Raw genomic sequence first — 55831 nt, forward strand, 5'->3', positions numbered from 1 at the left:
ACCGAGCGAGTGGGCCTTGAGCAGGTCGTCCAGAGTGTCGCCGAGAGGCTTGCCGTGGGTATCGCCGCGTCGCCACGGGCGGAATCGCCAGCAGGGTCATTTCCGCGCCGCCGGCTCCCGCCGTCGCGAGGCGCCCGGAAAGGTGCCGCGCCTCCTCGACCGCATCCGGCGGCGGCGCAGTCTCGGGCGCGTCTCCGGCAGCCGGCGCATCGCGACGTAGATGCGGTCACTGCCGCCCTCGAGCCGATGTGCCGCCATGCTGACCCGAGTAACGGTTCCCTGCTGCCCGGCAAGGCGCACCGTGCCCGCCATCGCTCGCCGTGTGGGCGTCAGGGCCTCCAGCATGCCGGTGATCCGGCCGCGATCTGCCCGGTCGATCAGGTCGTCGATCGGCCGTCCGGTCCAGGCCGCTATGCTTCGGCCGGTCAGCGCCTCGCTTGCGCCCGACATGGTTTCGATCCGGAGATCGCGGTCGATCGTCAGAAGCAGGTCGCCCCAGCAGAATGCCAGCAGAGCATAGCGATCGCGGTCCTGCCGCAACCCGTTTGTCGCGGCGTCGGCTGTCGACATCCCGTTTCAGTCTCCGTACGGTGTCGAGAATCCGGCCCGCCTCCAGGCCGCATCCATAATGAAACATACACAGCCCCGATGCGAGGCGATCGTATCAATATGCGATGAATTGATTAATTGAGAGTTAACCCGGCTGGCTCATCCCAGTTCCCTGGCCAGCAGGTCGAGCCCGTGGTCCACAGTCGCCCGCCGCACCTCGCCCCGGTTGCCGGCAAAGACGCGCCGTTCGGCCAGGGTCGCGCCGCCCTTGCGTGCCAGGCCGAACCAGACCGTGCCGACCGGTTTCTCCGCCGAGCCACCCTCCGGGCCGGCGATTCCGGTGACCGCCACGGCGAGGTCGGCTTCCGCGCGTGCCAGGGCACCCTCGGCCATTGCCCGCGCCACCGCCTCGCTCACGGCCCCATCCCGCGCGATCAACGCGGGGGAACGCCGAGCATCGTCGTTTTTGCATCGTTCGCGTAGCTGACGAAGCCGTGGCCGAACACGGCGGAAGCGCCGGCGATGTCGGTCAGCGCCGCGGCGATCATTCCGCCGGTGCAGCTTTCCGCGGTCGTGATCCTGCATCCCGCGTCCCGCGCCCGCCCGATCACCAGCGCCGCTTTCGGGTTCACAGCCCCGTTCCCGGCCAGATGAAGCGTAACACCACCAGCACGATCGCGGCGAAGGCTCCGGCGATCCAGTCGTCCGCCATGATGCCGAAGGCGTCGTGCCGCGCATCTGCCAGGCTGATCGGCCAGGGCTTCCGGATGTCGAAGATGCGGAACAGCAGGAAGGCCAGCAGCACGCCCGAGCCGGTCAGCCAGGGCAGGCCGAGCAGGGCGATCATCTGCCCCGCCACCTCGTCGATCACGATCCAGCCCGGATCGCGCCGCGCCATGCCGGTTCCGGGGATCGCAATCAGCCCCGCAGCGCTGGACAGCAGGATTCCGCCGACGAGCGCGCCGATACCGTAATTGTAAAGTATGCAGCCGACGAGCAGCCCGAGCAGTGCGCCGGCGGTGCCCGGCGCGCGCGGCACGAAGCCGACGCCAAGGCCCGAGGCCACGGCTCGGCCCAGAACGCCAGAGGCGCTCACCGCGATGCGGTCCACCGCACCACCGGGTCGGTCGCCGGTTTTCCCTCCAGCGCGCGATAGATCACGATCCCCTCCGTCACCCGTTCCACATAGTTGCGCGTCTCCCCGAACGGGATCTCTTCGATCCACGTCACCAGGTCGGCCCCGCCTTCCGCCTTCGGCATGCGCGGATCGCCATTGGTGGCGACCCACTTCATGACGTTGCCGGGACCACCATTATACGCCGCGATCGCCAGCGGGAGGCAATCGCCGAAACGCTGGAGCAGATGGGCGAAATAGGCCGAGCCGAGCGCGATGTTCCGTGACGGATCATCGAGCAACGCCCGCGGCGGCAAGGCAAGGCCGGCGCGCTGCGCCACCTGCCTTGCCGTTCCCGGCATCAGCTGCATCAGCCCCTCGGCCCCGGAGGGGCTGACCACACGCGGATCGAAACTGCTTTCCTGGCGGATCAGCGACAGGATCACGCTGCGCGGCGGCGGCGGCGGGGGCGGCGGAACGGTCACCGCGGCGGGTTCAAGGCGCGGCTGGCCGGGTGCCGGCAGCAGCCCCGGCGGGATCGGCCAGCCGATATGCACCAGCATGTCGCCCGCCGTCCCGGCCATTCGCGCGACCATGACCGAAGCCGACACCTGGCCGATGCCGTCGGCAAGCCGCGCGTCGAGATATCTGTCGACGAGGCCGGGGCTAAGCTCGGCCATCCGCAGCAGGAAGGCGCGGGCCCGGCGCGGCGCGCCCATCTCGTCCAGCAGCACCGCGGCTTGCGGCAATTCGCGGGCGGCGAAGGCGGAGGCCTGCCCCGTCGTCACCGCAGGGGGGCCAAGCGTGCGGATTCGCACCGCCAGCTGCGCCGGCGTCTCGCCCGCCTGAAGCGCGGCCAACTGGCCGTAGAACGTGTCCGGATAGGCGGCGGCGCGCAGCAAATCGGCCCGCGCCGCCTGGCCGCTCTCGGTCTGCGCCAGCCAGTAGAAGGCGCGGGCACGGGTGATCACGGCGGTGGAAAGCGCGCCCAGCCGCACGAACCAGGGCCGCGCCACGGCCGGTTCTTGCAGCATGCGCAGGGCGATGAATCCGGCGAGGAAATCGCGGCTGGCCCGCGCGTCCTCGCCCGGCGGCCGGGCGGTGGCGACCAGCGCATAGGCGTCCTTCGCATCGCCGGCGGCAAGCAGGTCGCGCGCGAAACTCTCCCGCCGCCGCCAGAGCAGCGCGCGCGCCAGCCCCGTCGCCTGCTTCGCCGCATCCGCGCCCAGCGCCTGCCACAGCGCGAGTCGTCCGGCCTGATCGGGAGTTGCGGCGAGTTCGGCGAAGAACAGGAACGGGGTCGCCCGCTGCTCGATGGTCAGCGCCGCCACCGCCGCTTGCGCCTGCTTGCCGCCATGCGCGAGTGCCATGAAGGCGCGCGCGGTGGCGGCCTCGCCGGCCGGCAACTGATCGAGCAGCATCGTCGCCACGCTCAGTTTGCCGGCGATGGCGAGGCGCGAGAACCGCGCCCAGTTTGTCTGCCGCGTCAGCAGCGCGCCGTATTTCGCCTCGAATGTCGCCGCGCTGGCCGGACTGTCGAACCCGTCGATCCAGGCGCGCCGGGCGAAGCGCGCCGCCTCGCGCGGCGCCACCGGGTCGAGGGCGGCGGCGCAGCGCGCATTGGCGGCGGCGGTTGCGGGCAGCCGGGTGCGGCATTCGCGCCGCACCGCGGCGTCGTCCGGGTCGGCGGCCAGCGCCTCGTTCCACCGTCGCGCCAGGATCCCCTGTTCTGGCCAGTCGGGATATTTCGCCATGAACGCGGCGATCTCGGTTTCGTTCGCAGCGCCGGGGTCGAGCAGCCGGTAATAGGTCGCCAGCCGCGCCACCAGCCGGTCCGGCTGGGTGGCGGCCAGAGTTTCCGCCTCGGTCCAGCGATTGGCGCGGATGTCGTTCATGATCCGGGCGAGGGCAGGGACGGGTTGCAGCGGTGCCGCGATGGCAACCACGCCCAGCGGCGCGGGTGCGGCGCCGAGAGCGAGCAGGGACGTCAGCAGCAGCAGCAACATCCGGACCATGCACGAATCAATAGCAGGACTGATCCCGCGCTCCCATCCCTTGTCGCCGCCGAATGCTGCGAATAGGTTACGTCCACTCACGGAGATTACAATGTTTCACGGCTCACTGGTCGCGCTGGTCACCCCGATGCACGAAGACGGTCGCATCGACGAGGCCGCACTCGAACGTTTCATCGAATGGCAGATCGCCGAGGGCACCGACGGCCTCGTCCCGGTCGGCACCACGGGTGAATCCCCCACGCTCAGCCATGACGAGCACAAGCGCGTGGTGGAAATCACGATCGAGGTCGCGAAGAAACGCGTCCCGGTGATCGCCGGCGCCGGCTCCAACGCCACGCGCGAGGCGATCGGCCTCGCGAAGCATGCCGAATCCGTCGGCGCCGACGGCGTTCTCGTCGTCACTCCCTATTACAACAAGCCGACGCAGGACGGGCTGTTCCGCCACTTCACCGCGGTCGCCGATGCGATCGGCATTCCGCTGATCATCTACAACATCCCGCCCCGCTCGGTGATCGACATGAGCGTGGCGACGATGGCGCGCCTCGCGCAGCACCCCAACATCGTCGGGGTGAAGGACGCGACCGCGAGCCTCACCCGCCCGCTGCATACCGCCGCCGCCTGCGGCGCGTCGTTCTGCCAGCTCTCGGGCGAGGATCACACCGCACTCGCCTTTCTCGCCTCCGGCGGGGTCGGTTGCATTTCGGTCAGCGCCAACATCGCCCCGCGCCTCTGCGCCGAGATGCAGGGGGCCTGGCGCGCCGGCGATGTGAAGACCGCGATGGCGATCCAGTCCCGCCTGCTGCCCCTGCACGATGCGATGTTCGCCGAGAGCAATCCCGCCCCGGCGAAATATGCCGCCTCTCTGCTCGGCTTCGGCTCGGAAGTCTGCCGCCTGCCGCTCGCCCCGCTCGCCGAGGCGACGAAGGCGCAGATGCGCGCCGCGATGACCGGGCTCGGGCTGCTCGGCTGATGGCCGAACCCCGGAAATCCGGGCTGATCTCCCACGGGGTCGCCGCGCAGAACCGCAAGGCCCGGTTCAACTACACGATCAAGGACACGGTCGAGGCCGGACTCGTGCTGCGCGGCGCCGAGGTGAAGTCGCTGCGCATGGGGCGCGCCACCCTCTCCGAGGCCTTCGCCGGCGAGCGTGACGGCGAGATGTATCTCTTCAACATGTACATCCCCGAATATCAGGGCGGCGTGCTCTCCCGTTTCGACACCAAGGGCCCGCGCAAGCTGCTGCTCAAGCGCAAGCAGATCGACCAGCTCCTCGGCGCCATCGCCCGGCAGGGCTCGACCGTCGTTCCGCTCGATGTGCATTTCAACCCGCGCGGCCTCGCCAAGGTCACGCTCGGCATTGCCGAGGGCCGCAAGCAGCACGACAAGCGCCAGGCCATCGCCAAGCGCGACTGGGAACGCGACAAGGCCCGCATCCTCAAGAACCGCTGACCCTCGCCGCGCGCTGGACCGCGCCCCCTTTCACCCCATATCATCGTGTGGCCCGAAAGGAGAACGGCGATGGACGAGGCGGACAAGCAGGGAAACGACGGACCGGATATCAGCCTGATCGGCCAGATCCGCGACAAGCTGATCGGCCGCAAGCAGGACTGGTCGCGCGAGGGGCGGGGCCTGACCGGCGCCACCGCGCCGCCGGCGCAGCGCCTCCCCCCCGGCCAGCGCCTCGTCACCGACTGGCCGGTGCTCGATCTCGGCATCCAGCCGGAGGTGCCGAAATCCGCCTTCCGCCTCGCGATCGACGGCGCTGTCGCCAGCCCCGTCACCCTCGACTGGGACAGGTTCATGGCCCTGCCGCAGCAGGACAGCGTGTCCGACATGCACTGTGTCACCACCTGGTCGCGCTACGACAACCACTGGCGCGGCGTGTCGATCCGCACCATTCTCGACCTCGTCCAGCCGCACCCGGACGCGACCCACGTCCTTTTCGAGTCCTATGACGACTACACGACCAATCTTCGCCTCGACCAGTTCGCCGCCGAGGATTGCTGCCTGGTGCACAGCTGGGAGGGACAGCCGCTGACCCGTCAGCACGGCGGGCCGGTGCGGGTGCTGGTGCCGCGCTACTATCTCTGGAAATCCGCCAAATGGGTCCGCCGCATCACCTTCGCGACGGCCGACCGCAAGGGCTTCTGGGAAACCCGCGGCTACAACAACAACGCCGATCCCTGGGCCGAGGAACGTTACGCCTGATCCCCCCGCCTTCACGCGGGCCCCGGCTTCGGCTACCAGTCGGCTCGAACAGGGTATCCAAATCAGGAGAAACGCGATGATCAAGGTGGGCGACAGGCTCCCGGCCATGAAGCTGATGACCCCCGGCGCCGAGGGGCCGCAGGAGATCGACACCGGCGAGCTCTTCGCCGGCAAGACGGTGGTGCTCTTCGCCGTTCCCGGCGCCTTCACCCCCACCTGCAGCGCGAAGCACGTGCCCGGCTTCCTCGAGCATCACGACGCGCTGAAGGCGAAGGGCGTCGATGAAATCGTCTGCATCGCGGTGAACGACGTGTTCGTGATGTCCGCCTGGGCCGATGATCAGAAGGCCGCGGGCAAGATCACCTTCGTCGCCGACGGCTCTGGCGCCTTCACCCGCGCCATCGGCCTCGAACTGGATCTCATCGCCCGTGGCCTCGGCGTGCGCAGCCAGCGCTATGCCCTCGTGGCGCAGGATGGCGTGGTGACGCATCTCGCCATCGAACAGCCCGGCGGGTTCGACGTCAGCCGGGCCGAGGCGGTGCTGGAGTCGCTCGGCGGCTGAGCCTGCCCGCGTGAGTGCAAACTGCGGCCCGACGCTGAGCGTCGTCGTTCCCTGCTATCGCGAGGAGCCGAACGTCGCCCCCATGGTCGCCGCCCTCGATGCCGCGCTTGCCGGCATCGACTGGGAGGTGATTTTCGTCGATGACGACAGCCCTGACGGCACGGCCGACGCCGCCCGCGCTCTCGCCCGGAGCGATTGCCGCGTGCGCTGCCTCCGCCGGATCGGCCGGCGCGGCCTGTCCTCGGCGGTCATCGAGGGGGTGCTGTCCAGTTCCGCCCCCTTTGTCGCGGTGATCGACGGCGACCTCCAGCATGACGAAACCATCCTCCCCGCGATGCTCGAGGCGGTGCGCGCGGGGGCGGACATCGCGGTGGGCAGCCGCCATGTCGGCGACGGCGACGCCGCCGGTCTCGCCTCGCCGCTGCGCCAGCGCCTCTCCGCCGCCGGCATCGGCCTCGCCCAGAAACTCGCTGGTGTGAGGATTTCCGACCCGATGAGCGGCTTCTTCCTCCTCCGCCAGTCGCTGTTCGAGGATCTGGCGCACCGGCTGAACGGGCAGGGCTTCAAGATCCTGCTCGACCTGCTGCTTTCTGCGCCGGCGCCGCTAAAGGTCGCCGAACTGCCCTACCGCTTCCGCCCCGCGCCGCCGGCGAGAGCAAGCTCGATATTCTGGTGATGGTCCAGTTCGCCGGCCAGTTCGTCGACCGCGCGCTGGGCGGCATGGTGCCGCTGCGTTTCATCGCCTTCGCCCTGGTGGGGCTGTGCGGCATTGTCGTGAACCTTGCGGCGATGCAGGCGAGCCGCGCCGCCGGGCTCGATTTCGGCGCGGCGCAGACGCTTGGCACCGTCGTCGCCATGATCGCCAATTTCGAACTGAACAACCGCCTGACCTACCGCACGATGAAGCTGCGCGGCGCGCGCTACTGGCAGGGGCTTGTGCTGTTCATGCTGGTCTGCGGCCTCGGCGCCATCGCCAATATCGGCATTGCCGGCGCGCTCTATCATGGCGCCGATGCCAACGGTCTTGCTGCCAGCGCCGCGGGCTCGGCGGTTGGCGTCGTCTGGAACTACGCGGTCTCCGCCACCCTGGTCTGGCGGGTGCGATGAGCCGCCGGGCCTGGCTGGTGGCTCTGGCCGGCCTCACCCTCCTGCGCCTCGTCCTCGCCGCCCTCATTCCGCTTGCGCCGGACGAGACCTATTACTGGCTGTGGTCGAAGCACCTCGCCACCGGCTATTACGACGACGCCCCGCTGGTCGCGCTCTGGATCCGCGCCGGCACCGCCCTCGCGGGTGACGGCGCGCTCGGCATCCGCCTGCTCTCGCCGCTCTCCGCCGCGATCGGCACGCTGCTGCTCTGGCGCGCCGGCGAGGACCTCTTTCCCAACCGCCGCGCCGGCCTCACCGCAGCACTACTGCTCAACGCCACCCTGGTGCTGAACGCCGGCGCCATCATCACCACGCCCGACACGCCGCTCCTGCTGTTCTGGACGGCGTCGCTCTGGGCGATGGCGCGTTGGTTCGCCACCGGCGACGACCGCTGGGTCCTCGTGGCCGGCCTCGCCGCGGGGCTCGGCTTCGAGGCCAAATACACCGCCGCCCTGCTGTTCGTCGCGATCGGCCTGTTCATGCTGGTCACGCGCGAGGGCAGGGCGGGGCTGCGCCGGCCTCTGCCCTGGCTCGGCCTGCTGCTCGGCCTGCTGGCGATGCTGCCGGTCGTGAGGTGGAACGCGGCGCATGGCTGGGCGAGCTTCGCCAAGCAGGGCGGCCGCTCCGCGCATCTCGACCTTGTCGGCCTGCCGGGTCACCTGCTCGGGCTGGTTGGCGGGCAGGTGGGCCTCGCCACCCCGATCGTCCTCGGCCTGATGGTCTGGGGCGTCTGGTCGCTGCGGCGCGACCGTTCCGCCCCAGCCCGCCTTGTCCTGCTTGCGGTGCTGGTGCCCGCCGCCGTCTTCGTCGAGCACACGCTCTCCGGCCCGGTGCAGGCGAACTGGCCCGCCATTCTCTATCCCGGCGCCGCCCTCGCGGCCGGCGCCATCGCCCCGCGAATCGCCCACGTCTGGCTGCGGGCCGCCGCAGCACTCGGCTTCCTGCTGGCCGCGATTGTCTGGCTCCAGGCCGCCGTCGCCCTGTTCCCGCTGCCTCCGCATCGCGATCCGACCGCAATCCGCCTCGCTGGCTGGAAGGCGCTGGCGCGCAATGTCGCCCGCGCCGCCGCGTCGCGCCATCTCACCGTGATCGCCAGCACCGACTACAGCACCCTGTCCGAACTGGCACATGATCTGCCGCCCCGCTTCGCCGTGGTCGGACTCGGCCCGCGCTGGTGCTTCTTCGCCGCCCCGCCAGCCGCGCCCGGCACGCCGGTCCTGCTGGTCGAACCGTCCTGGCTCGCCGGTTTCGCCGCAAGCGAGGTCGCCGCCGCCGCCCCTGCCGGCCATGCCGCCCGCCGGCGCGCCGGCGTCGCGATCGAATCCTACGTCCTGTCCGCCGCCCGGCTCGCCGCCGCCCCCGCCGCACTCATGAGGCCCAAGCAATGACCCGCCTGCCCACCGCCGAGGATGTTCTCGCCGCCCGCGCCCTGATCGCCCCGCACATCGTCCGCACCCCGACGCTGCGCTCTCCCGCGCTCGACGAGCGGACCGGCGCCGAGGTCTTCATCAAGGCCGAGCCCTTGCAGCGCACGGGCAGCTTCAAGTTGCGCGGCGCGACCAACGCGATCCTGAGACTCGACCCTGCGGCGCGTGAAGCGGGCGTCGTCGCCTATTCCTCGGGCAATCATGGTCAGGCGGTGGCCTGCGCTGCGGCGGCTCTCGGAATTCCGGCCACGATCGTGATGCCGCGCGACGCGCCTGCCATCAAGCGCGAGTCGACCGCCGCCTGGGGCGCCGAAATCGTCCAGTACGACCGCCGTACCGAAGACCGCGTCGCAATCTCCGCCGCAATTGCCGCGCGCACCGGCGCCGTCCTTATCCCGCCTTTCGACCATCCCGACGTGATTGCCGGGCAGGGCACCCTTGCCCTCGAACTGGTGGATGACGCGCGGGCGGCGGGCGCCGAACTCGATATTGTCTTCGTCTGCACCGGCGGCGGCGGCCTCACCGCCGGCTGCGCCCTTGCCCTCGAACACGCCTCGCCGGAGACCCGGCTGATCGCCGTCGAGCCCGAGGGGTGGGACGATACCGGCCGTTCGCTGGCGGCCGGCGCCCGCCTCGCCAATGACGGTGCGGGCTCCGCGCTGTGCGACGCGCTGATGGCGATGACGCCCGGCGAACTCACCTTCGCGCTGAACGCGCCCCGCCTCGCCGGCGCCGTCGCGGTTGGCGAGGTGGAGGTGCTTGCCGCGATGGGCTTCGCGCTGCGGCATCTCAAGCTCGTGGTCGAACCCGGGGGCGCCGTGGCGCTGGCGGCGGTGCTGGCCGAGGCGCTGCCGCTTGACGGTTTGTCCGTCGGCGTTGTCCTGTCGGGGGGGAACGCCGATCCGGAAATTCTGACCCGCGTCCTTGCTGTGACCTCCTGATGGCCTGATTTAGGCTTTTTTAACACCTACCCCTGATACTCCGGCTCCGAAAGGCAGCACGGAGTTCATGGCGCAGCGCAAGAAAAAGGGCGGCAAGGGCGGCGATCAGGCGGTCAACCTGATCATCCGTCGCGAAGAGATCATCGAGGCCGGCCATCATGGCGGGTCCTGGAAGATCGCGTATGCCGACTTCGTGACGGCGATGATGGCATTCTTTCTGCTGATGTGGCTGATCAGCGCCACGACAAAGGCGCAGCGCATCGGCCTTGCCGACTATTTCAGCCAGGCCAACGTGCTCAATCGCGGCGCTTCCGGCGAGGGCAAGCCCTTCGGTGGCAAGACTCCATTCGACAAAGGCTCGCTCGCGTCCGATCTCGGTGCGGTCCGTGTCACTGTCGGGCACAACCCCGTCTCCTATCAGGTGCCGCACACGCCGCAGGGGCGTCAGGTCCGTCCCGACCATCCGACCGGCAAGGACATGGTGAATACCTCGCCGGGTTCTGGCCATCAGCCCCGTGCCGACAGTTCGCAATCGTCATCCACGCCGCGCCCGGCACCTGTCTTGCAGAAGCCGCAGCCAGCCGGCTCTGCCGGGTCAGCCATCCAGGGCGCCTTCGGTGGGGTTGCGCCCGGCAATCTCGGGATCGCCCAACTGAAGATCGCCGGCACCGAGATCAAGGATATGGTGGCGCAGGATCCGAACCTCGCCTCGCTGTCCAAACAGGTGAGCGTGACGGTCACGCCGGAAGGCCTGCGCATCCAGATCATGGACGCGCACAAGCGGCCGATGTTCGCGTTGGGGTCGTCCCAGCCCAATCCCATGACGCTGCGGCTGCTCACCAAGATAGCGCCAATCCTGAGCGGCCTCGGCGATCACATCCGCATCGCCGGCTACACCGACGCGAGACCTTACGTCGCTGGCCCCAAGGACAATTGGGATCTTTCTGTCGAGCGCGCGAACGCGACGCGCCAGGTTCTTGTCAAGGCCGGCTTTCCGAAGCGACTGATCGCGCGCGTGAGCGGCTATGCCGACCACAAGTTGCTCATCCCATCCAACCCTCTGGCGGCGGCCAATCGGCGGGTGGGGATACTGGTGGTGCGACCGGCACTGCCTAAAGGGGTCAAAACAGCTGGCGCTGCGGCGCCATGACCCGACCGGAGAAGCAATATTCTGGAATATCGGTGATTTATGCTCACTCTGGGAGGCGTTGCATTCCTGCTCGTCTGTGTATTCGGGGTCTTCATCGTTACTGGGGGGGCCATCATCCCGCTGCTCAAGTCGATGCCTTTCGAACTCATCACGATCGGCGGCGCTGCGATTGGCACGTTTGTGGCCGGCAACTCGATGCACGACATCAAGCACACGATGGGCGGCTTCAAGAAGGTTCTGCGCGGCAGCGCCTTCAAGAAGACCGATTATATCGATCTGCTGTGCCTGCTGTTCTACCTCGTCCGCCTCGCGGCGACACGCGGCGCAATGGCGCTGGAGCCGCATATCGAGCGGCCGGATGAAAGTCCGGTCTTCAAGCATTTCCCGACGATCCTGAAAAATCACGAGGCCACCGGCATCATCTGCGACTATCTGCGGATGGTTGGCATGAACGCCGACGATCCGCACCAGATCGAGGACGTGATGGCGCGGGAATTGCGCAAGACCCTTGCCGAGGAACTGCACGGCGCGCATTCGTTGCAGACCATGGCGGATGGTCTGCCTGCGCTCGGCATCGTCGCGGCCGTGCTTGGCGTGATCAAGACCATGGCCGACATTAGCAAGCCGCCCGCGGTGCTCGGGGAGATGATCGGCGAGGCCCTCACGGGCACGTTTCTCGGCGTGTTGCTGGCCTATGGCGTGGTGGGGCCGCTGTCCACGCGGCTACGCGGCGTGGTCGAGGAGGAATCCCGCTATCTGGAAGTGATCCGCGCGGTTCTGGTTGCCCATTTGCACGGCAACGCGCCGCAGGTCAGTGTGGAGGTCGGCCGCAAGATGGTGCCGAACCCCCTGATGCCGACATTCAGCGAGCTTGAGGAGTCGATCGAATCCCTCAAGATCGCAACCTGATCATGCCCATGACATGTTCCGATCCTCCCGGATCGAATATGTCGGTCTGTGATATCGAGGATTACAGTGTCCCGATCCGGTCGGATGATCCCAGAGGCGCCGATGACGCTTTAGCCTGGTCCGGCGAGATGCCGTTGCATCAGGACGACGTCGATCCAGCGGCCGAACTTGAACCCCACGTCGCGGAGCGTGCCGACGCGCTGGAACCCGAGGCTCGCATGCACGCCGATCGAGCCGACATTGTCCGAATCTCCGATGACTGCAAGCATCTGCCGGAATCCTGCTTCGCGCGCTTCATCGAGCAGCCGTGCCACAAGCGCCTTGCCCACGCCCTGGCCCCTGACGTCCTCCCGCACATAGACGCTGTCCTCAGCCGTGAACCGATAGGCCGAGCGGTCGCGATACTGGTCGAAATAGGCATATCCGAGAATGCCCGTCGCATCCGCCGCGACCACCCAGCTTCGTCCCCTGCCGGTGATCTCGCGATGTCGCGCCGCAACCGCCTCGAGCGAGGGTGGCACCTCGTCGAACGTGCCGGTGCCCTCCAGCACATGATGGGCGTAGATCGCCTGGCAGGCGGGCAGATCTTCCGGGGTGGCGGGGCGGATATCCATCGACGCAACTCCTTTGCAGGTCGGACTCTGATGCAGCACCGCCGGTTCGGAAACGCAAGACCCGCACGCCAGTGAGCACGATCTATGGCAAATGGTCTGATTTAGTGTTAGGTTATGGATAGATGTTTGATTGGATATTTTATTTCGTAACCGGGTGCGTTTTTTGCACCCCGCGGTGCCTCATTTCGGCGCTGCAGACCGGCAGATGCGCCCCGGGCGAAAAATCCATCGCAACGGGGAAAGAATTTGTCTGATGCACGATACCAGCGAGCCGATCGACCCTGCGCCGCAGAGCGGCGTGGTACCTCATGTCCGCGTCCTCGCGGTCAGGGCGGCGGCGCGGTTTCACGGGGTCGATCTCGACCCTGAGCTGCTACGCAAGGACACGGATCCTGCGGCAGTGCCGGGCTCGCCCGCCCTTGTCGAGTGGGCGCGCGAGGCCGGGCTCTGGGCACGCGCCATCCGTGTCGGTTTCCGCCAGCTCCTCAAGACTGACACGACCGCTCCCGTAATTCTCCTGATGAAGGATGGCGGCGCGGCGCTGATGATGGCCTGCGACCGTGAGCGCGCCGTCGTCTTCCTGCGCGATCCCCGCGCCCCGCAGGGAACGGCTTCGGTGCCGATTGACGAGCTGCAACTCGCCCAGCTCTGGGATGGCACGGTTCTGCTGATCCGCGGCGAGCGCGCCGAAGAAGACGCCGATCCGATCTTCAACTTCACCCTGCTGTTCCGGATGGTCTGGCGTGAGAAGCGCCTCCTGCGCGACATCGCGGTGAGTTCCGTCACCCTGACCATCCTGCAGATCATTCCGGCGCTGCTCGTCATGGTCGTGCTCAACAGCGTGATCGAATACCACGCGATGAATACGCTGGCGCTGATGTCGATCATCTTCGGTATCAGCATTCTCTGGGAGGCGCTGCTCACCTGGGGTCGGCAGATGATGCTGGTCACGCTTTCCACCAGGATCGATGCCCGGCTGAATCTGATGATCTTCGATCGGTTGATGACGATTCCGATCGAATTCTTCGAACGCAACCAGGCGGGGCAGATCGCCTACAAGGTTTCCCAGATCTATCGTGTGCGCGACTTCATCACCGGTCGCCTGCTGACGACCTTCATCAACATCTTCATGATCGCGCTGGTTCTGCCGATCCTGTTCTACCTCAATGCCTTCCTGGCCTGGACCATTTTGATCGCTTCGGCGATCATCGCCATCATCATCACTGCCTTTCTCCCGGCGATCGCCCGTCTGACCGGGCGCATCATCGAGGCAGAGAGCGCGAAGGGCGCGGTTCTCGTCGAGAGTCTTTACGGCGTGCGGACGGTGAAATCGCTGGCGCTTGAAAAGGTTCGCGCTGATGACTGGGATGGCCGTGTCGCGTTGACAAGTCGGCTTAACCTCGAAATGGGCCAGCTCTCGGCCTGGCCGCAGGTGCTCTCGCTCCCCTTCGACCGCTATGCCTCGATCGGCGTTCTGCTGCTGGGCGGCTATGTCGCGCTTACCGCGCAGAATCCGCTCGCCGCCGGATCGCTGGTCGGGTTCATGCTCCTCGGCGGGCGTGTTGCCGGCCCGCTGGTCTCTTTCGCCCGTCTTGTGCAGGACGCGCAGGAGGCTCGCGCGGCCTTTGCCATTGTCGGCGAAGTGCTTAACCGGCCGACCGAACGGCGCGCCATGAACACCGGCCTGCGCCCGGCTTTTCATGGCGCCATCGAATTCGAGGATGTGACCTTCACGTATGAGGGCGCAAAGACACCGGCGCTGAACAAGGTCAGTTTCGCGGTGCCCGAGGGGACCATGCTCGGCATTGTCGGCCGTTCCGGATCGGGCAAATCCACGATCACCCGTCTGCTCCAGGGGATGTTGATTTCCGCTGAGATCTGACCCGGGAAGGCCGGATTTTTCCACTGAGATTTGACCCATGTTTGACTGTTTCCCCGTCTGGAAGAGGCGGGGGCGAACGGAGTGTTGGACATGGCGTTTTTGAGCATTATCCGCCGGTGGCATAAGCGTGAGCATGTGCCGATCCGAGAGATTTCCCGGCGCACAGGCGTGTCGCGGAACACGATCCGCAAATATCTTCGGTCTGATGTGATTGAGCCGAAGTTTCAGGTTCCGGACCGGCCGAGCAAGCTTGATCCTTATGCCGAGAAGCTTTTGGCGTGGCTGCGCCGTGAAGCTGGCCGGCCGCGCAAGCAGCGGCGGACGGTCAAGCAGCTATACGGTGATCTCGTCAGCCTGGGCTATGACGGTTCCTACAATCGTGTGGCGGCCTTTGCCCGGGCTTGGAAGGGGGAGTGCCAACGGCTGCAGCAGACCGCCGGCCGGGGAACCTTCGTGCCCTTGGCCTTTGCGCCTGGCGAGGCGTTCCAGTTTGACTGGAGCGAAGATTTTGCGATCATCGGTGGCGTCCGCGTCAAGTTGCAGGTGGCGCACACCAAACTGTCGCATAGCCGGGCGTTCATTGTTCGGGCCTATCTGCTGCAGACACATGAGATGTTGTTCGACGCGCATAACCACGCCTTCCAAGCTCTCGGCGGCGTACCGCGGCGCGGGATTTACGACAACATGCGCACCGCCGTTGACAAGGTCGGCCGTGGCAAGGAGCGCAGCGTCAACGCCCGCTTCCTGGCGATGACCAGCCATTATCTCTTCGAGGCCGAGTTCTGTAATCGGGCCGCCGGTTGGGAGAAGGGGCAGGTTGAGAAGAACGTCCAGGATGCACGCCACCGCCTGTGGCAGTCCATGCCTCCGTTCGAAAGCTTGGACGCCCTGAACGACTGGCTGGAGCGGCGCTGCCGGGAGCTGTGGGAGCAGACCGCGCATGGCAACGAGCCGGGAACCATTGCCGATGTCTGGGCCAGCGAGGTTGAGAGCCTCATGCCTGTGGGCCGTCCGTTCGATGGGTTCGTGGAACACACCAAGCGGGTCTCCTCGACCTGCCTGATCCACTTGGAGCGTAACCGCTACAGCGTGCCGGCCTCTTTTGCCAACCGGCCGGTCAGCCTGCGGGTCTATCCCGACAGGCTGGTGGTGGCGGCGGAGGGGCAAATCATCTGCGAGCATCCGCGCATCATCGACCGGACGCACAACGGCCCAGGGCGCACTGTGTATGACTGGCGGCATTATCTGGCGGTGATCCAGCGCAAGCCGGGCGCCTTGCGCAACGGTGCGCCGTTCCTGGAATTGCCCGATGCCTTCAAGCGGCTGCAGCAACATCTCCTGCGCCGTCCTGGCGGTGACCGGGAGATGGTGGAGATCCTGGCCCTGGTGCTGCACCATGACGAGCAGGCGGTGTTGGTGGCGGTGGAACTGGCGCTGGAGGACGGCGTGCCGTCCAAGACGCATATCATCAACCGGCTCCACCGGCTGATCGACGGCAAACAGGCTCCGCCTCCGGTCATCACCGCGCCACAGGCACTGACATTGGCCAATGAACCCAAGGCTGACGTCGAGCGCTACGATAGCTTGCGCCAATCTGAGGAGGCCCGCCATGCGTCATGATCCCGCCACCGGCGCGCTCGTCATCATGCTGCGCAGCCTCAAAATGCACGGCATGGCACAGGCCGTCGATGAACTGGCCCAGCAGGGTGCCCCGGCCTTCGAAGCCGCCATCCCGGTACTCTCCCAGTTGCTCAAGGCCGAGACCGCTGAGCGCGAGGTCCGCTCCATGGCCTATCAGTTCAAGGCCGCCCGCTTCCCGGCCTATCGCGACCTGGCCGGCTTCGACTTCGCCAGCAGCGAGGTCAATGAGGCCCTGGTCCGCCAGTTGCATCGTTGCGACTTCATCGAACCCGCCGACAATGTCGTGCTCGTCGGCGGCCCGGGCACGGGCAAAACCCACATCGCCACCGCGCTCGGCGTGCAGGCCGTCGAGCATCACAAAAAGCGCGTCCGCTTCTTCTCCACCGTCGAGCTGGTCAATGCTCTGGAGCAGGAAAAAGCTCAGGGAAAGGCTGGGCAAATCGCCGGCCGTCTGATCCATGCCGACCTCGTCATCCTCGATGAGCTTGGCTATCTGCCCTTCAGCGCCTCAGGCGGAGCTTTGCTGTTCCATCTGCTCAGCAAGCTCTACGAGCGCACCAGCGTCGTCATCACCACCAACCTGAGCTTCAGCGAATGGTCCGCCGTCTTCGGCGACGCCAAGATGACCACCGCGCTCCTCGATCGCCTCACCCACCACTGCCATATCCTCGAGACCGGAAATGACAGCTTCAGGTTCAAAAATAGCTCCGTGCAGAAATCCCAAAAACGAAAGGAGAAAAATCCAGCCTTGACCCCATCATGAAACTCAAATCATAAACTATGGGCGGGTCAAATCTCGATGGAATTCCCGGGTCAGATCTCAGCGGAAATCAACAGGAAGGTGAAAAATCACTCCATGACCGCCATTTCCGGCTTCTCCGTCTTCGCGGCCATGGCGGTGCGTGGCGGCCGGCGCATCAGCAACAGGCAGAACATGGTCGGGATGCTCACGATCATCATGAACTTGAACGAATCGATGAAGGAGATGATCTGGGCCTGCTGGTCGAGGGTTGCGTTCAGCAGCGCGGCGCCGGCATGCGTGAGTGGATCGAGCATGTGCGATACAGCGCCGCCCACCTGAAGGTTGCGGCTGAATGGCGTCACGTGGTCGGCCAGAGTCGCGTGGTTCACCTGCGCCATCTGCACCTGCACCGCCTCGGTGACGGAAATGCCCACCGCCATGCCGATATTTCGCATCAGGCTGAGCAGCGAGGTTCCCTGTGTGCGTAGCGCCTGCGGCAGCGTGTAGAAGGCGACGACCTGCAGCGGCGTGAACACGAACCCAAGCCCCATCCCCTGCACGATCAGCGTTTCGACCATGTAGTCCTGCGGCGAGGAGGGCAACCATTGCTGCATCATCCAGAACGAGACGACGAGCAGCGCGAAGCCCGCCGCCATCAGCGCGCGCGGGTCGATCCGGTTCGACAGCCGCCCCGCCAGCATCATCGCGCCCATCGTGCCGATGCCGCGTGGCGCCATCACGAGGCCCGCCGTCTCCACCGGATAGTTGCCGAGCTTTTCCAGGAAGGGCGGCATCAGCGTCGCCGAGGAGAGCAGCACCGAGCCGACCGCGAACATGGTGATCAGCCCGGCATTCAGATTTCGGTCGGCGAACACGCCGCGCGGGATGAAAGGCGCCTTCGCGGTCATCATGTGGACGATGAACAGATAGAGCCCGATGACGGCCAGCACCGCGAAGGTGACGATTTCGGGTGAACCGAACCAGTCCTTCTCCTGCCCGCGATCAAGCATGATCTGCAACGACCCGAGAAAGAGCGACAGCACGGCAAAGCCGATCCAGTCGAAATGCCCGCTTGCCGGCCGCTTCGCCCGCTTCGGCATGAAGGCGCCGAGCGCCAGCAGGGCAGCGACGCCAAACGGCACGTTGACGAAGAACACGTAGCGCCAGTCGTAGAAATAGGTGAGATAGCCGCCCAGCGTCGGCCCGAGGATGGGGCCGATCATCACGCCAACACCCCAGATCGCCATTGCCGAGCCACGCTTCTCGACCGGGTAGATGTCCAGCATGGTGGACTGGCTCAACGGCACCAGCGCCGCGCCGAACACGCCTTGCAGCAGCCGGTCCATCACCATCTCGCCGAGCGAGGTGGCGACGCCGCACATCATCGAGCTGACGGTGAAGCCCACCAGCGAGAACAGGAAGATGTTCTTCCGCCCATACTGAGCGGCAAGCCAGCCAACCGGCGCGGTCATGATCGCCGCGGCGATCACGTAGGAGGTCAGAACCCAGGTGATCTCGTCATACGAGGCCGAGAGCGAGCCCTGCATGTAGGGCAGCGAGACGTTGGCGATGGTCGCGTCCAGCGCCTGCATCAGCGTGCCGATCATGCAGCCGACCGTCACGATCGCGCGCGGCAGCCCGCTGAGCTGCATTTCCTCCTCGTGCGAAGCCGGCCCGGCCATGGTTCAGCGCCCCCGCGTCAATCCGGCTCAGAACAGGTCCGAAAGCCGGTTCTGATGGCCCGTATGGATCGTGATCTCGGCGGTCATGCCGTTGCGCAGCACGAGATTTTTCGGCCCGCCGATGATGTTCACCCGCAGCGGAATGCGCTGCACGACCTTCACCCAGTTGCCTGAGGAATTCTCCGCTGGCAGGATCGAGAAGCTCGACCCGCTGGCCGGCGCGATGCTGGCGACAACGCCCTGCCAGGTGCGGCCCGGATAGGTGTCGACATGCACGCTCACCTTGTCCCCCGGCTTCACCCAGGTCAGCGAGGTTTCCTTCGGCTGAGAGCGGATCCAGATATCCGTATTCGAGACAAGTGCGAAGGCAGCGGTGCCGGCCGGCAGGAACATGCCCGGCCGCAGCTTGTCGGTTTCGGTTACTACTCCGGCGAAGGGCGCACGCACGATCGAATGGCGGTAGTTCAGCTCGGCGGTGGCCAGCGCCGCCTTCGCCGCCTTGTATTGCGGCGTGTCCTGCGCCTTGATCTTCGGGTCGCCCGAGAGTTTCGCGAGATCGACACCCGCCTGCGCGGTCATCGCATCTAGCGTCGCCTCGTCGCCCTGGAGCTTGTATTTCGCATCGTCATAGGCGGTGCGCGTCACGCCGCCAGTATGCACGAGTGCCGCGTAGCGCTTGAAGTTCAGCCTGTCGTTGTCGACCACCGATTGCTGGGTACGGATCTTGGCGATCTCGGCGCGATAGCCGGCCCGAGTTGCCTCGACCTGCTGGCTCACTTCGGCGAGGTTGGCCTTCGCCTGCGCGATCGCCACCTCGAAGCGCGAGGGATCAAGGGTGAACAGCACCTGGCCTTTCTTCACCTTTTCATTGTCGTGAACGTCGATGGTTTCCACCAGGCCTGACACGTCGGTGGACAGCGCCACCTTGCCCGCCTGGACATAGGTGTCCGTCACGCTCACCGTCCCACCGCTCACCAGCCAGTAGACAAGGATGGCGCCGAGGATCACCGCCACGCCGCCGATCATCAGCAAAGGCCGCAGCATCCGGCCCGAGCGACGGCCCCGGGTCGCTTCCTCGCGGGTCTCGGCCTCGCGGGCCACCGGGCCGGCGGCTGTACTCGTATGGGACATCAAACCATCTCCTGTTCGGCGTCTGCCGTGGTATTGTCGCGAGGCGCATCGCCGGCCATTGTGCCGTGATCTGTCGCGCCGGTCTCATCATGTGTCGCGGCCCCGCAGCGGCCCGCGCCGAGCAGGGTCGCCTTGATCCGCAGCAATCCGGTGACCAGCGTGTCCATCGTCTCGGGCGCGATCCCGTTGCCGATCAGTGCGGCGACGGCGCCGCGCTGGGTCTCGATCTCGGCGAGGAGCGGCTGCGCCGCCTCGGTCAGGTGCAGGCGCCAGATACGCCGGTCACGCGGGTCGGCCCGCCGCTCCACCAGGTTGCGCGCCGCCAGCCGGTCGGTCAGCCGTGCCACACTCATCGGCTCGACCTCGAGCAATTCGGCGAGATCCTTCTGCGACAGGCCGGGATGCCGGGCGAGCTTGATCAGCATCGCCCATTGCGCGCGGTTCATGCCGTGCAGCCTCGCACGGCGATCGGTTTCAAGCCGCAGCAGCCGCGCCACATCGTGCAGCAGCAGCAGCAGGTCGGGTTCGGCGGGTAACTGGGACATAGCCCCCGAGATAATAAGGTGCGTTACGAGTAAGTGCTACTGCCGCAGTTCTGCGTTTTTCGCAGGGGCCGGTCCTCGTTTCATGCCCTTGCGCCGCCCGCGCCGGCTCCGGGCGCTTACCGGGCCAGCGCCTCGTGCAACACCGGAATGGCGCCGGACAGCATGATCTGCACGCCGATTCCAAGCAGGATGAATGCAGCGAGGCGCGAGAGCACCCGCCGCCCGGTCGCGCCCAGAATCACATCCAGCCGATCGGCCGCCGCGTAGCTGATCCAGGTGATCGCGGCGATCGCGATCGCCGCGAGCGACATGCCGGTGAAGAACGCGCCGAGCGGCGTGCCATAAGCGCCGCGCTCCGTCCCCAGCGTCACCGCCACGGCGATGGTTCCCGGCCCGGTGGTGAAGGGCAGGGTGAGCGGAAAGAACGCCATCGAGGCGATTTCGTCCGGGTCCTGGTCCGGTGCCGGCAGCGAACTCGCCGCCTGCGCCTGTTTGCGCGCTTCGGTGACTTCCGGCGCGTTCAGCATCTGGAACGCCCGGCTCGCCACCACCGCGCCGCCGGCCAGCCGCAGCGCGTTCAGCGTGATGCCGAAGAAATTCAGGATATAGCTGCCCGCCCAGAGCGAGACGAGCATCACCGCGGCGCTGTTCATCCCCACCTTGCGGGCCAGCATCGCCCGCACGGAGCGGCTCGCATTGCCGGTGATCTCGTTGAAGATGATCGCCCCGGCGAGCGGATTGACGATCGACAGCAGCGCCGGAAACCCGAGCAGGAAGGCGTGCAGCCCGGGGCCGAACAGGCTCAAGCCGGCAGCTCCCGCGCCACCACAGCGGCAAACAGCGCCGCCCCGAGCGGGATGATCGCGTCGTTGAAATCATAGCGCGGGTGATGCAGCGGCACCGCGCCGCGCTCGCCGTCGGCCTGGCCGATGCGGAAGAAGCAGCCCGGCCGCTCCAGCGCATAGAAGGCGAAATCCTCCCCGCCCATCGAGGCTGGCATGGTCGTCCGCACCTGCGCCGCGCCGACCACCCCCCGCGCCGCCTCGGCGAAGGCGGAAGCGGCGGCGACATCGTTGACCACCGGCGGATAGCCCCGCTCGTAGCCGATCTCCGCCGCCACCCCGGCGGCGGCGGCGAGTTCGGCCACCAGGCCCGGAATCTCGCGCGCCATGTGGTCCTGCACGTGCGGCAGCAGCGTGCGCACCGTACCCGACAGGGTCGCCGCCTCGGGGATCACGTTATTGGCGCTGCCGGCATGGAAGGTGCAGACCGAGACCACAGCCGAATCGAGCGGCGCGATCCGCCGCGCGACCAGGCTCTGCAACCCGACCACGATCTGCGCCCCTGCGACGATCGGGTCGATCGTCTGGTGCGGCCTCGCCGCGTGGCCGCCCTTGCCGGTCAGCCGGATCCGCAGCGTATCCGATGCCGCGTTCACCGTTCCGGGGGATGCCGAAACCACACCCATCGGCAGGAGCGGATCGTTATGCGCGCCGAACACCGAATCGAACGGGAACCGTTCCAGCAGCCCGTCCTCCAGCATCGCCCGCGCGCCGGCGCCGCCTTCCTCGGCGGGCTGGAAGATGAAATGGATTGTCCCGGAAAACCGCCGCGTCGCGGCGAGGTAGCGCGCCGCGGCAAGCAGCATCGTGGTGTGTCCGTCATGGCCGCAGGCATGCATCGTCCCCGGAGTGGTCGAGCGCCAGGGCGCGTCGCCCGCCTCCTCGATGGGCAGCGCGTCCATATCGGCGCGCAGCGCGATCGCCCGGTTGCCCGAGCCCGCCCGCAGCGTGCCGACCACGCCGGTGCCGCCGATCCCGGTCGTCACCTCCAGGCCGAACGCCGAAAGCCGTTCAGCCACCAGCGCCGCGGTGCGGCGTTCCTGATAGCCGAGTTCAGGATGGGCGTGGAAGTCGCGGCGCCAGGAGGAAAATTCTGCTGCCCATGCAATGAGCTGCTCATCGATCGTCATGGCGTCGAGAATAAGACCAAAACCACTATGCCGTCACCCATGCCGCGCTGCTTGGCTCAACCTGCATCGGCAAAAGGTTTCATGCGGCTGACGTATGGGTGATAGGTATTCCTCACCCGTTATTGCGGTGCAGCAAAGGGTCTATATGCAGTTTCAGACGGAGCGCGGCTCCGGAACAGCAAGGCCGAAAGCCAGATCAGAAAGGAAGACTCCCATGACGAAGCTGACCCGCACAATCGCCCTCATCGCCGCCCTTGGCGCCATCGCGCCGGCTGCTGCCAGCGCCGCCAATATCGGCAGCGCCCACGACCAGCTCGTGCAGAAGATCAACAACGCTTACGGCACGCAGTTCAAGACCAGCCACACGGCCGGCCAGACTGCCCCTGCCGAGGCCCAGCACAACAACTGAGTAAAACGCGCTGACTTTGCGCCCGCCGCATGCGGCGGGTCGCGATGTTGGTGGCAATACGCAGGAATGCCGCCCCTGAAATTCACATGCGAATTTCAGGGGCGTTTCATTTGGCCCAGGGCTGTCTCCGATATTCGGGAAACAATGGCCATTCTGGCTTCGGTCGCGTCAGGCGGCCGAGCGGATTGCCGCGGCGCGAATATCCTCGTCGACGGTTTCCGCGAACCGGGCGAAATTCTCCTCGAACCGCGCCACCAGCTCCGCCGCCTGCCGGTCGTAGGCTGCCTTGTCCGCCCAGGCTTCCCGCGGATCGAGCACCGAGGAGGGCACGCCCGCGACCGCATCGGGGATCATCAGGCCGAACGCCCGGTCGGGATGGAAGCTTGTGCCCTCCAGCGCGCCGGACAATGCTGCATTGAGCAAAGCGCGCGTATGGCGGATCGACATGCGTTGACCGGTGCCGAACGACCCGCCGGTCCAGCCCGTGTTCACCAGCCAGCACGAGACGCCATGCTCGGCGATCAGCTTCGCCAGCAACTCGCCGTAAACCCGCGGCGGGCGGGGCAGGAACGGCGCGCCGAAACAGGTCGAGAAGGTCGCCTGCGGCTCGCGGCCCAGCCCCTTCTCGGTGCCTGCCACCTTGGCGGTGTAGCCGGAGAGGAAATGATACATCGCCTGCGCCGGCGTCAGTTTCGCGATCGGCGGCAGCACTCCGAACGCATCCGCTGTCAGCATCACCACGTTGCGCGGCATGCCGCCGCGGCCGCTGCGCTCGACATTCGGGATGAACTCGATCGGGTAGCACGAGCGCGTGTTCTCGGTCAGGCTGCGATCGGCGAGGTCCACCACCCCGCGCGCATCCGCCACCACGTTCTCGAGAACGGTGCCGAAGCGATGGCTTGCGGCATGGATTTCCGGCTCGGCCTCGGCCGAGAGGTCGATCACCTTGGCGTAGCAGCCGCCCTCGAAATTGAACACGCCATCCGGCCCCCAGCCATGCTCGTCATCGCCGATGAGCCGGCGCGCCGGGTCGGAGGAGAGGGTGGTCTTGCCGGTGCCCGACAGGCCGAAGAACAGGGCGACGTCGTTGTCCTGGCCGATATTGGCGCTGCAATGCATCGGCAGCACGCCGCGCGCGGGCAGCAGCCAGTTCATCACCGTGAAGATCGATTTCTTGATCTCGCCGGCATATCGGGTTCCGGCGATGACGATCCGCCGCTCGGCAAAGGACAGGGCGATCGCGGTCGAGGAGCGCACCCCGTCGATTGCGGGGTCGGCCTCGAAGTCCGGCGCGTGCAGGATCACGAAATCCGGCTCGAAACCCTCCAGCTCCGCCTCAGCGGGGCGGATGAACATGTTGCGGGCGAAAAGCGCCTGCCAGGCATTGGTGGTCACCAGCCGCACGCGGATGCGGTTTTTCGGATCGGCGCCCGCGAACAGGTCCTGAATGAACAGCTCACGGTCCTGCAGGAAGGCCTGCACCCGGCCACGGAGCGTCGCATAATGTGGAGCGGACAATTTCTGATTGACGCTGCCCCACCAGATTTCCGAGGTGGATTCCGGCTCGTCCACAACGAACTTGTCGGCAACCGACCGGCCGGTATGCACGCCGGTTTCGACCATCAGCGCGCCGTCTGCGGAAAGTCGTCCTTCGCCGCGGCGTAGCGCATGGGTCACCAGCGCCGGAGCGGTCAGGTTCACGTGCAGAGTGGCGGCGCGGGTAATGCCCGCATGGGCCAGGATCGCCGCATTGCGGGCGGCGGAGTCGGTGTTCGTCGTCTTTGGCGTCACGGCTCTGATCTTTCTTGGCTCGGCTTTGATGTTCGATTTAAGCCTTATGCCGTCCCTTTCGGGTTTTTCCAAACCTGAAAAGCGAAAATATGACCGCGTTCAGCGAAACTCAACCATGCGCCGCGCTATCGGCCAAGACCGTGAGCACGTCGGAATAGACCCGCAACATCCGCTCGAAGTCGATGCGCAGCACGATGTCCTCCCGTGCCAGATCGAACCCGTCGGGGTCGAGCGTCACCATCGTCCAGCCGCCTCCGGTGCCGCCCGCCGCCGCTGCGGCCGCATCCAGCCGCGCGCCGAGCGTGCGGTTTGCGGTCGCCATCGCCTCGATGCAGGCCCGTTCATCCCGCAGCGCCGGGGTGCGCGGCGCCAGCCGGTCGACATCCAGCGTCGCCGCCCGGGCAAACCCGCCGACAAACCGCGCCGCAACGGGGGTCAGCCGATAGACCCCGAAATCGCTGAATCCGGCATAGGCGCGGGCATAGGGGTGAATCGTCAGATAGCGCTCCCGGTCCTCTGGCGCTTCGGACCGTTCGGCATCGCATACCAGCGACAGGCGTGGGCTGGTCTGCGGGTTCGTCTCGGTTGCCTCGCCGCTCACCATCAACGCGCAGGCGGGGTTGCGGTCGAGCGCCCTGGTATGGGCGGAAAGCTGGGAGAGCAGCACCACGACGTCGCCATCCAGCAGCACGGCCGGGGTAACAAGCGCGATCGCAGGATAATCGTCCTCGATCACCGCAAGACTGCCTGACCGTGCCGCCCGCAGCAGCAGCCGCGCGTCACGGTGAATGTCGTTCTGGATCTCACGGTGCTCTTGCATTTGGCGCCATATTCCCGTCACGTCATGTCGGGATAATGCGACGAAGTTCGCTGCAAGGCAAAATTTTCATGAAACAGACCATCGCTCTCGTCGACGACGACCGGAACATCCTCGAATCGGTGCAGATGACACTCGAACAAGAGGGATATGCCGTTCGCACCTATACCGACGGGGAGTCGGCACTCCAGGGTTTGCTGACCCGTCCGGCCGATCTCGCCGTGCTCGATATCAAGATGCCGCGCATGGACGGGATGGAGCTGCTCCAGCGCCTCCGCGCCCGCTCGGCGATGCCGGTCATTTTCCTCACCAGCAAGGACGATGAGCTTGACGAGCTGATGGGCTTGCGCCTCGGCGCCGACGACTACATCACCAAACCCTTCAGCCAGCGCCTGCTGATCGAGCGCATTCGCGCCCTGCTCCGCCGCAACGAGACGAGTCGCGCCGAAGGCTCCGGCGCCGCCCCCACCGGCGTCATTGGCAGGGGCGATCTCACGCTCGATGAAACCAAGCACCAATGCCTCTGGAAGGGGCAGGATATCCAGCTCACCGTCACCGAATTCCTGCTGGTCAAGGCGCTTGCCGCTCGCCCGGGCATGGTCAAGTCGCGAGACCAGCTGATCGACGCCGCCTATGGCGAGAGCGTCTATGTCGATGACCGCACGATCGACAGTCATATCAAGCGGCTGCGGCGCAAGTTTCGCGCCGTCGATGACGAGTTCGACCAGATCGAGACGCTGTACGGCATCGGCTACCGCTACAAGGAAGCATGAGCCTGGCCCGTCCGGGTGCGGCGATGCTCGGCTGGCGGCGGATTTCGCCGCTGCTGCGCCGGATCCTGCTGGTCAATGCCCTGCCGCTGGCCCTCATCGTCGCCGCCCTGCTTTATCTCGACCAGTACCAGCACGGGTTGCTGACCGCCGAGGTCACCGCGCTGCGTGAGCAGGCGCGGATCTATGCCGGCGCGCTCGCCGAATCGGCGGTGCAGACCGATGTGGCCAACCAGCCGGCGCTGAAGCCCGATCTTGCCCGCCCGCTGCTCTATCGCCTGATCGAGCCGACGCCGAACGCTCAAGCGCTGGTTTATGGCCCGGATGGTCGGGTGATCGCCAATTCGCGCATTCGTCAGGGGCCGGGCGGCGCCATCATTACCGAACCGCTGCCGCCGGTTCGCCCGCGTGGCGACTTCGCCCGCGCCATCAGCTTCCTCTACGATCAGTTCGTCGCCTTTCTCCCCAGCGCCGAGGTCACCTCCGCCGGGCACGATCCGGGCGCTGCGGGTCTCGGCTGGCAGCCCAGCGTGCGGGAGGTGCTGAAACTTACCAGTGCGCAGCCAGCGCGCGCGGCGCCGCCCTTCATCCGTCGTGCCGCCGATGGCCGGCTGCTGATCACCGTCTCCGTGCCGATCGTCCGCGCCAAGAACACGGTCGGCGCCGTACTCCTCACCCGCGAGGCGACCGAGGTGGACCGCGCGGTCTTTGCCGTGCGGGTGTCGATCCTCGGCCTGTTCGTGCTCGCCCTCGTGCTGACCGTGCTGCTTTCGGTCTATCTCGCCCGCACGATCGCGACGCCGCTCCTCCGCCTCGCCGCTTCGGCCGGCCGCCTGCGCGAAGGCCGCGGTGCGATGACCGAGCCCGTGCCCCCGCCAATCGCCGCGCGCGACGATGAAATCGGCGTCCTTGCCCGCGCCCTGGAGGAATCGGCGCATGCCCTGTGGGCGCGGATGGATGCGATCGAGCGGTTCGCCGCCGATGTCGCGCACGAAATCAAGAACCCGCTTTCCTCGATCCGATCCGCTGTCGAGACCGTCCGCCGGATGGACGATCCCGCCCGCGCCGCCCGCCTGTTCGACATCATCTCGCAAGACGTTCGCCGGCTTGACCGGCTGATCTCCGACATCAGCGATTCCTCGCGCCTTGATTCCGAAATGTCGCGCACTGCGCTCGAACCGGTCGACCTCGCTCCCATCCTCGCCGCCCTCGCCGAAATTCATCAATCGACCCGTGAGGCCGATGCGCCGATCATGGTGCTCGACGCGCCGAAGGCTGACCTTGTCGTTCGTGGCGCCGAGGGGCGGCTCGTTCAGGTCCTGCGCAACCTGATCGGCAATGCCATCTCGTTCAGTCCGCCACGCGGCAAGATCTGGCTGCGCGGTCGCGTTACCGGCAGCATCGTCGAACTCGCCGTCGAAGATGAAGGCCCGGGCATTCCCGATGCCAAACTCGGCCATGTGTTCGACCGGTTTTACTCCGAGCGCCCGCAGGGCGAGGGGTTCGGCAACCATTCCGGCCTCGGTCTGTCGATTTCCCGACAGATCGTCGAGGCGCATCAGGGCCGCATCACCGCCGAGAACCGCCGCGACCCCGATGGGGCGTCATCGGTGCCCGCTTTGTCATCCGTCTGCCGCGCGGATAATTCCGCCCACGAAAAAGGGCCGGCATTTGCGCCGACCCTTTTCCCGATCCGCAGGCGTGCCGGGGTCAGCCCTGGCGTTCGACCATCATCTGCTTGATTTTGCCGATCGCTTTCGCGGGGTTCAGCCCTTTCGGGCAGGTCTGCGTGCAGTTCATGATCGTATGGCAGCGATAGAGCTTGAACGGATCCTCAAGCGCGTCGAGCCGCTTGCCGGTCGCCTCGTCGCGCGAATCGGCGATCCACCGATACGCCGCCATGAGCACGGCCGGGCCGAGATAGCGGTCGCCGTTCCACCAGTAGGAGGGGCAGGAGGTGGTGCAGCAGAAGCACAGGATGCATTCCCACAGCCCGTCCAGCTCCGCGCGTTCCTCGACGCTCTGCTTGCGCTCGCCATCCGGCGGCGGCGGCGTCTCGGCCTGCAGCCAGGGCTCGATCGAGCGATACTGCGCATAGGCCTGGTTGAGGTCGGGCACGAGGTCCTTGACCACCGGCATGTGCGGCAGCGGGTTGATGTTCACCGCCTCCTTCACCTCCTCGATCGGCTTGAGGCAGGCGAGCGTGTTGGTCCCGTCGATATTCATCGCGCAGGAGCCGCAGATGCCCTCGCGGCAGGAGCGGCGGAAGGTGAGTGTGGGATCGATCTCGTTCTTGATCTTGATCAGCGCGTCCAGCACCATCGGCCCGCACTTGTCGAGGTCGATCTCGTAGGTATCGGCGCGCGGATTGGCATCCTCGTCCGGGTTCCAGCGATACACCTTGAAGCTCTTCACCCGGGTTGCCCCCGGCTCGGCCTTGTAGGTCTTGCCCTGGGTCACGCGGCTGTTCTTCGGGAGGGTCAGTTCGGCCATGGTTCGAAACCCTTTCTCAGTAGACGCGCTTCTTCGGCGGGAACACCGAAACGTCATTGGTCAGCGTCTGCATCCGCACCGGGCGATAATCGAGCGCCACCTCGCCCTCATCCGTGCAATGGGCGAGCGAATGCTTCATCCACTCGGCGTCTTCGCGCTCGGGGAAGTCGTCATGCGCGTGCGCCCCGCGGCTCTCGTGCCGGGCTTCGGCCGAGGCCATGGTGGTGATGGCGTTGCCCATGAGGTTGTGCAGCTCCAGCGCTTCCATCAGGTCCGAATTCCAGATCAGCCCGCGATCGGCGATCGAGATGTCCTTCAGCCCCTGCCAGAGGCCGGACATCTTTGCCACACCTTCCTTCAGCGTCTTGGAGTTGCGGAACACCGCGGCGTGGTTCTGCATGGTCCGCTGCATCTGGTCGCGGAGTGCGGCGACGGTGGTGCCGCCCTTGGCGTGACGCGTCGCGTCCAGCCGGTCGAGCGAGGCCTCGCCGGCGCGGGTCGGCAGGGCTGGCTGGGTTGCCCCCGGCGTCACCACCTTCGCCGCCTGATGCGCCGCCGCGCGGCCGAACACCACGAGATCGAGCAGCGAGTTGGTGCCGAGCCGGTTCGCGCCGTGCACCGAAACGCACGCCGCCTCGCCCACCGCCATCAGCCCCGGCACGATCGCGTCCGGATTGTCCTTCGTCGGGCGCAGCACCTCGGCGCGATAATTCGTCGGAATGCCGCCCATGTTGTAGTGCACGGTCGGCAGCACCGGGATCGGCGCCTTGGTCACGTCGACGCCGGCGAACACCCGCGCCGTTTCCGAAATCCCCGGCAGCCGCTCATGCAGCTGCTCCGGCTTCAACCCTTCGAGGTGCAGCAGGATGTGGTCCTTGTTCGGCCCGCAGCCGCGCCCTTCCATGATCTCGATCGTCATCGAGCGCGAGACCACGTCGCGCGAGGCGAGGTCCTTCGCCGTCGGCGCGTAGCGCTCCATGAAGCGCTCGCCCTCGGCGTTGGTCAGGTAGCCGCCCTCGCCGCGCGCGCCCTCGGTGATCAGGCAGCCGGCCGGGAAGATGCCCGTCGGGTGGAACTGCACGAACTCCATGTCCTGCATCGGCAGCCCGGCGCGCAGCGCCATGCCGCCGCCATCGCCGGTGCAGGTATGCGCCGAGGTGCAGGAGAGATAGGCGCGGCCATAGCCGCCGGTCGCCAGCACCACGAGCTGCGCGCGGAAGCGGTGGATCGTCCCGTCCTCCAGGCACCAGGCCATAACGCCGCGGCACGCGCCCTCGTCATCCATGATGAGGTCGGTCGCGAAATACTCGACGAAGAACTCCACATCCGCCTTCAGGCTCTGCTGATACAGCGTGTGCAGGATGGCGTGGCCGGTGCGGTCGGCGGCGGCGCAGGCGCGGCGAACCGGCGCCTGGCCGAAATCCTTCATGTGCCCGCCGAACGGCCGCTGGTAGATCTTGCCGTCCTCGGTGCGGCTGAACGGCACGCCGAAATGCTCCAACTCATGGATCGCCGGAATCGCCTCGCGGCACATGTATTCGATGGCGTCCTGGTCGCCGAGCCAGTCCGAGCCCTTGACCGTATCATACATGTGCCAGCGCCAGTCGTCCGGCTCCATATTGCCGAGTGCTGCGCCGATGCCGCCCTGCGCGGCGACGGTGTGGCTGCGGGTCGGGAACACCTTGCTGATGCAGGCGGTCTTGAGCCCGGCCTGGCCCATGCCGAGCGTCGCCCGCAGGCCGGACCCGCCGGCGCCGACGACGATGACGTCATAGGTATGATCGATGATCGTATAGGCGCCGAGCGACGGCTTCGACATTGCGTTCATGACGATGTTTTCCCCAGGCGGGTCAGAAGGACAGTTTCAGAACCGAGATGACGGCCAGCAGACCGAAGAACCCGGCCGTCGCCCGCATCGCGAGCATGACCGTGAGCCGCTTGCCCTCGGAGCGGATGTAGTCCTCGATCACGACCTGCAAACCCAGCTGCAGGTGATAGAACAGCGCGATCACCAGGGCGAGGAACAGTACCCCGTTCCAGGGCTCGGCCATGTAGCGCAGCATTTCGGCCTGGGTCGCGCCCTTGAGCAGCAGCACCGACAGCACGGCGTAGAGCGCGAGCGGCAGCAGGGCCAGGGCGGTCAGCCGCTGCGCCCACCAGTGATGCACGCCGGCCTTGGCGGCGCCCATGCCCCGCGCGCGGCCAAGTGCGGACCGCATGATCTTCATCGATGAAACTCCTTCACCAGCCTGTCCCCCGGCGCTCACAGCACCACCAGCCCGATCAGCCATGCCAGAACCGTCAGACCTGCCGCCGCGAGCACCACGGCCTTGCCCGAGCGATGCACGCTCGGAAGATCGAAGCCGAACCCGGCATCCCAGAGCAGATGCCGGATGCCGTTGCAGAAATGGTAGAAGAGGGCGAGCGTGAAGCCGAACAGCACGATCATGCCGAGCACCGAGCCGACGATCGCCTGTGCCACGGAAAACGCGCCGGACGAGGTCGCCGCCGCCGCGAGCCAGAGCGACAGCAGGATTGCCCCGGCGGACAGCGCAACTCCGGTGATCCGGTGCAGGATCGACAGGGTGGAGGTGATCTGCGGACGATAGACCTGAAGATGGGGCGACAGGGGGCGGCGGACCGTTCCGCCCGCCGAGTTGCGCCCCTGCATGAGCGCTTCACGCACATCCTGCATGTTCGTCATCACCTTTCTGACGGTCGTCGCATGACGGGAACCGAGTATCGCCACATGACGAAATTGAAATGCTGCACCTGCTTAGTCCCCGAGGTGGCGAGGGTCAATTCACTGTCAAGCGTTCGCGATCCGGTACAATACGGTCTCTCGCGCGACTCTGCTTTCGAGTTCGTGCAGGGTCGGAACCGTGCAGCGTCCGAATTCAACCAGCCCTGCCCGCGGCACATAGGCTCGGCCGGGATCGGCAATCCATACGTCTGCCTGCGCCGCGCAGCGCTGCAGCCACGGCCAGATATGCGCGGTCATCGGTTTCTCATAGCAGACATCCCCGCAGAGAATGAGATCCTGCGCCGGCAGACTGCCGGTGACATCCCCGATCACGATCTCGACCGCAACGTCGTTCACCGCCGCGTTCAGCCCGATCGCCGCCCCCGCCACCAGGTCGATCTCCACCGCCGTCACCCGTGCCGCCCCCGCCTTCACCGCGGCGATCGCGGCGAGGCCCGAGCCGGCGGCGAAATCCATCACCCGCCTGCCGCGCACGCTCTCCGGGTGGTCGAGCACATGCCGCGCCAGTGCGATCGAGCCCGGCCAGGCGAAGGCCCAGTAGGGCGGCGCAATGCCGGTCTCCGCCAGGAATGCTTCGGTCGCCTGCCAGATCGGCGTGATTTCGGTGGCCAGATGCAGTTCGATTTCCGGCACCAGCGCCGGTGCTGCGCGCGCCGTGCTCGCGCGAATGAAGGCGGCCGCGTCCTTCATCGCCCGATCAGCATCGCCAGGCCCACCAGCAGCCCGACCCATCGGTTCAGCCTGAACAGCGCGAGGCAGCGCGCCGGGTCATCGATATCGAGCCGTGCCACCTGCCAGGCCAGCAGTGCGCCCGGCAGCGCCAGCGCGATCATCGCGTCCCGCCCCATCCCGGCCATCGCCATCGCGGCGGCGATCAGCGCGATCGTTCCAGAATACCACAGCGCGACCCACAGCCGCGTGCGTCCGCCGAGCCTGAGCGCGGATGACTTGATGCCCGCCAGCGCATCGTCCTCGCGGTCCTGATGCGCGTAGATCGTGTCATAGCCGAGAATCCACAAAATCGTCCCGGCATAGAGCGGCAGCACCGGCCAGCCCAGCGCGCCGTGCGCCGCGGCATAGCCCATCGGCGCGCCCCAGCCGAAGGTGAAGCCGAGCATCACCTGCGGCCACCAGGTCACCCGCTTCGCCGCGGGATAAAGCGCCACCAGCACCAGCGAGACGACGCCGAGAATTTGTGCTGTCCGCCCCAGCATCAGCAGGATCGTCAGCCCCGCCAGCAGCAGAAGGAGCAGAAACCCCAATGCCACGGGGACCGACACCGCGCCGGAGGCCAGCGGCCGCCCCGCCGTCCGCGCCACAAGCCGGTCGAGCTTGCGGTCCCATAAATCGTTCACCACGCACCCGGCCGCCCGCATCACGATGGCGCCCAAGGCAAACAGCGCGACCAGGCCGAGGCTGGTCCACGCGCCCACTTGCGCCAGCAGGATGCTCCAGAGCCCCGGCAGGAACAGCAGCCACACGCCGATCGGCCGGTCCAGTCGCGCCAGCAGTGCCAAAGGCCGGAATCGCGCCGGCAGTCGTGCCACCCATCCTCCGGCCCGGATATCGGTAAAACGCGTTCCGCCTGCTACAGGGTCGCTCATGGCCTCGCTCATCCGTTTGCACCTTCCCTTGCCACTGTCGCCCGGCGCAACCCTTGCCACATCGGAAGCCCAGGCGCACTATCTCGGGGCGGTCATGCGCCGCCGCGCCGGCGACCGGCTGCTGGTCTTTAATGTCGAATCCGGCGAATTCGCCGCTTCTATCGACCGGCTCGACCGCCGCTCCGTCCATCTCGTGATTGGCGAACGGACCCGCGCCCCTGCGCCCGAGCCCGATTGCTGGCTCTGCTTCGCCCCGATCCGGCGTGACATGACCGAACTCGTCGTCGAAAAGGCCACAGAACTCGGCGTCTCCCGCCTCGTTCCCGTGCTCACGGCCCGCACCCAGCCTGCAAGGCTGCGCGCCGACCGCCTCGCCGCCATCGCCACCGAGGCGGCTGAACAGTCCGAGCGCCTGACCATCCCCGCAATCGCCGAGCCGCTCCCGCTCGCGGGTTTTCTCGCCGCCTTTCCGCCGTCTCGCCGCCTTTTCGTTGCTGCCGAGCGCCGCCACGCCGCCCCCCTGTCGCCGGTCGATCCGTTGCAACCCCACGCGCTTCTTGTCGGTCCCGAAGGCGGCTTTGCGCCGGAAGAGCTTGACGCGATGGCCCGCCATGCGTTTGTGTCATCGGTAACACTCGGACCGCGCATCCTGCGCGCCGAAACCGCCGCCATCGCCGGGCTCGCGCGCCTGCTCGCGGGTTCCGCGCCCAGCTGATTTCAGGAGCCGAATTTGTCCAACCCCGGAGAGGCCGACGCCACCCCGATCGATCCCGCTCAGCCCGCAGCCCGGCAACTCGCCGACTGGTTTGCCGCGGGCTGCAAGCCGCCAGCCGATTTCCGCGTCGGCACCGAACACGAGAGCTTCGGCTTCCGCCGCGACAATTTTGCTCCGCCGCCCTACGCGCCGGACGGCATTCGCGCCGTGCTCGACTCGGTCGCCGCCGACGAGGGGATCGAGCCCATCCTCGATTCCGGCAACCCGATTGGCCTGAAGGGCAGGGGGTTCTCCATCTCCCTCGAACCCGGCGGCCAGTTCGAGCTGTCCGGCGCCCCGCTCGCCTCGATCCACGAGACGAAGCGGGAGATTGACGACCATATCGCCCGTGTCCACCGCATCGGCGACACGCTCGGCCTCGGCTTCGCGCCGCTCGGCTTTCACCCGACGGCGCGGCGCGCGGATTTCGACTGGATGCCCAAGGGCCGCTACGCCATCATGCGCGCCTACATGCAGAAGATTGGCACGCGCGGGCTCGACATGATGCTCCGCACCTGCACCGTTCAGGCCAATCTCGATTTTTCCTCCGAGGCCGACATGGTGAAGAAGATGCGCGTCGGCCTCGCCTTGCAGCCGCTCGCCACGGCGCTCTTTGCCAATGGCCCCTTCGTCGAGGGCAAGCCGAGCGGTCTGCTCTCCAATCGCGCCCATGTCTGGCTCGATACCGATAATGCGCGCGCCGGCATTCCGCGAATGGTCTTCGAGAACGGGTTCGGCTTCGAGCGCTATGCCGACTACATGCTCGATATTCCGATGTATTTCGTCTACCGGGACGGCCGGTATATCGACGTCTCCGGCAAGTCTTTCCGTGACTTCATCGCCGGACGGCTCGATGGGCTCGGCGCTGAGCCGGCCACGATCGGTGATTTTGCCGATCATACCACCACAACCTTTCCCGATGTCCGCCTCAAGCGCTTCATCGAGACCCGCGGCGCTGATGCCGGCAATCCGGCGATGCTTCTGGCCCAGCCCGCCCTCTGGACCGGTCTGTTCTACGATGACGCGGCGCTTGATTCAGCCTGTGCCCTGATCCGTGACCTCTCCTACGAGCAGATCGTCCATCTGCGCGAGGAGGTGCCTCGTCATGGTCTGGATATTGCGCTGGGCGCGGGCACCCTGCGCGACCTCGCGCGCGACGTTATCGCAATTGCTGCCGGGGGGCTGAAGTCGCGCGCGCGAACGAACGACAAGGGCGAGGACGAGCGCATCTACCTCGCCCCGCTTGAGGCAATCGCCAATGGTGGGCCGACCCAGGCCGAATACTGGCTTGGCCGCTATCACGGCGCCTGGCACGGCGACATCACCCGCATTTTCACCGAAGCTGAACTCTGACGCTGTCCCGGGCGTAGGGTGGGGATGGTTATCCACGCGCCGCCCCTCCGCCGGCCGACGGTGTTGAGAGCGGCTCGGTTGTTCCGGAGGGGTGGTTGCGGCTTCCCTGACCCTGATGGTCGAGAACGCATATCAGGGTCAGGCGCTCAATATCGGGCCGTCAGCGCAATGATGACCTGGCGGTTGGTGTAAGGTCCTGGTGTCGAGGCAATACGGATCGCGTTGAGCTGCTGCCCGACGACCGACAAGGTGACATGTTTGCTCAGGTGATAGGCCACCCGCGCGTCGAGCGTGAAGTTGCTGGAGATCGTTACAGGAATAAAATTCAGCATGGCCGTCGTAAAGGAAATATCACGATAAGAAGATTGCCAGCGGCCGTAAGCATCGATATCGAAGTGGCCCCAGGTGCGCCCGACATGGGCAATAACGCTGTCGCGTGGAACGGTCGAAAACAGGTTGCTGTTGCTGTCGAATACAATCTGGCGATTGCCGACTTTGCGTTCGAATGTGTCTTCGTAGGCAAATCCAAGCGACCAACGCCATCCTGAACTCGTGTGGCCCTTCAGCGAGATTTCGCCCCCGCCCGCTTCGGACCAGCCGGAATTTTCTGCCGCAAGAATGATGGGCGCTGCTGGCGTCGGCACGATGATGCCACCGACCGGCGAGGTGATGATGTCGTGGTCGCGCTGGATGAAAAGCGCCGTATGGAGTGTTGAATGCAGGGCCGGGAGTTGCCGATCCCAGTCAAGTTCGGCGTTATCGACGATCATCGGGTGCAGAAATGGATTGCCGGTGGCTCCCACCAGACCAAACGCTCCCGCGGCTCCTTGCAGGCCGAAATCGATCAGACTCGGCGCCTGCACCCCCTGGCCGAGCAGCAGCCGGAGCGTATCAATGTTTGTAGGCTTGTAGACGAGCCCGGAATTGAAGCTTAGTGCTGCGAACCCGCCCTGGCGGATCTGCTGCGCGGTCAGGCCGGAATTCGGGATCGGCACGCCGTCATATCCGAGCCAGAGATCGTCAACCCGCACCGCGTTTGTCAGGGAAATGGACGGTGTTACATGCCACATCCATGTCGCATCGGCGGCGATGTCCTGATAGCTGGCTGTTCCGCCGAGAAAGTCCAGCGAGTGGGCGGAGTTGTTGCGATATTCGAGGCTTAGCCGAATAACGTGGTTGCGTGATGCCCTGATGAGGTCGGTAGCCTGCAAGACATAGACGCGTTGCTGCAACAGGTTGTTGGGCTGGGTGAAGAACGGGACAAAGATATTTTCCCGCAAACCGTTGCGATAGGCATTCAGGCTGATCCGCCCGATCCTTGTATCCGCGTCAAGCTCGACTCGCTGCGAATTGGTGTAGAGGAAGAGCGTGCTCAGAACCGATGCGAAACTCTCGCTTGGGATTTCGCCATAACTGTAGCTCAGGCTTGCATACAGGCTGACGCCGGGGGTAAGCGCCGTGCGGGTCGCAAGATGAATCTCGTCGTTCCGGGGCTTGAGCAGCGAGATGGCGTCCGGCCGTTGCAGGACGGTCGTATATTTCGGATCGGCCGAATAGCTTCCCGCCGAGAGGCGAATGCCCATACGCCCGACATGGGCGGTACCGGCAAGCGACGCTCCATACTGGCTCTGGGTGCCGCCATAGACCTCGGCACTGTCTACCCGATCATCGAGAGGATCGAAGGTCACGATGTTGATCACACCGTCGACGGCGTTGAATCCATATAGTGCGGTTGCCGGCCCCTTGATGACCTCGATCTGCCGGATTTCCGAGAGTTGAACCGGGATGGAACTCCAGGCGACGTGGCCGAATTCGTCGAGATAAACCTGCCGGCCATTCAGCAGCACGAGGAGGCGCGGATTGTATGGCTGGTTGTAGGTCCGCACGCCGACCTCCGGCGCGTTGAGGGTATAGGGGCGCACGTCGAGTCCGGTCACATACTGCAGAACGCCGGGAATCGAAATCGCCCCCGAACGCCGGATCTGCTGTTGGGTGATGATCACCACATTGGCCGGCGCATCGCGCGCCAGCAGCGGCGTGCCCGTGGCCGCTGCGGTGACCGGCGCGCCGAACACCTGTTCCAGTTGACCGAACGGGAAGATCTGCGCATGGGCCCGTCCCGTCAGGGACAGAGACGCAAGCAGAGCCAGCTGAATGATCGCACAAGCCGATCTGCGATGTTGCTGCCGCATCATACTTCCTCGATCATCAATAACAGCGCGGCAGCAAAATCCACCCTGGCGCGGCGCGCTGCTTTCGTGTTCAGGACGATTGTCACCCGTTGTCGCGATGCGATGCCAAGCGTGCACGTTCCGGCCCGCACCCGTGCGACTTGTGAGGTGACACAAAGCGCATGATGCGAGGCCCATGCCGCGGCGACTTCCTGCATGGGAGCCCTGTCAGCGGGAATTATGATGTCGAATTCACCTGCCATCAGCCGGTTGGCTGGGACCGGAACCGGTCGGAGATGGGCGGTGCCCGTCATGATGCCATGGCCTATTGTTGCTGCGATCGCCTCGGCGTCGGCTTTCGAGGCCGCATTGCCCGGGCGATACGCGATCGCGATGATGCCATCGCCTTTCACCGCTGGACGAACGAAGGTCAGCAGTTTGTTGAGGACCTTGATATCTGTTGCGGTAAAGGACGGCGCGGAGGGTGGGGTCTGGCCATAGGCGATGCCGGCCAGAAGCGCCAACCCGAGAACGAATGCGAAGACAATCCGCGTGGTTCCGGCAGATGGACTGACCTGTTGTGCCCGCGGATCTGTGCGCTCACGCGTGTGCGGCATCGCGGCATTCCCGGGCTTCGATGTAGAGATCAAGGTCATTGTCGCATATCGGCGGGCTCAGGAAATTGCCCTGCATGAGATCGCAGCCGCTGTCGCGTACCACCGTGAATTCGGTTGCCGTTTCAATTCCCTCGGCTGTCACGGTCAGGCCGAGTTGCCGGCTCATCGCCAGCACTGCTGCCACGATGGCTCGCGCACGATCGCCATCGGCGATCCGGGCGATGAAGGATCGATCGATCTTGACTTTGTCGAACGGGTAGTGATGCAGCGAGGACAGACCGGAATACCCGGTGCCGAAATCGTCGAGGGAGATACGCAGGCCGAGATGCTTCAACGCGGCAAGGGCGTTGAGCGCCTGGGCGTTGTCGTGCAGCGCCACGCCTTCGGTGACTTCGAGTTCGAGCAGATGCGCGGCCAGCCCGGCGCGTGCCATGGTTTCCGCCGTCAGGCGAGGAAAGTCCTCTTCGGTCAGTTGCCGTGGAGACACGTTGACCGCCACCCAGTATCGCCCGCCCCAGCTTGTCGCCTGCCGGCAGGCGGCGTCGAGCACCCAGGCGCCGAGCCGGACAATCAGCCCGGTCTCCTCGGCAATCGGAATGAACTCGTCAGGCGAGATGCTGCCACATGTCGGTGACGTCCAGCGCAGCAAAGCCTCGAACCCGACCAACTCGTGATCAGCCGTCACCACCGGCTGGTAACAGATGGTAAGATCCTCGTGCTCGATCGCAGCCGAGAGTTCCTGTTCGAGCACGCGTCGCCGGCGCAGGACGGTATCCATGCCGGGCCTGAAGAAATAATGTCGGTTCCGGCCGTCGGCCTTGGCGCGGTAGAGTGCGACATCGGCCTTGCCGATCAGCATCTCGGCTTCCGTTCCATCCTGGGGGCCCAGCGCGATTCCGATGCTGGCGCCGATATTCACCGCATGCCCGTCGATGTCGTAGGGTTGGCTGATCGCATGATTGAGCCGCGCCGCAAGCGACCCTGCGATGTCGGGATGCTCGACACGCGGCTGCAGCAGCACGAATTCATCGCCGCCAATCCGGCACAGCAGGTCGATGTCCCGGATATTGGACAGAATGCGCGCCACAGCCATCTGCAGTAGCTTGTCGCCGATCTGGTGGCCGAGCGTGTCGTTCACTGACTTGAAGCGATCGAGATCGATGTAGAAGATCGCAAGCCCGAGCCCCCCTGCACGGATCGCCGCGATCTCCCGCGCCAGTGCGTCTTGCAGCATCAGTCGGTTCGGCAATTTTGTCAGCGCGTCATGATGCGCGAGAAAGCGGATTTTCTCTTCTGCTGCGCGTCGGCTCCTGATGTCGCGCAATGCCGTGACCTGCGCCTTGCTGCCCCCAAAGCTGATCATCCGCGATAGTGTTTCGACCGGAATGGTTTCGCCGCCCGCCGTCATGATGATGGTTTCCGCGGCATGCGGCCTCTCGGCGTCGGACCAGTCGGCCGTCGCGAGCCCTGGCAGAAAGCGGTCGATCGGGCTGCCCACCAGAACTTCGGCCGGCCAGCCGAGCAGTTGCGAGCACACCTGGTTGATGTCGACGATCACACCCTTGCGATGGATCAGCAGAGCCTCGAACATGTTGTCGGTCAGTTCGCGCAGGCGGGTGTTTTCGCTGGCAACCCTGAGCGCGTTCTGCCTGTCGACGCCGGCGCCGGCCAGTGCGAAGGCCAGCATCACGACGAGTTCGGACACAAACACAAGTTGCAGGGGATGCAGCGCAAAGGCGTTCTGCTGGCGCGTTGCCGTCACCCAGTCGGCAAATGGCAGGATGGCCGAAAGTGCGCCGAAAATCGGCACCACGAGCGAAAATCCCAGCGCGGGAATGCTCAGGATGCGGAAGCCGTCTTCCCGGTTTGCCAACCGGATTCCGGCCGCGGCGAGCAGGCCGCCGGCCAGCATCGTGATGATGACCCGGCTGAGCTCGTACGCCAGGGTGAAAGGCTCGGCGATGCCGCTGACGGCGGCGAACACCATACAGGACGCACCTGCGGCGATCGTCGAACTGGCAAGCGCCATGTTCCGGCTGTTACGCGTCAGAAACAGCGTGATGAATAGCGCGATAAACGCGCCGCCCGTCATGAAGCTGAACGATTCAAGCCTTGCCGCGAGGGGAATCGCGTCGCGAACATGCGGAAAATAGATGTGCAGGCTGACCAGGAATACCCGCCAGCCCCCGATCGCCGCCACGGTTCCGGCGAGTCCGGCGAGGGCAATGCGTGCGCGTGGCTTCATGCCCCCGGCGCGCGCCGCTATCGCGTAAACGACGCTTGCCGTGCCAATCCCGATAAGCGGCGCCTTCAACAGGCTCAATAGGGGATGCGCATTCAGCATGGTGCCGTTGTGCACCGCCGTACAGGCGCATCGTTGGGTAAGCGTTCGGCCCGGACGATTACATGCATGGCATTCTTGAACGGTGACAAATCAGGAAGGCTTCGAAAATGATCCGGTAAAATCTGCCGGCTTGCAAAACATCGACGGGCCTGCCGCCGCCACAAAATCATTATATCAGAATTGTTAATGACGAGTTTAGCGGGTTTTGCCATCGGCGCACCACATAAGTACAAACGAAAAATCAAATTGATAATTTTGAGAATTATGCATCAAAAAAATACTTCCTCCGAAACAATTTCTCAAAAAAGCAATTGACTATTTTGTTAGCAAAAAATTTACCTAATCGCAATGCGTGCCTCGCAGAACGACTCATTGGCAGTATTCGTTCATGCAAATAACAATGCGTAGTCTTTCCGGATAAGACGACCGTCCGATCCTTCTACGCTGTTCCCGAACGCGGCACCGGTCGCTTGATTGAGCCTGTCGCGAAGGCTACGCTGCTCAACGAACCGCTCGCACGGCGCAGGCCGCGGATCGCGGCTGTGTACGGTGGCATAGCGGTCAGGCTCGGGAGGTGCCAAACTCATAATGAAAACAATCGCATCGAAAGCCCGCCGCGGGGCAAGCATTGCCGGCATCCTGATGGCAGTGTCATTCGGCTCCGCCGCGCAGGCTCGGAACGTCGATATCGGTGCGGGGTATAATTTCATTCCCGGCTCCGCCTATGTCTCGCTCGGCTATCGCCATGCGGTTCCTGGCCTGACCACGTTCGGCATCGATGCGTTCCTGATCACGACCGGCAAGGAAGAGCGGGCGGTGCGGCCGGGGCCGGAATTCAGCCTCGATGGCCTTGTCTATCTCCCGGGTTACCCGGTCTTCGCCAAATTCGGCGCGGTGGCCGGCTGGGGCAAATACGGGCTTGATGGCGGATTCGGTGTCGATCTGCCGCTCGCCAGCGCCTGGTTCGTCCGCTTGCAGGACACCTATTTCACGGCTACCGAAGACCGCACCGGCGGCATGGAGTCGGAAAACCTGATTTCAGCCGGCCTGCATTACAGGTTCTGAGCGGCTCAGCCGCGGCGGCGGGCGCCGCTCAGGAGCCGCTCGGCCAGAACCGCGATGATGATCACGGATCCGATCGCCGTGCCCTGCCAGTAGGGTGACACGTTGAGCAGGTTCAGCCCGTTGCGGATGAACAGCATAACGAACACGCCGAACAGGGTGCCGACGATCGAGCCGCGCCCGCCGAACAGGCTGGCGCCGCCGATCACCACCGCCGCGATCGCGTCGAGTTCCAGTCCCTGGCCGCCGATCGGGTCGATGGACAGGATTCGCGATGCCATGAATATCGCGGCCACCCCGCTCATCAGCCCCGAAATCACATAGGCGAGCACGCTCCACGTCCCGATCCGCAGGCCCGCGACCCGCGCCGCCTCGGCGTTCGAGCCGAGCGCATATAGCGTCCGCCCGCCCTTGGTATGGTTCAGGAACCACCAGCACAGCGCATAGCACGCGATCAGCACGAGAAAGTCCACCGGAATATCGAACAGCGAGTCCGCCGAAAGCGCGCCGAGGCCAGCCGGTAGTCCGCTGATTGAATTCGCCCCGCTCAGCACATAGGCAAGGCTGCGCCCGACCGACATCATTCCGAGCGTGACGACAAAGGCGGCCACCCGCCCGTAGGTGATGATCAGGCCGTTGACCAGCCCGGCCGCGGCGCCCGCCGCAAGGCAGAACAGGAACGCCACCGGCATCGGGACATGGTGCAGCGAGAGGCCGAGCACGATCCCCGTCACCCCCACCAGGGAGCCCACCGACAGATCGATGCCGCCGATCAGGATCACCAGCGTCTGCCCGAGTGCCAGCAGCCCGACCACGACCGACTGGCTCAGCAGGTTCAGCATGTTGTTGAAGGTGAGGAAATACGGCGAGATCAGCGACAGCACGGCCATCACCGCGACGACAACGAGCGACATGCGCAGTTCGATCTGGGTCGCAAGCAGGGTGAGCAGCGTGCGGCGCGGTGCGGCGCCGGTCTGCCCAGTGAGGGAAGTGGCGGGTCCGTTCATGGGGGTCATGCCTCGATCCTGGTCTCGTTTTGAGCATCCCGCCGCTCGCCGAGCGCTGCGAGAATCTGTTGGGTCACCGCGGGGGCGTCGAAATCCGCCGGCTCTCGCCCGAAGGTCAGCCCGACAATCCCGAGGCTGTGGCCGCGCTTGCCGGAAATCGGCACCAGCAGGGTCGGGCGCGAACCATCAGGCGCCCGGTGCAGCGCGCCGCGCGGCGCCCCCACCGCATGGGCGATCGAAGTCGCCGCGATTTCGGGGAAGCCGCCGGTGACGAAGCCGGGATCGGCCGACGGATCGTCGCCCACCCTGTCGAAGCAGAACAGCCGCCCTCCCTCGGCGGCCATCCAGTAGGCCGTGCCGCCATACCGCGCCACCAGCTGCCCGAGCATGGTATGGGTCTTTTCCGCCGAACTGCGCGGTGCGGCGAACATGCCGAGCTTTTCGATGTCGATCAGCTCCGCGGGCAGTTCCGCGACGCTGACGCCGTCGCTGAGCACGGCGATGCGGTCGGACACGCCGATCACTTCCTCGAAATCCGACGACACCACGACGCAGGCAACACCCTCATCGGCGATCCGGCGCAGCATCGCGTAGATGCTGCTGCGGGTGCCGATATCGACGCCGCGGGTCGGCTCGTCCAGCAGCAGCAGCCGTGGCGCGAGCACGAGACCGCGCGCCAGGATCACCTTCTGCTGCATGCCGCCGCTGAAATTGAGCATGTTGGCGTCGAGCAGGCGCCGCTCCGGCAGGTCCAGCCGTTCGAGCAGCGCGCGCACCGCGGCGCCGCGCGTGCCATAGCCCAGCGTCATCGCCGAGCGCGCGCCCAGATGCGCGAGCAGCAGGTTCTCGCGCACCGAGAAATCCGGCACGATCGCCTGGCCCCGCCGGTCTTCCGGTACAAGGCCGATGCCTGCCCTTATCGCATCCCGCGGCGAGCGCGCCCGGAATGGTTTGCCATCCAGTTCGATCGTGCCCGAGACCGGCTGGCGCAGGCCGAAAATCGTCTCGATCGTTTCCGATCGTCCGGCGCCGACCAGCCCGGCAAGGCCGAGCACCTCGCCGGCGCGTACCTCGAAGGACACGTCCCGCACCATCGGCGGGCAGCTCAGGTGACTGACCCGCAAGACCACCGCGCCGTCCGTGCGCCGCCGGCTGCGGCCGCCGCGGTCGTAGATGTCCTGCAACTCGCGTCCCACCATCAGGCGCACTAGCTCGCCCTGCTGCATGGTCTCGGTCGCGAGCCCGCTGGCGACGATCCGCCCCTCGCGCAGCACCGTCACCCGGTCGGTGACGGCGAAAATCTCCTCCAGCCGGTGCGACACGAAAATCAGCCCGTGCCCCCTCGTGGCAAGGCTGCGCATCAATCCGAACAGCTGCTCCGCCTCGTGCGGCGACAGTGCCGCGGTCGGCTCGTCGAAAATGATGATCCGGCTGTCCAGCGCCAGCGCCTTGAGAATCTCGACCAGCTGGCGCTGGCCGATGCTCAGCTCGCTCACCTTCATGTCGGGCCGCAGCACGTCGCTCTGGCCGATCTCGCCGATCAGCGCCCGCGCCTGCGCCCGGAGGGCGCGCCAGTCGAGCCGGCCAGGCATCGCGATCCGCGGCAGCATGATATTTTCGAGCACCGAAAGATCGGGCGCGAGCGAGGTTTCCTGTGTCACCATGGTGATACCGGCGCGGATGGCGTCGCGCGCGCCGGCATGCCGCAACCGGGCCCCGTTCAGCAGGATTTCTCCGGAATCGGGCCTGATATGGCCCGAGATGATCCGCGAAAGGGTCGACTTGCCGGCGCCATTGGCGCCGACAAGAGCGTGGATTTCCCCCGCGCGGAGATCGAACGCGGCACCGGAAAGCGCCTGGGTGACCCCGAAACGCTTCCAGATGTCGTGCAGTTCGAGCAGGGCCACGGCGATCGGCTCAGCTCAGGCCGAACGTCGTCTTGCGGACGATTGGCGCTTCCTTGGCGACATTCGATTTGTCCACCACGATGATCGGGATCTCGATCCGCTTCGGCGGGGTTGTGCCTGCGAAATGCTGGAACAGCGCATTCGCCGATTCGGTGCCGAACAGGTAGGGCTGCTGCATGCCGGAGCCGACGATGGTGCCGTCCTCGATCATCTTGATGAATTCGGGGATGCCGTCGAACGCGGCGACCTTCATCGTCTTCTGCCGGTGGGCGGCGCGGATCGCGCGCAGCGCGCCGATGGTCGGCTCGTCGGTCTCGACGAAGAGCCCGTCCATCTCGGGGTGCGCGGTCAGCATGTCCTGCACGAACTTGAAGGTTTCATCGGCCGTGTAGGTCTGCATCTGCGAGAGGGCGACGCGCTTGATCCCGGCTTCGTCCATCGCCTGCATGAAGCCGGCGGTGCGATCCTTGCCATTCTGGCGGGCGAGCGAGATCGTCACCAGGCCGACGGTGTTGTGCTTGCGTCCGCTCGCCTTGAGTTCGGCGGCCAGCACCTTGCCGATGCCATAGGCGCCCTTGCGGTTGTCGGAAATGACGAAGGAGAGATACTCGCCGCCCGAGGTGCCGATATCGGCGATGACGACGGGGATGCGCGCGCGGGCGGCGGCGGCGAGAACGGAGGGCGCGGTCGAGGTGTCGGTCGGCGAGAGGATGATGCCGTCGACATTCTTGGCGATCGCGTCCTGCGCGTTGGTCAGCTGGGTCTGCGCCGAGTTGTGGCTGTCATAGGTGACCGAGCTGGCGCCGTGTTTCTTCGCCTCGTCGGCGATGCCGTTGGACAGGGTGCGCCAGTAGGGCAGGTCTAGCCCCGGGGTGATGTAGGCGAGGCGCTTGCCCTTGGCGAAGGCGAGGCCCGGCGCCATCGCCGCGGCGAAGACTGTCGGCGCGGCGAGCTTGCCTAGGGTTCGCCTCGTGATCAGGCGAGGTTTGGCGCGGATGATGATGTCGTCAGTCATGGTTTCCTCCTGTTTGTTTGAGACTGTAGGTTCAGTCGTTCCGGCCTGCTGCGCCGGATGGCGGCCTGCCGCCCTCGATCACGTGGCGGGTGGTCTGGTAGATCCGGTCGAGATGCACGTCGAAGGCGGCGACCACCGCCGCCTCGTCATGCCGCGCCAGCCCATCAAGGATCGCCTCGTGATCGGCGACGCTCCGCGCCACGGCCTGGTCCTGCGCTACCGCGCGGCGGCGGATCTCCATCATGTGGGCGTAGAGGTCGCTGACGAAATCGGCGAGCGCGGGATTGCCGCAGGCGCGATAGATCGCGAGGTGGAATTCGCGGTCGGAAATCAGGAACCGCACCGGGTCGGTCTGCGCCGATTTCTGCGTCTCGAGGCAGCGGCGCAAGAAGTTGAGATCGTCCTGCCTGATTTCCCGCGCCGCGGCGGCGACCACTTCGCGCTCGACCAGCATGCGTGCCGCGTGAACGGTCTCGATATCGTATTCATTGATCCGCCGGGTCTCGGTCACGCCGGGCGCCATGAGGCCGAGGTCGGTGCTGATGACCCGCGTCCGTGCGCCTTGCGATACCTCGATCACGCCCCGCGCCGCGAGGATCTGGATGCCGCCGCGAACGGTTTCGCGGCTGACCTGAAACGAAGTGGCAAGATCTCGCTCGCTTGGCAGCGCATCCCCGATCCGGACGATCCCGGCGGCGATCAGCCCGGCGATCTTTTCGGCAACCAGCTCGCGCGTCGTCCGCCGCATGACGGAGTCGCGCAGATCCGGCAGATGCCCGATCACGGAAAAGGCGCCTTGCGGCACGTCGTTTATCCTCCCGCTTGTCCACTGGCCCAGCCAGCAGACCAGCGGAGCAAACACCATTCGCCGCTCACGGTCAAGCGAGCCGTTCACTCCGCCCGGACCTTAAATTCCCCGGCGTGTTTCGGGGGTGGCGCTCAGAGAATATTCAGGCTGATCGGCAGGCGGACGACGATCTGTGCGGCAGGCGAGTTGGGACCGACGCCGATGCTGACCCCGACATTGAGGCTGGCATTATGGGTGATCTGGTAGCCGAGCCCGAAATCGAAGGCGCCCGCGTCATACGCCGTGCCCTTGATGCTCTGGCCGTTCTGCTGCTCGTCGAAATACTGGTCCTCCTCGTAGCCGACGCTGAACGAGGCGCGGTTGTTGAGCGAGAAGCCCATGCCGAAGGACAGGCCGATGCCATTGCCCGGTTGCAGCTTCGCCTTCACCGCCGCGCCGCCGCCGGGGTTCTGGATGCTGACGGTACGGCCGAAATTATAGACGTATTTCAGGTTGGCAAACAGGATGACCGGACTCGTCGGATACAGCATCGTCAGGCTCGGCTGGAGCTGGTAGAAGCCGGTGCCGGTCGGCAGTCGCTTGTCCACCCCTTGAAGGTAGATTCCCTGAGGCGAGTTGGTCGTGAAGATCGGCACGCTGAACGGGCTTGTTCCGGTCATCGTCTTGAAGTTGAGGTTGGCGACGAAGGTCGGCACCGATTCCGAGCCGCGGTTGAGCTGGTAGCTGCCGCCGAACTGGATATCGCCAAGGTTGAAGGCGTGCGCCGAGACGGTCAGCGGCCCCACGCTCTGGCCGACCAGGATCGGTGAGGTGATCGTGGTGTTGTAACCGGTCTCGAAAGGGATGCGCACATAGACGTCCGACCGCCCGGTCAGGCCATAGCGCAGGGTGAGCTGCTCGGTGAGCAGATTTTCATATACCTTGTTGATGTTGATATTGCCGAAGGTGATGCCGGGGACGATGGTGAATCCGCTGACGTTCACCTGATTGGTATCGTAATAGGAATATTGCAGCGACGGCTCGATCACGAGCGTCCCCTTCGGCGTCAGCACCCCGCCGGACTGGGCGAGGGACGAGTTTGTTTGCAGCACCAGGTTGGTCCGCGCCTTGCGGTTGGCGTCGGCCTGTTCGCGCTGGGTCGAGGCGGCGGCCTCGGCGGCCGGGGCCGTCGTCTCGCGCGGCGCCGTCGTGGTTTGCGCCGGCTCGGCAGCCGTCGCTGAGGGCGCGCCCGGGGCTTCCGCAACACGCCGGCGAGGCAGGCGGCGCGTGGGCGGCGGGGCGCTGCCGTTCAACGCGGCGAGTTCGGCACGCTCACGCCGGATCGATTCGAGTTCCGTGCGGATCGCGTCCATCTGCGCGACCAGGCTCGATTTCTGTTGCTGCAACACAGCTGCCTGGTGGTCCAGTCTTGCGTTCAGTTCACGGATCCGCGCGGAGGTCTCCGGCGTTGCGGCATCTGCAGCTCCCTGAACCATGAGGGCGATACCCAGCCCGCCGAGCATCGTCCGCGAGATCAAGTGAATTCTGCTCATAGCCTCTCCGTCCCCGCGTCTCGTGCAGCGCCTTGCACAAAGAAATTTGAAAGCCCGGACCAAAAATGATCAATTCCTTATACTCATTTAATTTTTCCGTTCAATTATTGATTTGCGCGTGAAAGTTCATAATGCGCGACAGATTCCGGTTCCCACCGACGCAACCAGCCTTGCGGCATCGCTCCCCGGTGACGGCGCCGTGCGGCTGGCTCACGCGTTCACGCCGTAGTGCCGTCCCATCGCGTCGTTCATCGTCCACAGAATATCCAGCTTGAACTTGAGGATCTGCAGGGCGCGCTCCTGCATCGGCCGCGTCGCGAAATGGGCGAGCGTGATCCGCAGGCCGTGGACGACGTCGCGCGGGGCCTGGCTGGTGCGGTTGCGGAAATAGTCGAGGCCCTCGCTCTCGATCCAGGGATAGTGGCCGGGCCAGGTGGCGAGGCGCTGGCGGTGGATGTCGGGCGCGAAAAGCTCGGTCAGCGAGGAGCAGACGGCCTCCTGCCAGGGCGCGCGGCGGGCGAAATTGACATAGGCGTCGACCGCGAAGCGCACGCCGGGCAGGAGGTGGCGCAGGTCGAGCATCTCCTCGCGCGGGAGGCCGGCGGCGATGCCGAGGCGGAGCCAGGCCTCGATGCCGCCCTCGTCGCGCAGATGGGTGCCGTCGGGCAGTTCGTAGTCGAATCCGTCATGGTCGAGGAGGCGGCGGATCCAGCCGCGGCGGATCTCGCGGTCGGGGCAGTTGGAGAGGATCGCCGCGTCCTTCACCGGGATCGCGATCTGGTAATAGAAGCGGTTGGCGACCCACATGCGGATCTGCTCCGGCGTCGCCTTGCCGGTGTTGAGCATAACGTTGAACGGATGGTGGATGTGGTAGGCGCTGCCGGCCTCGCGCAGCTTCGCCTCGAATTCGGCGTGCGACCACGGCGCGCGGCCGTCATCGGCGGGTGGCGCCTCGGCCAGGAGATCGGCTCTCATCATTGGACATTCCCCGAAAGTGTGCGGCCCGAAAGACGACAGGGGGCGGCGGACGGCGCATTGATCTCCATCATTGCGCGGCGGGGATGGATGAGCGTCGCGCCGGTCAGGCGCGCGAATCAAGCGCGCGGGGCAGCGAGCGGGGCGATGGCGGCGAAGAGCGATGAGGCGGGATCGGCCAGGTGGCGCAGGAGAGAAAAATGATCGGCACCGGGAACGACGATCTCGTGCGCGATGTTGCCGGCGGCGCGCCAGGCCGCGTGCATCGCGCCGGTCTGCGCCCGGAAGGCGGGGGTTTCGTCGCCGCCGACGGCGAAGATCGCCGGCGGCATGTGCGGCTTCACGCGATGCACCGGCGAGGCGGCGCGGGCGGCTTCGGCGTCGAGCCCGAGCCTGTCGTTCAGCGGTGTCGCGCGCAGCGGGTCGAGATCATACACGCCGCTGAGGCCGATGATGGCGGTAACCGGGCTGGGCCCGTCCCAGTCGGTCAGCGCGAGTTCGGCGGCGAGATGGGCGCCGGCGGAATGGCCGATGGCGACGAGGCCGCCGGTGCCGCCGGCGGCGTTCAGGACGGCGGGGACGGCGCGGCGCACCGAGGCGGTCAGCGCGGCGAGGCTGGCATCGGGGCAGAGCGGGTAGTTCGCCAGTGCCACGTTGAACCCGGCATCGACGAAGGGCGGCGCGAGGAAGCGGAACTGCGCCTTGTCACGCCCCTGCCAGTAGCCGGCGTGCAGGTAGAGCAGGGTCGCCGCGGCACCGGGGGCGGCGAAGAGGTCGAAGCGTTCGCGCTCATGCGGGCCGTAGGGGATGTCGAGCCGCGGCGCGCGGGCGGCGATGGCGGCGTCGCCCTCGCGCAGGAAGGCCTCGATCAGCGCCGGATGGCCGGGGCGCATCTGCCCGGCGAGATACTGGAAGACGGGGTCGGACGGGCCGGTCATGGCGCGCCGCTCGCAGGTTGCGGCGCCGCGAAGCCGGCGAGGGTCGCGTAGCCGCGGACGATGGCCTCCAGCTCGTCGGGGCGGGCGACCTCGTCGATGCGGGCGAAGCCGTCGGGGGCGCGGGCGGCGACGAGGTCGATGACGCGCTCGGGGCCGCCGACGCGGTTCGAGCGCACGACGGCGGCGGTCGCGGGGCGGCGCTCGGCCTCGTAGGCGGCGAGTGCGGCGGGGGTGTCGGCGCTTTCGGCCAGACGGTCGGCGAGGCAGCGGGCGTCGAGGATCGCTTGTGAAGCGCCGTTCGAGCCGACCGGATACATCGCGTGCGCGGCGTCGCCGAGCAAAGTGATGCGCCCGCGCGTCCAGCGCTCCAGCGGATCGCGGTCGCACATCGGGTAGAGGAAGATTTCGCGCGTTTCGCGGGCGAGGCGCTCGATATCGACGAAGGGCAGCGCGAAGCCAGCGACCAGCGGGGCGAATTCTTCCCATGTGCCGCGGCGCGACCAGCTTTCGCGCGCGGGCGGCGGCATGCCCTCGGCGCCGGTGCGGGCATAGACCACCCAGTTGGTCAGCCGCGTGCTGGTGTCGGCGGCGGGCCGGCCGATCGGGTAGAAGACGAGCTTGGCGGTGGCGTTGCCGGCGATGATCATTTCGTCGCCGCTGCCGAAGGCCGGCCAGTCGAGCGCGCCGCGCCACATCTGGATGCCGTTCCAGCGCATCGGCGGGTCGGCGCCGAGCAGCAGCGGGCGCAGGGTGGAATGGATGCCGTCGGCGCCGATCAGCGCGTCGCCCGCGATCGTCTCGCGAGCACCGGCGGCGCTGGCGAGCGTGACCCGCACCGCGTCGTCCGCCTCGGTGGCGGCGACGACCCGCGCATCCGGGCGCAGGGCCTCCTCCCCCAGGCGCTCGCGCGCGGCGCGCCAGAGCATGTGCTGCAGCCGGCCGCGATGGATGGAGAATTGCGGCGCGTCGTGGCCGGCGTGCAGGCCGCGCGTCTCGGTCCAGATCACCTGGCCGCGATGGTTGAGGTAGGAGAGCGCGCGGGTGCGCAGGCCGATTTCGTCGAGCGCGGCAGCAGGCCGAGGGAGGCGAGTTCGCGGACGGCGTGCGGCAGGATATTGATGCCGACGCCGAGCGGGCGGATTTCCGGCGCGGCCTCTAGCATGAGGCACTCGATGCCACGTCGGTGCAGCATGAGAGCGAGGGTGAGCCCGCCGATGCCGCCGCCGGCGATGAGCACGCGCATGGCGGGCTCAGCCCGGCGGCAGGAAATGGACTTCGTGCTCGGCGGCGATGCGGACGACCTCGGCGGGGTCGGCGAGGTTATGGATGCGCTCGAACAGGGCGCGCAGCGAGCGGGCCGGGGCGACCCAGAAGAGGCATTTCACGTCGGTGTCGGAGCGGTTGAAGATGCCGTGCGGCTTGTTCATCGGCATGCGGATCAGGTCGCCGGGGCCGGCCGCGAGGTCATGACCGTCGAGCCAGAGATCGAATTTTCCCTCCAGCATGTAGATGAATTCGTCCTGCGTCGGGTGGACATGCGGGGGGACGAAGGTGCCGGGCGGGAAGATCGCGTGCCAGGCCATCGAAGGGTCGGAGTCCTGCTTCAGCGTGTAGGTCTGGCCGAGGACGTTCCAGACCACACCGTCGATCCCCTCGTCGGCCTTCGTGATTCCCGGCGGCATGTCGTTCATGGTCGGTCTCCCCTGTTTGGGATTGTTAAATCAGGCGGCGGCGGCGCGGGCAAGCCGAGGATGCGGGGAAGCCGATTTACCTGCGCACGGAAAATTGTACTCGGGGACTGATACATTGATTGACTCGATCTGTCTTTCATCAATAATGAACGGAAGGAAACGTCAAAATGGAAGCCGAACGATGGGCTCACCAGGATATCCGATCGCGGAGTCCCGCGGCGGCACGCCGGAGGGACATGCGGCACTGCACAGCGACTGGTCCGACATTGTCCGCGCCGAGAAGCTCTGTGTCGAATTCGGCAAGGTTCGCGCCCTCGACAATATTGACCTGGCGATCGGGCGCAACGAGATTGTCGGCCTGATCGGCGACAACGGGGCTGGCAAGTCCACGCTGATCAAGGCGCTGACAGGCGTGGTGCGGCCGAGTTCGGGTCGGCTCTATATTCGCGACGAGCCGGTGGACCTGTATAATTACTCGGTCCGGCGCGCGCATTCGCTGAAATTCGAGACGGTGTATCAGGAGAAATCGCTCGGCGAGAAGCAGCCGTTGTGGCGGAACTTCTTCGTCGGCCGGCAGATCGTCAACCGCTTCGGCTTCATCAACGTGCGCGAGCAGCGGCGCATCGCCAACGAGATCCTGCAGCGCCAGCTCGGGTTCCGCGGCGTCGGCATCGACGCGGATTCCACCGTAGCCAAGCTGTCGGGCGGCGAGCGGCAGGGGATTGCGATCGGCCGGGCGATGCATTTCGATTCCGACTTGATCATCCTCGACGAGCCGACCACCGCACTCGCCATCAGCGAGGTGCAGAAGGTGCTGGACTTCGTTCGCTCCATCAAGCGCTCGGGGCGCGCGGCGATCTATATCGAGCACAATCTCGCGCATGTTCACGCGCTGGCGGACCGGCTGGTGGTGCTCGACCGCGGCCGGATCGTCGCGAATATCAGGCCCGGGGAGATGACCCTCGAGGATCTCACCCGGTTCCTGATCGAGCTGCAACACGGCACGCCGGCAACAGGAGGCCACGCATGAGCGGCAGCGACGTGAGCCCGGGACGTCCGGTGGCGTCGAAATCCTCCCCGCGCTGGTTCGCGCATCTCGGCGCGGTACCGATCATCGTCGTGTTCTTCGCGCTGATCGGCGTCTATATCGGCTTCGCGCCGGAGGTGTTTCTCCGCTGGCCGATCTACAATTCCTTCCTCGTCACGATTCCGCCGATGCTGGTGCTCTCGCTCGGCCTCACACTCGTGGTCGCGGCCGGGGAGATCGATCTGTCGTTCCCGGCGGTCATCGCGCTGTCGGGCTTCCTGTTCGCGTTCTGCGCCGACAAGCTGCACCTGCCGTGGCTCGGCCTGGCCGCAGCACTCGGCGGCGGCGCGCTGGTGGGGGTGATCAATGGCTGGCTGGTCGCCGCACTCGGGATTCCCTCGATCATCATCACCATCGGCACGTCGTTCTTCTGGACGGGGGTGGCGACCGTGCTCTCGGGCGGCCTGTCCTACGCGCTGAACGATCTGACCGGAACGGTGATCGCGCGGGTCTTCTCGGGAACGCTGCTCGGCGTGCCGGTGGAGGCGTTGTGGGCGGTGGCCGTCGCGGTGCTGATCTGGGCGATCCTGAACCGGCACCGCTTCGGCGAGCACCTGCTGTTCATCGGCGACTCGCGCGAGGTGGCCCGGGTGGTCGGAATCAACACGGTCCGCGAACGGGTCAGGCTGTTCACCCTGATGGGCGCGCTCGCCGGCTTCGCGAGCTTCCTGATGACGGTCGCCAATCTCAGCTATTTCTCGACACAGGGCCAGGGGCTGCTGCTCTCGGCGCTCGCCGCCGTGTTCATCGGCGGTTCCTCGGTGTTCGGCGGATCGGCCACCGTGGTCGGCAGTTTCTTCGGCGCCATGATCATCGGCATGCTGGATGCCGGGATCGTCGCGACCGGGGTTTCGGGGTTCTGGGTCGAGGTGATCGTCGGCCTCGTGTTCGTCGCCGCGGTGGTGCTGCACACCGGTCTCGGCGACCCGGCGAGGGTGAAGGCTCTGCAGCGGAGACTGATGCAACGCGAGTGAAGCCCGCCGGTATGACGGGCCTCTCAAGGCAAATACAGGGAGAGACGAGATGAGACTCAGGACGTCCTTCGCATCGGCGGTCACCATCGCGGCGGCACTGGTATGCGGCACGGCCGCCGCGGCTCCGCACAAGCTCGGCACCGGGCTGACCATGTATTTCCAGATGGGCGGCAGCCCCGGCGACGCCTCGACCCTGCCGCGCGAACTCGGCGCCAAGGCGGCGGCCAAGGCGCTCGGCGTGCGGCTGATCGCGCAATATTCCAACTGGCAGCCGGAAAAGATGATCGAGCAGTTCCGCCAGGCCATAGCCGCCGGCCCGCAATGCGCCGAGATCATGGGCCATCCGGGCAATGCCGCCTTCGCCCCGCTGGTGAGCAAGGCCGAGGCCCAGGGCATGGTGGTCACCGCCGGTAACGTGCCGCTGCCCAAGCTGGAGGCGCAATACCGGGCCAACGGATTCGGCTATGTCGGCACCTTTCTTGTGCAGGGTGGGGAGACCACCGCGGCGGCGATGGTCAAGGCCGGGCACCTGAAGCCGGGCGACGAAGCGCTGGTCTATGGCGTCTTCGCCGAGGGCATCCGCGGCCAGTCCGCCGAGGGCGTGGTGAAGGGGCTGAAGGCAGCGGGCCTCAAGGTCTTCAAGCTCAACATCTCTGACGCCGTCAACGCCGACCCCGCGCTGTCGGTGCCGATCCTCGTCGCCTTCATCGAGCGACATCCGAAGCTCAAGGCGATCGGCACGCAGCAGGGGCTGGTGACCTCGTTCATTCCGAAGGCGCTGCAGGAGGCCGGCAAGAAGCCTGGGGAGATCACCGTGGGCGGCATCGATCTCGCGCCGACCACCATCGCCGGGGTGAAAAGCGGCTATATCGCGGCGACACTGAACCAGCAGCTCTACCTGCAGGGCTTCCTGCCGGTGGTGCAATGCGTGCTCACCAGGCGGTTCGACCTCGAGGGCATGAACGTCAACACCGCCGCCGGCACCGACGACAAGGCGCTGCTCGACAAGATCGAGCCGCTGATCAAGAAGGGTTATTACTGATCCGGCGCTGACTCGGCGCCGGCTACCAGCGCCGGGTCGAGGCCAACGAGGTCGCGGTACCGCGCCGTGTCGGTCGCGCCTTCGGTGTTGAAGACGAGGACCCGCGCATCCGCGCCGCAGCCGAGCGTCTGCCGTGCCCCGGCATCGGCGGCGACGCGGAGCAGGCCGGCGAGACCGGCACCGCCGCTTTCGCCGGCCACCACCGCCGCGTCGCCGGACTCGGGCCGGGCGAGGCGGTTCATCGCCGCGACGGCGTCGTCCTCGCTCACCGTCATGAAGGCGTCGGCGGCGCGGGCGAGGATGCGCCAGGCGAGCAGCGAGGTTTCGTAGCATTCGAGCATGGCCATCACCGTCGGCGCGCCGGCGGCGATGCGGACAGGGCGTCCGGCGCGCGCCGCCGCCAGCACGCAGGCGGCGCGGTCGGGCTCGACGACGACCAGTGTCGGCCGGAGCGCGCCGAAGCGCACGGCGAGATGGCCGGCGACCGCCGCGGCGAGGCCGCCGACGCCGGCCTGGATGAAGACATGGGTGGGCGGGGCCGGCATGGCGGCGAGCGCCTCGTCCACCATCGCGACATAGCCCTGCATGACGAGGCCCGGAATCCGCTCGTAGCCCGGCCACGACGTGTCGGAGACGAGCGTCCAGCCGCGGGCGGCGGTCAGGCGGGCGGCCTCTGCCACCGAGTCGTCATAGGTGCCGTCGACGCGGATGATCTCGGCGCCGAGGCCGGCGATCGCCGCCACCCGCGCCGGGCTGACGCCCTCATGCACCAGGATCGCGCAGCGGCCGCCCAGCATCGCCGCGCCCTGCGCCACCGAGCGGCCGTGATTGCCGTCGGTCGCGCAGGCGAAGGTCATGGCGGCGGCGATGCGGCGGATCTCCGGCGCGGTCATTTCATCGTAGCCGACGGGGCGGCCGAGGCGGCGGGCGGCTTCCTCCAGCACGAGGCGGACCACGGCATAGGCGCCGCCCAGCGCCTTGAAACTGCCGAGACCGAAGCGGGGCGATTCGTCCTTCAGGTGGAGGGCCGCGACGCCGAGCCGGGCTGCGAGGCAAGGCAGGGCGATGAGCGGCGTCGGGCGGTGATCGGGGCGGTGGGCGAGGTAGCGGGCGAGTTCATCGGCCGCGTCCGCGCCGAGCAGTGCCGCATCGGCGGCGTCGAGCGGCGCGCGGTGGGCGGGATCGGGGTTCAGGATCAGCATGTCTTTGCTCCCGCCGGAGTCGAGGGGCCGGCCTCATGGTCCGCCGCCGTTATGCCGGGGTCGGGGGCGGCGCGCCAATCCGGCGTGCGCCTCATGGCACGGCGAGCGGCTCGGGCTTTCCGGCTTCCTTCGCGCCGGCGCGGCGGCGGAAGGAGAAAAAGCGTTCGCGGCGGGTTTCGGCGAGCATGACGCGCTGGTGGACGCGCAGCAGGTCGGCGCGGGAGACGAGGCCGAGGAGGCGGCCATCCGTGTCGACCACGGGAATGCGCGGGGCGTTCCGGGTGAGCATCCGCACCGCGATGGCATCGGCCATCTCGTCGGGCGCGGCGGTGACCACCTTGCGTCCGGCGATCATCGCGCGCAACGGCAGGTCGCGCCGCACCTCGTCGCCGATCCAGTCGAGGATGTCGGCGCGGGAGACGAGGCCGAGCACCACCCCGTCAGGCTCGGTCACCGGAAAGGCGCGGTGCGCCG

Annotated in this window: 51 protein-coding genes and 3 pseudogenes (1 of these 54 cut by a window edge); 21 read left to right on the forward strand and 33 right to left on the reverse strand. The window is 66.3% G+C overall.

Going from position 1 to position 55831, the window contains the following annotated elements:
- Positions 1–96 precede the first annotated feature (96 nt).
- From ACIDOCELLA78_RS86075 to ACIDOCELLA78_RS86090, 4 genes and pseudogenes are all read right to left on the reverse strand, one after another.
- Positions 97–570, reverse strand: coding sequence for a PAS domain-containing protein (locus tag ACIDOCELLA78_RS86075; RefSeq protein WP_249675444.1), 474 nt, complete (start codon positions 568–570; stop codon positions 97–99).
- Between the two features lie 138 nt (positions 571–708).
- Positions 709–1181, reverse strand: a pseudogene (locus ACIDOCELLA78_RS86080) (CinA family protein).
- Positions 1178–1660: a phosphatidylglycerophosphatase A gene (locus ACIDOCELLA78_RS86085; protein ID WP_201728227.1), complete on the reverse strand. Its 483-nt coding sequence runs from the start codon at positions 1658–1660 to the stop codon at positions 1178–1180. The pseudogene ACIDOCELLA78_RS86080 and the gene ACIDOCELLA78_RS86085 overlap by 4 nt, the downstream one beginning before the upstream one ends.
- Entirely contained in the window at positions 1642–3678 is a 2037-nt protein-coding gene (locus ACIDOCELLA78_RS86090) for a lytic transglycosylase domain-containing protein (protein ID WP_201728228.1), read from the reverse strand. Before ACIDOCELLA78_RS86090 ends, ACIDOCELLA78_RS86085 begins: the two co-directional genes overlap by 19 nt.
- 91 nt (positions 3679–3769) lie before the next feature.
- Here ACIDOCELLA78_RS86090 and dapA point away from each other — a divergent pair, with 91 nt between their 5' ends.
- From dapA to motA, 9 genes and pseudogenes are all read left to right on the forward strand, one after another.
- Entirely contained in the window at positions 3770–4648 is an 879-nt protein-coding gene (gene dapA, locus ACIDOCELLA78_RS86095; protein ID WP_201728229.1) for a 4-hydroxy-tetrahydrodipicolinate synthase, read from the forward strand.
- Positions 4648–5127, forward strand: coding sequence for an SsrA-binding protein SmpB (gene smpB / locus ACIDOCELLA78_RS86100; RefSeq protein WP_201728230.1), 480 nt, complete (start codon positions 4648–4650; stop codon positions 5125–5127). The genes dapA and smpB overlap by 1 nt, the downstream gene beginning before the upstream one ends.
- A gap of 69 nt (positions 5128–5196) precedes the next feature.
- Positions 5197–5886 (forward strand): sulfite oxidase-like oxidoreductase, encoded by a 690-nt coding sequence (locus ACIDOCELLA78_RS86105; RefSeq protein WP_201728231.1) that lies wholly within the window; start codon positions 5197–5199, stop codon positions 5884–5886.
- A 76-nt stretch (positions 5887–5962) separates the two neighbouring features.
- A complete protein-coding gene (locus ACIDOCELLA78_RS86110) occupies positions 5963–6448 on the forward strand; it encodes a peroxiredoxin (protein ID WP_201728232.1) in 486 nt (161 codons plus the stop codon).
- Between the two features lie 82 nt (positions 6449–6530).
- Positions 6531–7555, forward strand: a pseudogene (locus ACIDOCELLA78_RS86115) (glycosyltransferase).
- Entirely contained in the window at positions 7552–8982 is a 1431-nt protein-coding gene (locus ACIDOCELLA78_RS86120; protein WP_201728233.1) for a glycosyltransferase family 39 protein, read from the forward strand. The pseudogene ACIDOCELLA78_RS86115 and the gene ACIDOCELLA78_RS86120 overlap by 4 nt, the downstream one beginning before the upstream one ends.
- The gene (locus ACIDOCELLA78_RS86125; RefSeq protein WP_201728234.1) at positions 8979–9962 is read left to right on the forward strand and encodes a threonine/serine dehydratase; all 984 of its coding nucleotides are present in this window, start codon (positions 8979–8981) and stop codon (positions 9960–9962) included. The genes ACIDOCELLA78_RS86120 and ACIDOCELLA78_RS86125 overlap by 4 nt, the downstream gene beginning before the upstream one ends.
- A 67-nt stretch (positions 9963–10029) precedes the next feature.
- On the forward strand, positions 10030–11112 hold the full coding sequence (locus ACIDOCELLA78_RS86130) for a flagellar motor protein MotB (protein ID WP_201728235.1): 1083 nt from the start codon (positions 10030–10032) through the stop codon (positions 11110–11112).
- Positions 11113–11151: 39 nt separating this feature from the next.
- Positions 11152–12021, forward strand: coding sequence for a flagellar motor stator protein MotA (gene motA / locus ACIDOCELLA78_RS86135; protein WP_201728236.1), 870 nt, complete (start codon positions 11152–11154; stop codon positions 12019–12021).
- A gap of 110 nt (positions 12022–12131) precedes the next feature.
- Here motA and ACIDOCELLA78_RS86140 read toward each other — a convergent pair whose 3' ends face one another.
- A complete protein-coding gene (locus tag ACIDOCELLA78_RS86140; RefSeq protein WP_201728237.1) occupies positions 12132–12635 on the reverse strand; it encodes a GNAT family N-acetyltransferase in 504 nt (167 codons plus the stop codon).
- A gap of 253 nt (positions 12636–12888) precedes the next feature.
- Between ACIDOCELLA78_RS86140 and ACIDOCELLA78_RS86145 the strand changes: the two genes are divergently transcribed.
- The 3 genes from ACIDOCELLA78_RS86145 (at position 12889) to istB (ending at position 16921) form a co-directional block, all read left to right on the forward strand.
- Complete coding sequence (locus ACIDOCELLA78_RS86145) at positions 12889–14517, forward strand: peptidase domain-containing ABC transporter (protein WP_249675459.1); 1629 nt, start codon at positions 12889–12891, stop codon at positions 14515–14517.
- Positions 14518–14607: 90 nt separating this feature from the next.
- Positions 14608–16137, forward strand: a complete 1530-nt coding sequence (gene istA, locus ACIDOCELLA78_RS86150; protein WP_201727588.1) for an IS21 family transposase — start codon at positions 14608–14610, stop codon at positions 16135–16137.
- On the forward strand, positions 16127–16921 hold the full coding sequence (gene istB / locus ACIDOCELLA78_RS86155) for an IS21-like element helper ATPase IstB (protein WP_013641220.1): 795 nt from the start codon (positions 16127–16129) through the stop codon (positions 16919–16921). Before istA ends, istB begins: the two co-directional genes overlap by 11 nt.
- 86 nt (positions 16922–17007) lie before the next feature.
- On the opposite strand, the gene ACIDOCELLA78_RS86160 is transcribed toward istB, so the two are convergent.
- From ACIDOCELLA78_RS86160 to ACIDOCELLA78_RS86180, 5 genes are all read right to left on the reverse strand, one after another.
- Positions 17008–18582 (reverse strand): DHA2 family efflux MFS transporter permease subunit, encoded by a 1575-nt coding sequence (locus tag ACIDOCELLA78_RS86160; protein WP_201728238.1) that lies wholly within the window; start codon positions 18580–18582, stop codon positions 17008–17010.
- 27 nt (positions 18583–18609) lie between these two features.
- Entirely contained in the window at positions 18610–19713 is a 1104-nt protein-coding gene (locus tag ACIDOCELLA78_RS86165) for an HlyD family secretion protein (protein ID WP_201728239.1), read from the reverse strand.
- Complete coding sequence (locus ACIDOCELLA78_RS86170) at positions 19713–20258, reverse strand: MarR family winged helix-turn-helix transcriptional regulator (protein ID WP_201728240.1); 546 nt, start codon at positions 20256–20258, stop codon at positions 19713–19715. The genes ACIDOCELLA78_RS86165 and ACIDOCELLA78_RS86170 overlap by 1 nt, the downstream gene beginning before the upstream one ends.
- A gap of 116 nt (positions 20259–20374) precedes the next feature.
- Entirely contained in the window at positions 20375–21064 is a 690-nt protein-coding gene (locus ACIDOCELLA78_RS86175; RefSeq protein ID WP_201728241.1) for a MarC family protein, read from the reverse strand.
- On the reverse strand, positions 21061–22230 hold the full coding sequence (locus ACIDOCELLA78_RS86180) for an amidohydrolase (protein ID WP_201728242.1): 1170 nt from the start codon (positions 22228–22230) through the stop codon (positions 21061–21063). Before ACIDOCELLA78_RS86180 ends, ACIDOCELLA78_RS86175 begins: the two co-directional genes overlap by 4 nt.
- A 214-nt stretch (positions 22231–22444) precedes the next feature.
- Between ACIDOCELLA78_RS86180 and ACIDOCELLA78_RS86185 the strand changes: the two genes are divergently transcribed.
- On the forward strand, positions 22445–22639 hold the full coding sequence (locus ACIDOCELLA78_RS86185) for a hypothetical protein (RefSeq protein ID WP_201728243.1): 195 nt from the start codon (positions 22445–22447) through the stop codon (positions 22637–22639).
- A 168-nt stretch (positions 22640–22807) separates the two neighbouring features.
- Here ACIDOCELLA78_RS86185 and ACIDOCELLA78_RS86190 read toward each other — a convergent pair whose 3' ends face one another.
- Together ACIDOCELLA78_RS86190 and ACIDOCELLA78_RS86195 are read right to left on the reverse strand one after the other, a co-directional pair.
- Entirely contained in the window at positions 22808–24430 is a 1623-nt protein-coding gene (locus ACIDOCELLA78_RS86190; RefSeq protein WP_201728244.1) for a phosphoenolpyruvate carboxykinase, read from the reverse strand.
- Positions 24431–24539: 109 nt separating this feature from the next.
- Positions 24540–25250 (reverse strand): HugZ family protein, encoded by a 711-nt coding sequence (locus tag ACIDOCELLA78_RS86195; RefSeq protein ID WP_201728245.1) that lies wholly within the window; start codon positions 25248–25250, stop codon positions 24540–24542.
- A gap of 68 nt (positions 25251–25318) precedes the next feature.
- On the opposite strand from ACIDOCELLA78_RS86195, the gene ACIDOCELLA78_RS86200 reads away from it, so the two are divergent.
- Positions 25319–26020: a response regulator transcription factor gene (locus ACIDOCELLA78_RS86200; protein ID WP_174503103.1), complete on the forward strand. Its 702-nt coding sequence runs from the start codon at positions 25319–25321 to the stop codon at positions 26018–26020.
- Positions 26017–27662 (forward strand): annotated as a pseudogene (locus ACIDOCELLA78_RS86205) (stimulus-sensing domain-containing protein). Before ACIDOCELLA78_RS86200 ends, ACIDOCELLA78_RS86205 begins: the two are co-directional and overlap by 4 nt.
- 65 nt (positions 27663–27727) lie before the next feature.
- On the opposite strand, the gene ACIDOCELLA78_RS86210 reads toward ACIDOCELLA78_RS86205, so the two are convergent.
- The 6 genes from ACIDOCELLA78_RS86210 to ubiA all read right to left on the reverse strand — a co-directional run bounded on the left by ACIDOCELLA78_RS86210 (position 27728) and on the right by ubiA (position 32890).
- Positions 27728–28510, reverse strand: a complete 783-nt coding sequence (locus ACIDOCELLA78_RS86210) for a succinate dehydrogenase iron-sulfur subunit (RefSeq protein ID WP_013640436.1) — start codon at positions 28508–28510, stop codon at positions 27728–27730.
- A 16-nt stretch (positions 28511–28526) separates the two neighbouring features.
- On the reverse strand, positions 28527–30338 hold the full coding sequence (sdhA, locus tag ACIDOCELLA78_RS86215) for a succinate dehydrogenase flavoprotein subunit (protein WP_201728246.1): 1812 nt from the start codon (positions 30336–30338) through the stop codon (positions 28527–28529).
- A gap of 22 nt (positions 30339–30360) precedes the next feature.
- A complete protein-coding gene (gene sdhD, locus ACIDOCELLA78_RS86220; RefSeq protein WP_201728247.1) occupies positions 30361–30738 on the reverse strand; it encodes a succinate dehydrogenase, hydrophobic membrane anchor protein in 378 nt (125 codons plus the stop codon).
- A 35-nt stretch (positions 30739–30773) separates the two neighbouring features.
- Positions 30774–31205 (reverse strand): succinate dehydrogenase, cytochrome b556 subunit, encoded by a 432-nt coding sequence (gene sdhC / locus ACIDOCELLA78_RS86225; RefSeq protein WP_201728301.1) that lies wholly within the window; start codon positions 31203–31205, stop codon positions 30774–30776.
- 114 nt (positions 31206–31319) lie between these two features.
- The gene (locus tag ACIDOCELLA78_RS86230; RefSeq protein WP_201728248.1) at positions 31320–31964 is read right to left on the reverse strand and encodes a methyltransferase; all 645 of its coding nucleotides are present in this window, start codon (positions 31962–31964) and stop codon (positions 31320–31322) included.
- Positions 31961–32890, reverse strand: a complete 930-nt coding sequence (gene ubiA / locus ACIDOCELLA78_RS86235) for a 4-hydroxybenzoate octaprenyltransferase (RefSeq protein WP_201728249.1) — start codon at positions 32888–32890, stop codon at positions 31961–31963. Before ubiA ends, ACIDOCELLA78_RS86230 begins: the two co-directional genes overlap by 4 nt.
- Between ubiA and ACIDOCELLA78_RS86240 the strand changes: the two genes are divergently transcribed.
- Together ACIDOCELLA78_RS86240 and ACIDOCELLA78_RS86245 are read left to right on the forward strand one after the other, a co-directional pair.
- Positions 32877–33593, forward strand: coding sequence for a 16S rRNA (uracil(1498)-N(3))-methyltransferase (locus ACIDOCELLA78_RS86240; protein ID WP_201728250.1), 717 nt, complete (start codon positions 32877–32879; stop codon positions 33591–33593). The two genes, ubiA and ACIDOCELLA78_RS86240, sit on opposite strands and share 14 nt — an antisense overlap.
- A 15-nt stretch (positions 33594–33608) precedes the next feature.
- Positions 33609–34985, forward strand: a complete 1377-nt coding sequence (locus tag ACIDOCELLA78_RS86245) for a glutamate--cysteine ligase (protein ID WP_201728251.1) — start codon at positions 33609–33611, stop codon at positions 34983–34985.
- A 146-nt stretch (positions 34986–35131) separates the two neighbouring features.
- On the opposite strand, the gene ACIDOCELLA78_RS86250 is transcribed toward ACIDOCELLA78_RS86245, so the two are convergent.
- From ACIDOCELLA78_RS86250 to ACIDOCELLA78_RS86260, 3 genes are read right to left on the reverse strand one after another with little or no spacing between them, the layout of a single operon-like run.
- Positions 35132–37177 carry a TonB-dependent siderophore receptor gene (locus tag ACIDOCELLA78_RS86250; RefSeq protein ID WP_201728252.1) on the reverse strand — a complete coding sequence of 682 codons (2046 nt, stop codon included), beginning with the start codon at positions 37175–37177 and terminating at the stop codon, positions 35132–35134.
- Positions 37177–37773, reverse strand: a complete 597-nt coding sequence (locus ACIDOCELLA78_RS86255; protein WP_201728253.1) for a hypothetical protein — start codon at positions 37771–37773, stop codon at positions 37177–37179. The genes ACIDOCELLA78_RS86250 and ACIDOCELLA78_RS86255 overlap by 1 nt, the downstream gene beginning before the upstream one ends.
- Positions 37757–40117 (reverse strand): bifunctional diguanylate cyclase/phosphodiesterase, encoded by a 2361-nt coding sequence (locus tag ACIDOCELLA78_RS86260; RefSeq protein WP_214006275.1) that lies wholly within the window; start codon positions 40115–40117, stop codon positions 37757–37759. The genes ACIDOCELLA78_RS86255 and ACIDOCELLA78_RS86260 overlap by 17 nt, the downstream gene beginning before the upstream one ends.
- A 642-nt stretch (positions 40118–40759) precedes the next feature.
- Here ACIDOCELLA78_RS86260 and ACIDOCELLA78_RS86265 point away from each other — a divergent pair.
- Positions 40760–41182, forward strand: a complete 423-nt coding sequence (locus ACIDOCELLA78_RS86265; protein ID WP_201728255.1) for a hypothetical protein — start codon at positions 40760–40762, stop codon at positions 41180–41182.
- A gap of 5 nt (positions 41183–41187) precedes the next feature.
- Here the strand turns inward: ACIDOCELLA78_RS86265 and ACIDOCELLA78_RS86270 are convergent, their stop codons facing one another.
- The 10 genes from ACIDOCELLA78_RS86270 to ACIDOCELLA78_RS86315 all read right to left on the reverse strand — a co-directional run bounded on the left by ACIDOCELLA78_RS86270 (position 41188) and on the right by ACIDOCELLA78_RS86315 (position 51052).
- Positions 41188–42195: an ABC transporter permease gene (locus ACIDOCELLA78_RS86270; protein WP_201728256.1), complete on the reverse strand. Its 1008-nt coding sequence runs from the start codon at positions 42193–42195 to the stop codon at positions 41188–41190.
- Positions 42192–44093, reverse strand: a complete 1902-nt coding sequence (locus ACIDOCELLA78_RS86275) for a sugar ABC transporter ATP-binding protein (RefSeq protein ID WP_201728257.1) — start codon at positions 44091–44093, stop codon at positions 42192–42194. Before ACIDOCELLA78_RS86275 ends, ACIDOCELLA78_RS86270 begins: the two co-directional genes overlap by 4 nt.
- A 10-nt stretch (positions 44094–44103) precedes the next feature.
- Positions 44104–45108, reverse strand: coding sequence for a substrate-binding domain-containing protein (locus ACIDOCELLA78_RS86280; protein ID WP_201728258.1), 1005 nt, complete (start codon positions 45106–45108; stop codon positions 44104–44106).
- 31 nt (positions 45109–45139) lie between these two features.
- Positions 45140–45973, reverse strand: a complete 834-nt coding sequence (locus ACIDOCELLA78_RS86285) for a FadR/GntR family transcriptional regulator (protein WP_201728259.1) — start codon at positions 45971–45973, stop codon at positions 45140–45142.
- 74 nt (positions 45974–46047) lie between these two features.
- Positions 46048–47448 carry a transporter gene (locus ACIDOCELLA78_RS86290; protein WP_201728260.1) on the reverse strand — a complete coding sequence of 467 codons (1401 nt, stop codon included), beginning with the start codon at positions 47446–47448 and terminating at the stop codon, positions 46048–46050.
- A 210-nt stretch (positions 47449–47658) separates the two neighbouring features.
- The gene (pqqC, locus tag ACIDOCELLA78_RS86295; protein ID WP_249675466.1) at positions 47659–48423 is read right to left on the reverse strand and encodes a pyrroloquinoline-quinone synthase PqqC; all 765 of its coding nucleotides are present in this window, start codon (positions 48421–48423) and stop codon (positions 47659–47661) included.
- Positions 48424–48542: 119 nt separating this feature from the next.
- The gene (locus ACIDOCELLA78_RS86300; protein ID WP_201728262.1) at positions 48543–49361 is read right to left on the reverse strand and encodes an alpha/beta hydrolase; all 819 of its coding nucleotides are present in this window, start codon (positions 49359–49361) and stop codon (positions 48543–48545) included.
- On the reverse strand, positions 49358–50416 hold the full coding sequence (locus ACIDOCELLA78_RS86305) for an FAD-dependent monooxygenase (RefSeq protein ID WP_283770825.1): 1059 nt from the start codon (positions 50414–50416) through the stop codon (positions 49358–49360). Before ACIDOCELLA78_RS86305 ends, ACIDOCELLA78_RS86300 begins: the two co-directional genes overlap by 4 nt.
- Positions 50365–50604 carry an FAD-dependent monooxygenase gene (locus ACIDOCELLA78_RS86310; protein ID WP_283770820.1) on the reverse strand — a complete coding sequence of 80 codons (240 nt, stop codon included), beginning with the start codon at positions 50602–50604 and terminating at the stop codon, positions 50365–50367. The genes ACIDOCELLA78_RS86305 and ACIDOCELLA78_RS86310 overlap by 52 nt, the downstream gene beginning before the upstream one ends.
- A 7-nt stretch (positions 50605–50611) precedes the next feature.
- On the reverse strand, positions 50612–51052 hold the full coding sequence (locus ACIDOCELLA78_RS86315; protein WP_201728263.1) for a cupin domain-containing protein: 441 nt from the start codon (positions 51050–51052) through the stop codon (positions 50612–50614).
- Here ACIDOCELLA78_RS86315 and ACIDOCELLA78_RS86320 point away from each other — a divergent pair.
- Genes ACIDOCELLA78_RS86320 through ACIDOCELLA78_RS86330 form a run of 3 tightly spaced genes read left to right on the forward strand, consistent with a single transcriptional unit; the run spans position 51042 to position 54155 of the window.
- A complete protein-coding gene (locus ACIDOCELLA78_RS86320; RefSeq protein WP_249675468.1) occupies positions 51042–52082 on the forward strand; it encodes an ATP-binding cassette domain-containing protein in 1041 nt (346 codons plus the stop codon). The two genes, ACIDOCELLA78_RS86315 and ACIDOCELLA78_RS86320, sit on opposite strands and share 11 nt — an antisense overlap.
- Entirely contained in the window at positions 52079–53113 is a 1035-nt protein-coding gene (locus ACIDOCELLA78_RS86325; RefSeq protein ID WP_201728264.1) for an ABC transporter permease, read from the forward strand. Before ACIDOCELLA78_RS86320 ends, ACIDOCELLA78_RS86325 begins: the two co-directional genes overlap by 4 nt.
- Before the next feature lie 49 nt (positions 53114–53162).
- Entirely contained in the window at positions 53163–54155 is a 993-nt protein-coding gene (locus ACIDOCELLA78_RS86330) for a substrate-binding domain-containing protein (RefSeq protein WP_201728265.1), read from the forward strand.
- Here ACIDOCELLA78_RS86330 and ACIDOCELLA78_RS86335 read toward each other — a convergent pair.
- Positions 54149–55357: a diaminopropionate ammonia-lyase gene (locus ACIDOCELLA78_RS86335; protein WP_201728266.1), complete on the reverse strand. Its 1209-nt coding sequence runs from the start codon at positions 55355–55357 to the stop codon at positions 54149–54151. The two genes, ACIDOCELLA78_RS86330 and ACIDOCELLA78_RS86335, sit on opposite strands and share 7 nt — an antisense overlap.
- 91 nt (positions 55358–55448) lie before the next feature.
- Positions 55449–55831: the final stretch of a chloride channel protein gene (locus ACIDOCELLA78_RS86340; protein ID WP_201728267.1), read on the reverse strand. 1447 nt of this gene lie beyond the right edge of the window; only the last 383 of its 1830 coding nucleotides appear in the window; the start codon falls outside the window, past its right edge; the stop codon is at positions 55449–55451.

The sequence above is a fragment of the Acidocella sp. C78 genome (assembly GCF_907164655.1).

Coding starts and splice junctions, on each gene's coding strand:
- ACIDOCELLA78_RS86075 (WP_249675444.1), bottom strand. CDS start 570: ATGTCGACAGCCGACGCCGCGACAAACGGGTTGCGGCAGGACCGCGAT.
- ACIDOCELLA78_RS86090 (WP_201728228.1), bottom strand. CDS start 3,678: ATGGTCCGGATGTTGCTGCTGCTGCTGACGTCCCTGCTCGCTCTCGGC.
- dapA (WP_201728229.1), top strand. CDS start 3,770: ATGTTTCACGGCTCACTGGTCGCGCTGGTCACCCCGATGCACGAAGAC.
- smpB (WP_201728230.1), top strand. CDS start 4,648: ATGGCCGAACCCCGGAAATCCGGGCTGATCTCCCACGGGGTCGCCGCG.
- ACIDOCELLA78_RS86105 (WP_201728231.1), top strand. CDS start 5,197: ATGGACGAGGCGGACAAGCAGGGAAACGACGGACCGGATATCAGCCTG.
- ACIDOCELLA78_RS86110 (WP_201728232.1), top strand. CDS start 5,963: ATGATCAAGGTGGGCGACAGGCTCCCGGCCATGAAGCTGATGACCCCC.
- ACIDOCELLA78_RS86120 (WP_201728233.1), top strand. CDS start 7,552: ATGAGCCGCCGGGCCTGGCTGGTGGCTCTGGCCGGCCTCACCCTCCTG.
- ACIDOCELLA78_RS86125 (WP_201728234.1), top strand. CDS start 8,979: ATGACCCGCCTGCCCACCGCCGAGGATGTTCTCGCCGCCCGCGCCCTG.
- ACIDOCELLA78_RS86130 (WP_201728235.1), top strand. CDS start 10,030: ATGGCGCAGCGCAAGAAAAAGGGCGGCAAGGGCGGCGATCAGGCGGTC.
- motA (WP_201728236.1), top strand. CDS start 11,152: ATGCTCACTCTGGGAGGCGTTGCATTCCTGCTCGTCTGTGTATTCGGG.
- ACIDOCELLA78_RS86140 (WP_201728237.1), bottom strand. CDS start 12,635: ATGGATATCCGCCCCGCCACCCCGGAAGATCTGCCCGCCTGCCAGGCG.
- ACIDOCELLA78_RS86145 (WP_249675459.1), top strand. CDS start 12,889: ATGCACGATACCAGCGAGCCGATCGACCCTGCGCCGCAGAGCGGCGTG.
- istA (WP_201727588.1), top strand. CDS start 14,608: ATGGCGTTTTTGAGCATTATCCGCCGGTGGCATAAGCGTGAGCATGTG.
- istB (WP_013641220.1), top strand. CDS start 16,127: ATGCGTCATGATCCCGCCACCGGCGCGCTCGTCATCATGCTGCGCAGC.
- ACIDOCELLA78_RS86160 (WP_201728238.1), bottom strand. CDS start 18,582: ATGGCCGGGCCGGCTTCGCACGAGGAGGAAATGCAGCTCAGCGGGCTG.
- ACIDOCELLA78_RS86165 (WP_201728239.1), bottom strand. CDS start 19,713: ATGTCCCATACGAGTACAGCCGCCGGCCCGGTGGCCCGCGAGGCCGAG.
- ACIDOCELLA78_RS86170 (WP_201728240.1), bottom strand. CDS start 20,258: ATGTCCCAGTTACCCGCCGAACCCGACCTGCTGCTGCTGCTGCACGAT.
- ACIDOCELLA78_RS86180 (WP_201728242.1), bottom strand. CDS start 22,230: ATGACGATCGATGAGCAGCTCATTGCATGGGCAGCAGAATTTTCCTCC.
- ACIDOCELLA78_RS86185 (WP_201728243.1), top strand. CDS start 22,445: ATGACGAAGCTGACCCGCACAATCGCCCTCATCGCCGCCCTTGGCGCC.
- ACIDOCELLA78_RS86195 (WP_201728245.1), bottom strand. CDS start 25,250: ATGCAAGAGCACCGTGAGATCCAGAACGACATTCACCGTGACGCGCGG.
- ACIDOCELLA78_RS86200 (WP_174503103.1), top strand. CDS start 25,319: ATGAAACAGACCATCGCTCTCGTCGACGACGACCGGAACATCCTCGAA.
- ACIDOCELLA78_RS86210 (WP_013640436.1), bottom strand. CDS start 28,510: ATGGCCGAACTGACCCTCCCGAAGAACAGCCGCGTGACCCAGGGCAAG.
- sdhA (WP_201728246.1), bottom strand. CDS start 30,338: ATGAACGCAATGTCGAAGCCGTCGCTCGGCGCCTATACGATCATCGAT.
- sdhD (WP_201728247.1), bottom strand. CDS start 30,738: ATGAAGATCATGCGGTCCGCACTTGGCCGCGCGCGGGGCATGGGCGCC.
- sdhC (WP_201728301.1), bottom strand. CDS start 31,205: ATGCAGGATGTGCGTGAAGCGCTCATGCAGGGGCGCAACTCGGCGGGC.
- ACIDOCELLA78_RS86230 (WP_201728248.1), bottom strand. CDS start 31,964: ATGAAGGACGCGGCCGCCTTCATTCGCGCGAGCACGGCGCGCGCAGCA.
- ACIDOCELLA78_RS86240 (WP_201728250.1), top strand. CDS start 32,877: ATGGCCTCGCTCATCCGTTTGCACCTTCCCTTGCCACTGTCGCCCGGC.
- ubiA (WP_201728249.1), bottom strand. CDS start 32,890: ATGAGCGAGGCCATGAGCGACCCTGTAGCAGGCGGAACGCGTTTTACC.
- ACIDOCELLA78_RS86250 (WP_201728252.1), bottom strand. CDS start 37,177: ATGCGGCAGCAACATCGCAGATCGGCTTGTGCGATCATTCAGCTGGCT.
- ACIDOCELLA78_RS86255 (WP_201728253.1), bottom strand. CDS start 37,773: ATGCCGCACACGCGTGAGCGCACAGATCCGCGGGCACAACAGGTCAGT.
- ACIDOCELLA78_RS86260 (WP_214006275.1), bottom strand. CDS start 40,117: ATGCTGAATGCGCATCCCCTATTGAGCCTGTTGAAGGCGCCGCTTATC.
- ACIDOCELLA78_RS86265 (WP_201728255.1), top strand. CDS start 40,760: ATGGCAGTGTCATTCGGCTCCGCCGCGCAGGCTCGGAACGTCGATATC.
- ACIDOCELLA78_RS86270 (WP_201728256.1), bottom strand. CDS start 42,195: ATGACCCCCATGAACGGACCCGCCACTTCCCTCACTGGGCAGACCGGC.
- ACIDOCELLA78_RS86280 (WP_201728258.1), bottom strand. CDS start 45,108: ATGACTGACGACATCATCATCCGCGCCAAACCTCGCCTGATCACGAGG.
- ACIDOCELLA78_RS86285 (WP_201728259.1), bottom strand. CDS start 45,973: ATGGTGTTTGCTCCGCTGGTCTGCTGGCTGGGCCAGTGGACAAGCGGG.
- ACIDOCELLA78_RS86290 (WP_201728260.1), bottom strand. CDS start 47,448: ATGAGCAGAATTCACTTGATCTCGCGGACGATGCTCGGCGGGCTGGGT.
- pqqC (WP_249675466.1), bottom strand. CDS start 48,423: ATGAGAGCCGATCTCCTGGCCGAGGCGCCACCCGCCGATGACGGCCGC.
- ACIDOCELLA78_RS86300 (WP_201728262.1), bottom strand. CDS start 49,361: ATGACCGGCCCGTCCGACCCCGTCTTCCAGTATCTCGCCGGGCAGATG.
- ACIDOCELLA78_RS86310 (WP_283770820.1), bottom strand. CDS start 50,604: ATGCGCGTGCTCATCGCCGGCGGCGGCATCGGCGGGCTCACCCTCGCT.
- ACIDOCELLA78_RS86320 (WP_249675468.1), top strand. CDS start 51,042: ATGTCGTTCATGGTCGGTCTCCCCTGTTTGGGATTGTTAAATCAGGCG.
- ACIDOCELLA78_RS86315 (WP_201728263.1), bottom strand. CDS start 51,052: ATGAACGACATGCCGCCGGGAATCACGAAGGCCGACGAGGGGATCGAC.
- ACIDOCELLA78_RS86325 (WP_201728264.1), top strand. CDS start 52,079: ATGAGCGGCAGCGACGTGAGCCCGGGACGTCCGGTGGCGTCGAAATCC.
- ACIDOCELLA78_RS86330 (WP_201728265.1), top strand. CDS start 53,163: ATGAGACTCAGGACGTCCTTCGCATCGGCGGTCACCATCGCGGCGGCA.
- ACIDOCELLA78_RS86335 (WP_201728266.1), bottom strand. CDS start 55,357: ATGCTGATCCTGAACCCCGATCCCGCCCACCGCGCGCCGCTCGACGCC.